We start from the raw sequence: 57,671 nt of genomic DNA on the forward strand, positions 1-57,671 counted from the left end.
GCGGCCGCCTCGGCGGGGTCGTGCGCGTCCAGGCCCAGCACGATCTCCCGCAGGGCCGGCCACTGAGCCTGCGCCTCCCCCTCACCGGCGCGGGAGCGGACCAGCACCGCGGGGCAGTAGGCCCGCGCCGCCGAGTGCAGCCCGACCGAGCCGACACGCAGTTCACGGAATCCCCCCTGCCCCCGGGCTCCCAGGACCAGCAGTTCGGCGTCCTCACTCGCCGCCAGGAGGGCGACCGACGGAAGATCGACGATCTGGTCGACCATCAGCTCAAGTCGCGGATGGCTGCGGGCGAGTCTGCTCTCGACGCTCCGCAGGTCTCCCCGCGCCCGCCCGTCCGCCGGCTCGACGCCCTGAGAAGGCGTGGGCAGCAGGTGGGGTAGGAGCGGGTAGGCGTTCAGCAGCCGCAGCGGAAGACCCCGCAGCAGTGCTTCCCGCGCCGCCCACTGCGCGGCGCGCAGGCTCGCCTGCGAACCGTCCACCCCGACGACGACGTGACGTATCACGGTGTCCACCTCCTGAGGACGTCCACGAAGCCGGACCATCCCGGTCACCGGCCCTGCATGCCACGGTCGCCCTGCCCCCGTACCGCCGCGAGGCCCAAAGGTCCCGCAGAACGTCCCCACCACTCATGAGCCGACGTCACCACGACCGTCCGGCAAGGCCGGTGGGTTCAGCGCCTGTCCCCACGGCCGGGCCCACCCGGCCCGAAGTGGGGGCCAACAGGCCCTGTGGGTCACCAGCTCCGCCGCGCCAGGCTGATGGACATCGGAGAACAGGGCGGCGAAGCCCGGCTCCACGTCCGCGTTCGGCGCCCTTCCTGGAGTGACACCATGCCCTCAGCCCCGCGCCCTGCCCGTCCGACCCGCGGTTCGATCCTGGCCGGAGCGCCGGCCCGACACCTGCGTGCGGCCGTCCACCCGGGCGCCAACCCGCTGCGCCGCGACATCGACCGGGCACGCGGCCGTGGACTGCTCGCCGCCGGGTTCGGGCTGGCCCTCTCGGCCGGGCTGGCCACAGCCGCGGCCTTCCTCACCCTCCACAACGACCAGGCACACGCACTGAGCGAGTCGCAGCGCCTGCACCATGTGGAGGCCACGGTGCTGACTCCACCTCAGAAGGCCCGGGGCTCGATCACCGGTGTGGCCTCCACCGGCTTCCAGGCGGAGGTGGCCTGGACGTACCCCGCCGGTCACAGCGTCACCCGTGCGGCCCCGGTCACCGCACAGGCCGCACCGGGCAGCACGGCCTCCATCTGGGTGAACAGGAGCGGGGACCTCAGCGCGCCGCCGCGCGGCGAGGCCGACATCGTGGCGGATTCCGTCCTCGTCGGACTCGGCACCCTGGGCATCCTCTCGGTAGCCGGCGCCACCCTCCTCGGCAGTCAGCACCGCTCGCTCGACCGCCAGGCGGACTCCCTCTGGCAGCAGGGCTGGGCGCGTGTGGAGCCGCTGTGGTCGGGGCGGACGCGCGGCGCGAGTGCGGAACCCTGCTGACGTTCCCGTCGCACCGGCGACCGTCGCCCCCGGCCAGGACGACCGGCACAGGCCAAGCGCGCCGCTCAGCCGTCGACTCGTCCGGGCAGCGGGACGGCGTCTTCAGCCTGTGGGGCTCCGCCAACTTCGCCTTCCTCGGCCAGTACGTGGAGGTCCCGGAGGACGTCGACAGCGAGATCCCACCGATCTACCACGCACTGTCCGACCCCAAGACCGCGTACCACGCACTCAAGACTGCCTTCGCCTGAGCCGCTCACTCACCAACGCACCACCCACCACCCACCACCGATGGGAACCTGCCATGACCGTCCAGTCCACCCACCTGCACCCGCTCCGCTACCGCGTCGCTGCCGCGCTGCGCCGCACCACCGGCCACCACCGGCAGGCGGTAGACGCCGCCACCGCCACGACGACCACCACCGCCGCCGCCAAGGCGCTCGCGTCGGCCCGTGCGGTGCTCGGCTTCGTGTTCCTCTGAGCCTTCCTGGACAAGGCTTTCGGCTGGGGGTACGCCACCTCCGACGCCAACGCCTGGGTCAACGGCGGCTCCCCCACGAAGGGCTTCCTCAGCCACGTCGCGGCCGGCCCGCTGGCGTCGACCTTCCACCGGCTGGCGGGCCAGGGCTGGGTGGACTGGCTGTTCATGCTCGGCCTGCTCGGCATCGGCGTCGCGCTGGTCAGCGGTGTGGCCCTACGGCTCGCCACCGCCAACGGCACCCTGCTGCTCGCCCTGATGTGGGCAGCGGAGTGGCCTCCCGCCCGCCACCTCTCCAACGGCGCGGCCAGCGGCTCCAGCAACCCCTTCGCCGACTACCACCTGGTCTACGCACTGCTGCTGATCGCCCTCGCAGCCACCAGCGCCGGCGACACCTGGGGCTTGGGCCGCCGTTGGGCCGCCCTGCCGATCGTCCGCGACCACCCCTGGCTGCGCTGACCCCTCATCGACCGCGCCCGCCCCGAGCGACGCACCCAGCACGCTGCCACCGGACGCGGTGCCCAACCAGCAGCCGTCCCGCCCGTCAGCAGCGTGGCCCCGCCCTTCCTGTGGCGGCCGGCGGCAGCGCGAGCGGCAGCCGGCCGCCGCCCGGCGCCGAGATCAACGGTCGGCTCTACCTCGACGTCCCCTTCGCAGCGAAGGACCAGGCGAAGAGTCAACTCGGTGCAGCTACCCCACCTCGGGCTGGTGGGGCAGCTGTCGTTGGAAGGCTCAGGCCACCGTCTGGGGGGCAGCAGGTCCGTCCGGTGCTGTTCGAGGTCGGTGACGCTGTCGAGGTCCACCTCGACGGTGTAGCGGGTGGGGGAGCCGTCGGGGGCCGGCTCCTGGGTCGGTTGGCGAGCCCGTCGCGCAGCTGCTCCATGCTCCGCAGGTCGGCGGTATCGGACCCGCGCGCGACGGACCCGCGGAACTCACCCCCGGGTGATCGGTCGGTGCGCGTTCCAGACGCTGCCCTGACGGGCGCGCCCGGAATCCGAACGCGCCCCTGATGGCGGGTCGGCGGGTGTGCTCGCTCACAGGCCCGGAACGAACTGGACGAGCAGGTCGATGAGTTTGATGCCGATGAAGGGAAGGATCAGCCCGCCGAGGCCGTAGACGCCGAGGTTGCGGCGCAGCAGGTCGGAGGCGGAGGCGGGCCGGTAGCGGACGCCGCGCAGGGCGAGCGGGATCAGGGCGATGATGATCAGGGCGTTGAAGATGATCGCGGAGGTGATCGCGGACTTGGGGCTGTGCAGCGCCATGATGTTGAGATCGCCGAGGCCGGGGTAGGCGGAGGCGAACATGGCGGGGATGATCGCGAAGTACTTGGCGACGTCGTTGGCGATGGAGAAGGTGGTCAGCGCGCCGCGGGTGATCAGGAGCTGCTTGCCGATCTCGACGATCTCGATCAACTTGGTGGGGTTGGAGTCCAGGTCCACCATGTTGCCGGCCTCCTTGGCCGCCGAGGTGCCGGTGTTCATCGCCACACCGACGTCGGCCTGGGCCAGCGCGGGGGCGTCGTTGGTGCCGTCGCCGGTCATCGCGACCAGCTTGCCGCCCTCCTGCTCCCGCCTGATCAGGGCCATCTTCTCCTCGGGGGTGGCCTCGGCGAGGAAGTCGTCCACGCCGGCCTCGTCCGCGATCGCCCGGGCCGTCAGGGCGTTGTCGCCGGTCACCATCACGGTCCTGATACCCATGCGGCGCAGCTCGGCGAAGCGTTCGCGGATGCCGTCCTTGACGACGTCGGTGAGCTGGACAACGCCCATTGCGCGTGCGCCGTACCGGTCGTGGACGGCTACCAGCAGCGGGGTGCCGCCGGTGCGGGCGATCTCGTCGACGATCTCGAAGGCCTGTGCCGGGACCTGGCCGCCGCGTTCGTGCACCCAGGTGGCGACCGCCGCGCAGGCGCCCTTGCGTACCAGGATCGGCGGGCTGTCGGGGCGGCAGAGGTCGACGCCGCTCATCCTGCTGTGCGCGCTGAACGGGATGAACTCCAGGCGCCCGAGCTCCCCCTCGGCGCGGGTGCGCAGCTGGTAGGCCCGCTTGGCGAGTACGACGATCGAGCGCCCTTCCGGGGTCTCGTCGGCGAGGCTGGACAGCTGGGCGGCCTCGGCCAGTTCGTACTCGGGCACGCCCTGCAGTGCGACGAACCGGACGGCCTGGCGGTTGCCGAAGGTGATGGTGCCGGTCTTGTCCAGCAGCAGGGTGTTGACGTCACCGGCGGCCTCCACGGCGCGGCCCGACATCGCCAGCACGTTGCGCTGCACCAGGCGGTCCATACCGGCGATGCCGATCGCGGAGAGCAGCGCGCCGATCGTGGTGGGGATCAGTGCCACCAGCAGGGCGACCAGCACGGTGATGCTCTGCTCGGCGCCCGCGTAGACGGCGAACGGCTGGAGCGCGACCACGGTGAGGATGAAGATGACGGTCAGGGCGGCCAGCAAGAGGTTGAGGGCGATCTCGTTCGGGGTCTTGCGCCGCTCGGCGCCCTCCACCAGGGCGATCATGCGGTCGATGAAGGTCAGGCCGGGCTTGGAGGTGATCCGTACGACGATCCGGTCCGAGAGGACCCGCGTGCCACCGGTGACGGCGCAGCGGTCGCCGCCGGCCTCCCGGATCACCGGGGCGGACTCACCCGTGATCGCCGACTCGTCGACGGCCGCGATGCCGTCCACCACATCGCCGTCACCGGGGACCGTCTCACCGGCCTCGACCACCACGAAGTCGTACAGCCGCAGCTCCTCGGCCGCAACCAGCTCCTCGGGGCAGCGCTCGATCCCGACCCGCCAGCGCACCAGCCGCCGGGCCACCGTCCCCGTCCTGGCCCTGCGCAGTGACTCGGCCTGCGCCTTGCCCCGCCCCTCGGCGACCGCCTCGGCGAGGTTGGCGAACACCACGGTGAGCCAGAGCCAGAGGCTGATCAGCCAGGTGAACACGCTCGGCGAGATCAGCGCGGACAGCGTGGTGAGGGCCGAACCGACCTCGACCACGAACATCACCGGGTTCTTCGCCATGACCCGTGGGTGCAGCTTGCGCAGCGCCTCGGGGAACGACCGGACCAGCTGTTTCGGTTCGAACAGCCCACTCGCCGCGCGGTGGCGGCTTGCGCTCGCGGGCCGGGCCGCGCTGTCGTCGGTGGCGTGAGTCCCCGAGAGGGGAGTCTCGGAGGGGGGAGCCGGAAGAGGCATACGGCGGGACCTTCTGCGCGCGGGCGAGTGCCACCGCGGGAGTCGGGTGAGCCCGGGACCAGCCAATCGGCCGCGTGGCGGCGGTGTCGGTGTCCTGACGGATCCCTGACGGGCCGCCAGGAATGCTTGACGCACCGTTCACACCCGCACGGGCCGCCCGGGCGGCCCGACGACGGCATCCGCGGCCCAACAGACGGCGGTCCGCGTCAAGGCCTCGTCAGTGATCGGGCTGCGGCAGTCAACGAGACGTCAGGGATGCGTGATCAGAGCATGACCCGGCGTAACGTCGGTGGCCTTCCCGTCCGATCGGCGGGCCCGCAACGGGCCCGGCCAGGACGTATCCGACGGCACCTCGGACAGGTGGTGGCTTCCACAATGACGGCTCTCACTCCCCTGCCTTCCCTCCTGGGCAACGGGCGACGGGCCCGGCTGCACTCGCGGCTGGCCGGCCTGTTCCGACGCCTCGCGCTGAGCCCGCTCGACAGCCCTGTGCTGTACACCCTGCACGCTCCGCTCGCCGACCGGAATCCGGTCGCAGCCTGTCGAGCGGCCGGCGTGCGGGCCACCTGGCGGATCGTCACCGGACCCGACGGAAGGCCGCGGCTCGAAGCATCCTGGGCAGTCGAGCACTGAGCCCCGCGCACCACAGCAGCAGCATCGAAGGAGAAGGACTGTGTCGCTGCACTACCCCCGGGTCGCGCACGCCCGCCCGCCCCACCCCCAGTGCTCCGCCCGCTCCGCCGCGCCGTTCGGCGAGCCCGCCGCTCCTGCACCGGCTCCGGCGGGTGCCGCGCCGCTGGGTGTGCTGGTCGACCAGGAGGCCCGACTGGCCACCGCAGGCGGCCGGCCGCTGGACCTCACCTTCACCGAGTTCGAGCTCCTCGCCCATCTGGTGGCCCACCCGCGGCGGGTCTACACCCGCGCGCAGCTGCTGACCGCCGTCGGCGGCCGGCCGCCCTACGGCGACAGCCGCACGGTCGACGTCTACGTGGCCCGGCTGCGCCGCAAGCTCGGTCCCGCCTACCGCGCCACCATCGCCACCGTCCGCCAGGTCGGCTACCGCTTCGACCCCGCCGGCGCGGCGACCTCGCGTGGCTGAACGCGATCTCGCACGTCAGGGCCGCGTCAAAGACGCCGTGCGGGACGTAGTGCATACGTCAAGGGGCCTCTGGCGCACGTAGGCGCAGGTGTCCACTGGAGGGCAGTCGATCGGCGTGTCCCGCTCGGCGCATCGGTGGCCGGGGGGCGCGCCCCCGTCGGCCCGGGTAGAGGAAGAAGGCGAAGTGCCGTGTCCGAGGGTTCTCGTGTCGTCGTCGGGGTCAATGGCTCGTTGAGCAGTCTCGCGGCCGTGTACCGGGCTGTGGAGGAGGCGAGTCGGCGGAACGCCGTGCTGGTCCCGGTGATCGCATGGTCCAGCGGTGACGGCGACGGGCTGCGTCCGCTGTCGGAGCTGGAGCACACCGCGCGCAGGCGGCTGGACACCGTCTTCGAGCAGGCCTTCGGCGGTTACCCGCACGATGTGGTGATCAAGCCGGTGGTGGTGCGCTGCGACGCCGGCCGCGCCCTGGTCGAGACGGCCGACCGGCCCACCGACCTCCTGGTGCTGGGCAGCGGACGGCAACGGCGCCTCCGCCAGGCTCTGCACGGTTCGGTAACCCGCTACTGCCGTGCCCATGCGGTGTGCGAGGTGCTGGCCGTCTCCCCGTCCGTCCTCCTGGACAGCCTGGAGCTGACCGCGCGCACCGGGGCGCCCCTGCCCTTCCTGCTCGGCCACCGCTGGACGGCCCAGCACCCCGCGACCGCCTCCTGAGTCGTCGAGCCCGGCAACGCCATGTCCGGCTTCAACGGCGCTACCGGCTTCCACAACGGACTCATGGTGCTCGCGATGCTTTTGGGCCGCTATGTCCCCATCGCCTTCGTGCCCGCCCTCGCGGGAGTCGGAGACTGAGCGAGTCCCGACAGAGGCTCCGGCCGCTACGTGGGAACCTCGTGGGGTGGACTGCGAGGCGGTGTACCGTACCGATCTTCAACAGGCCGAACATGGAGCACCGATGCACGTTCCACCGCCATCTCTCACGGACCTGCACGGCATCTGGCGGCGCACCCTGGTCCGCGAGGCGGACGGCTCGACGGACAGCACCACCAGCACGACCTGGCTGCAGGGTCCGACGCTGTTCACCGATCTGCGCCAGCCTCCGAACCTTGCGGAGGCGGTCGGTGGCAGGTGTCTGGCCGAACTGGACCGTCCGCAGCTCCTGGTACTGAGCACACAGAAGGCGTTCGCCGGCACCCTGGAGCAGGACGGTGAGGTGTTCAGGTGGGTCCGTCGGATCGACCTGCATCCGCCGGCCTCACTGCCCGACGCGGGCACCCTGCACTTCGAGGACGGAGTGCTGATCGAGCACGGCCTGTACGAGGACTACCTGGAACGCTGGGAGCCCGCCGACCGGCCGGCGGCCGACCCGGTGGGCGCGGTGCTGGAGGATCCGGCGGACGGCTGTGCGGGTCAACTGGTCAGGTTGGGCTCCTGGTTCGGCTATGTCCGGGACAGGACCGAACCACTCGGTACGCCCGGGCTGCCTTCGACACCGCTCACCGAGCGGGTACTCGGTTGCGCCGGCCACGCCGAGGCCGTCACGCTGCTGGACTGCGAAGTGTCCCTCGGCAGGATCCGCGCAGGCCGCTGGGAAATCGTCCGTTCCACGCTGCCACACCGAGTCGGGGCCGAACTGCGGCCCGAAGCGACCCGTTCCGGAGACGCGCTGCGCATCCTCGACGCCGATCCGAACGGCAGCGGCCGCTCGCGTGAGTGGCGGCTCGCGCATGTCGAGGGCCCACCGCGGCTACTGACCGATGACCGCTCCCGGAGCTGAGCTACCGGTCGACCAAGGCACCTGGTGCGGCGAGAAGGTGGGCCGCTCCCTGGTCGGCTCGTGGCGACGCTGCCAGACCGGGGTGGTCGAGCCGCTGGTGGCAGGCACAATGGCAGCCCAGTCGGCCGGGCAACTCCGACCGTTCTTGCGCTCGCGCTCCTCGTGCCGCACGAACTGCTTAGTCGCGAAGTGATGAAACCGGGCACCGCCTACCCGGGCATCGTGCCCCTGATCGAGGTGGCCGGAGTGGAACCGAGACTGCGGCAGCTGTACCCCTTCACCAGCCACTACAACCTGAACTTCAGCAGCTTCACGAGCTACCCGTGGTCAATCCAGGTGCCGTCGATCGATCCTCTGCATGACGGGCGGTTCCGCGTCCGCCGTCCTCGAAGTTCCGAGGTCATCGGGTTCGCCAACTCCGCGGACGCTGCGGTGTCCCTCGTCGTCGGCAACCTCCCAGCCGGGCTCGGCCCGGCCGTCGCCCACGATTAGCCAGCCAGGTGGCGGGCATCCCGTCGGCAAGCCGGCGGAGGTGTGCGGGGTGCGCCGCAGCACGGTGTCCAGCGCGATCGTGGAGTTCAAGCGCCGGGGCTTGCGGTCGGGGCCGGCGGCGGTCCCGCCACCACCCGGCCGGCCGTCAACGTGCGAACTTCTCGATGGCCGCCGGAGTGACCGGGGTGAAGAAGTTGACGAGGTTGCCGTCGGGGTCGCGGAACAGCAGCGACCGGTTGCCCCAGGGCATCGTGGTGGGTTCGGTGACGAAGTCCGTGACGAAGCCGGTCAGGTTCTGGTGCACGCGGTCCACGTCGTCGACGAGGAACTCGGTGATCACGCTGGGGTTGTCCGCCCCGGGCTGAGCCCGGGGCGAACAGCGGGACGGTGCGGGTGCCGGCGATCGCGAGGGTGGCGCCGGGGGTCCTGAGTTCGGCGAAGTCCTCGGTGGGGTGCGCGACCTCGTCATCGCGCATGCCGAACGCCTCGCGTCCTTCGCCCGCCAGGCCTGACAGTGAGGAATCGGCGTCATGAGATGGCCACGGGCCCTGGAGCCCGCCCCGACGGTCCGGCCGGGTTCCCCGGCTCCGGGTCCGTCGGCTCCGCCCGCCCAGGACGGCGAAGCCGCCTTCCGGGGCGGGCGTCTTCGCAGGTGGGCGGCTTGCCTGGTGGTGAAATACCTAGGATAAGAGCGAGTCTGCCTACCCCCTGGGCGAGCTGGCATCGTCGTTCTCGAGCGGGACCGGGCGCCGCGCGCGCCGCCGCTCCGACAAGCACGGCAGCAACTGTCCAGGAGATGACCCATGGCTTCAAACCCCCTGTCCAACACCCGTGTCGTCGTGGTCGGAGGCAGCTCCGGGATCGGCCGCGCGGTGGCCCGCCAGGCCGCCGCGGCCGGCGCGCGGGTCGTGGTCGGCTCGCGCTCCGAGGAGAAGCTCGCCGACACGGCCAAGGAGATCGACGGCATCACGACCGGCGTCATCGACGTCACCGACGAGGAGAGCGTGCGTGCCTTCTTCGCGGACCTGGACACCATCGACCACCTGGTGCTCTGCCCCGGCGACATGGCGACCGGCTCGGTCTACGAGGTGACGCTCGAGGCGGTCCGCCGTTCGTTCGACACGAAGATCGTCGGCCCGCTGCTCTGCGTCCGGCACGCCGGGCGCAGGATCGCGCCCACCGGCTCGATCGTGCTGCTCGCCGGCAGCGGCGGTTTCAAGCCCTACCCGGACCTGAGCGCGACGGCCGCCGCCAACACCGGCATCGGCGGTCTGGGCCGCTCGCTGGCCGTCGAGCTGGCGCCGATCCGGGTGAACGTCGTGGTGGCCGGCCTGGTCGATACCCCGCTGTGGGACTTCGTCCCGGCCGAGGCCAGGGCGGGCCTGTTCGCCCAGACCGCGGCGAGCACCCCGGTCGGCCGGATCGGGCAGCCCGACGACGTCGCGCACACCGTGTTGCAGCTGCTGGAGAACACCTTCACCACCGGGGCGCTGAGCTTCGTGGACGGTGGCAGCACGCTCTGACCGCGCGCCTGATCGTTCGCCCGGCGGCGGGCCGGGGCCGGCCTCACCGGCTCGGGCCCGCCGCCGGTCAGGCCGGCCGGCCCGCCGCCACCAGGGCGCCGAACCGGTCGGTCAGCGCGTCGTCCCCCACCGGCTGGTAGGCGATCAGGGTGGCCGCGGTGTCGGCCAACCGCAGCTTCACGTAACCGAGTTCGATCTGCCCGAGCGCCGGGTGCCGGAAGGCCTGGGTGGCCGGGCCGTTCTCCACCAGGTCCATCCGCTCCCACAGCTCGCGGAACTCCTGGCTCTCCGCGGCCAGTTGCTCGACCAGCTCGGCGTACTCCGGCCGGGCCAGCTGGTCCGCCGACTGCCCGCGGAACAGCGCCACGACGTGCTCGGCGGCCTGCGGCCAGTCCGGGTAGAGGTCGCGGAAGCCCGGGTCGAAGGTGATCAGCAGGTTGTTGCGGCGGTCCGGTGCCAGGTCGGCGAAGCCCGGCAGCAGCGCGCAGTAGCCCTGGTTCCAGGCCAGCACGTCGAAGCGGTAGTTGGTGATGCAGGCCGGCAGCGGGTCCAGCTGGTCCAGGAAGGAGAGGTACTGGGCGGCCACCTGCTCGCGCCCGGCCGGCCGCGGACCGGTCGGCGGCACCTCGCCGGCCAGCCGGAACAGGTGCTGCGTCTCGACGCCGTCCAGCTTCAGCACCTGGGCCAGGCTGTTCAGCACCTGGCGGGAGACCTTGATCCGGCGTCCCTGCTCCAGCCAGGTGTACCAGCTGGCACTCACCCCGGCCAGGGCCGCCAGCTCCTCACGGCGCAGCCCCGGCGTCCGGCGGCGCCCGGTCGGGTACAGCACGCCCGCCGCCTCCGGGCTGATCCGGGCCCGCCGGCTGCGCAGGAAGGCGGCGAGCTCCCGCCGCTGCTCGGTGCTTTCCACGACCTTGCTCCCCGTCCCCCTGTGCCCCGGTCGGCTGGGCTGTGCCGGGGTCGTGCTGAGTCACGGTCAGGGTATCCGAAGCCGCTTGGCGCGCCTACGGGCCGAGACGTGGACCTGCTGTTCCGCCCCGCCCCTCCCGGGCCGAGCACCGGCACCCCGGCACGGGAGGGAGCAGGACGGCACCGCCCGCCGAGTGCCGACGGGTGGCGGCACCGGTTGGGGCGTCAGGTCAGGGGTGGTGCGTCGGTGGCTTCGGTGAGGAGTTCGGGGCCGTTGTTGCGGACGGTCTCCCCAGCGAGCCCCAGACGAACCCACGTGAACTCCAGCTGACGTCAGCGTTCGAAGACGCCGGTCAGCCGGCCGCGGCCGAGCACGGGTGAGGCGAGGGCGGGCAGCAGGACGCGGGGGCGTGCGCGGTCCGGGGGCGCCACGTTCGGGCCGGTGTCCAGGGGGCTTTTCAGGGCGAACAGTTGGAAGACGTAGCGGTGCGGCCCGTGGCCCTTGATGGGCGCCGGACCGTGGTAGCCGCGTCCGATGGTGGAGCGCAGCACCCGCACCCCGGGGCCGGGCTGCTTCGCGGCCAGCGCGCCGAGCTCCAGGGGTCCGGCTGCCGGGTCGACCAGGGCGACGCAGTGCACGGCGGGTTTGGTCAGCGGGACGTCGATGTCCTCGACGACCAGGAGCAGTTGTGCGGTGCCGGGCGGGAGCGGGGACCAGGACAGCCGGGGGGAGAGGTCGTCGCCGCCGATGTGCTTCGCGCAGTGCTGCAGCGCCAGGGATCCGCCGTCGCTGACGTCGCGGCTGCTGAGGGTCAGCAGCTCGGGGCCGTGGAGGTTGGGCAGGTTCCAGGCCGCATGGGTCTCGCCTGCCCTGCGGTTGTTCAGGAGCCGGCCGAGCAGGGTCATCGGGTGGCCTCGACCCGGTCGACGATCTCGGCGGTGGTGGCGGTTTCGCCGATCCTGGGGAAGACGCGTTCGATGCTGTGGCGGTGGGAGTCGGCGTCGGGGTCGCTGGGGTCGGTCGTGGTCAGTGCCATGGTTGCCTCTCCTGTGGGTGGCGGACTCGGTCCGTGGCTGAGACGCGCTGCGCCAGTCTCTCCAACAGCGGTGCCGCCGCGTTGAGTTGCTCCAGCTCGGTCGGCGTGAACGCGCCGCCGGTCAAGGCCTGGGAGATGAGCTCGGTCCGCGCGTTGCGCTTGTTCTTCAGCGCCTGCGAGCCGGCCTCGGTCACCGTCAGCACCACGCGCCTGCCGTCCTGCGGATCCGGGCGCCGTTCGACCAGACCACGGGCCCGCAGTGCGCCGAGCGTCGCCCCCATCGCCTGCGCCGTGATCTGCACCTCCCTGGCCAGCGCCGAGGAGGTGGTGGGACCCGAGCGGTCCAGGCACGACAGCGCGGTCCGTTCGGGCATCGTGAGCCCGCCCCCGGTGGGTACTTGGCGCACCCGGCGCACCAGCGCGCTGATGCTCGCCAGGAGAGCTACGGCGACACCGCTCGGGTCCAGGTCCTCGTCCATATACTAAGGCTACCTTATCAATCTGCCTTATGGTTTTCCGCAGAGCGACGGGCCGCCGAGCCAGCGGGCGCGGGGGTCAGCCGTGGGCTGTGGCACTGAGCAGGTCGGTCACCAGGGCGAGGGGCGGCCAATCGAGGCGGCCGTGCCGGGCCACCGCGTAGGCGCGCAGCTCGACGTCGGGTGCGGCCAGCGGGACGAGGCGCACGTCGGGCAGGGTGGGGAAGCCGATCGGCAGCAGGGCGACGCCCAGGCCGGCCGCGATCATCTCCTGGACCAGGTCGAGGCTGTCGGCCTGGTGGGTGACGCGGGGGCGGAACCCCGCCATCGAGGCGAGCGTGCGGATCACCTCCTCATCGGCCGTGTTGCGGGAGTTGACGATCCAGTCGTGGTCGCGGAAGCGGGCGAAGACGTCCAGCGTCGTTCCGTCGCCCGGCTCCGCGTCGGCCGGCACGCCGAGCCCCCACCTGGCGGTCCACAACGGGGTCGCGCTGACGGTGGGGTCCTCGGCGGCCGGTGCGAGGTTGTAGTCGTAGGTGAGGGCGAGGTCCACCTCGTCGGCGGCCAGCAGCTCCAGCGACTCGGCGGGCTCGTGTTCCCGGATGAGGATGTGGACCTGCGGACTGGTGGCGGCAAGGCCGACCACGACGGGGAGCAGGTAGCCGCGGATGGCGGTGGCGAAGCCGGCGACCCGCAGGGTGCCGTTGGGCTCGGCGCCCGGTCCGAGGTCGCGGTGGGCGGTCTCGACCGCCGCGAGGATCGTCACCGCGTGCTCGGCGAGCCGCCGGCCGGCCGGCGTCAGGCGGACCAGCCGCCCGACGGGCTCGATCAGCGGGGTCTCCATGTCGCGGGCAAGGGCGGCGACCTGCTGCGAGACCGTCGAGGTGGTGATGCCGAGCACATCCGCGACCGCGCGCATCGAGCCCAGTCGGGACAACTCCGCCAGGATTTGCAGCCGCCGTGTCTCCATCCGGCCATTGTTCAGCTTTCCCGAACGAATTGTCCATGATCGCCACGTGGACGCGAGCGGTGGGGGCGCAATCTACTGGGTCCCATGAGTCCGCTGGTAGCCGCCATCCGTCGCCCCGCCGTCCGTCCGCACCTGACCGGAGCCCAGGGCGGCGCCCTGATGGCCATGGGTGCGATGTCCTCGGTCCAGCTGGGGCTGGCCCTGTCGGTGCCGCTCTTCGCCCAACTCGGCGCCACGGGCACGGCCGGACTGCGGCTGGCCTGGGCCGGCGTCCTGGTCCTGTTGCTGGTCCGCCCGCGTCCCCGCGACTTCGCCCGCCGGGACCTGCTGGCCTGCGCACTGCTGGGCCTGGTGACCGCCGGCATGGTGATGCTCTTCATGCTCTCCGCCGCACGCATACCGCTGGGCACCGCGAGCGCGCTGGAGTTCCTCGGCCCGCTCTCGGTGTCCCTGCTCCGTCCGGGCGGCGGGCGCAAGCACTGGGCCGCCCTGGCCGCGCTGGGCGTCGTCCTGCTGACCGAGCCCTGGCACGGCGGCATCGACCCGGCCGGCCTCGGCTTCGCGCTCGGCGCGGCGGCCTGCTGGGCCGGGTACATCCTGTTGACCCAGCGCGTCGGCGACCGGGTCACCGGGCTGAAGGGGTTGGCGGTCTCGCTGCCGGTGGCGGGCGTGGTCGCGACCGTGGTCGCCGCACCGTCCGAGCTCAGCCGTGCGACCTGGCCGCTGGTCCTCGTCATGCTGGGGCTGGCCGCGCTGAGCACCGTGCTGCCCTTCACGCTCGAGTTCCTCGCGCTGCGCCGCCTCACTGCCGGCGCGTTCGGCACGCTGATGAGCCTGGAGCCGGCGATCGCGCTGCTGATGGGGATCCTGGTGCTCGGTCAGATTCCCGGCCTGGCACCGGCGGCCGGCGTCGTGCTGGTGGTGATCGCCGGTACCGGCGCCACTCGCACGGGCGGGCGGGAGCCGGTGGCGCAGGCAGCGGAGGCGGAGGCGGAGGCCATAGCGGAACGCGAGGTCCGCGAGCCGACGCTCTGCGCCTGATCGGACGGGCCGCGAGGGGCGTCGGCACTGCTGGCTCCGGTGGAGCGGACGGGTCGTTGGTGCGGGGCCGGCCCCCGTCCCGGCGGGCGCCGGTTGGGAAGACGATCGTCAGTCAGGAAGGGCGGAGCGCCCACACGGGGAGTGCTGTCCCTGGCCGACGGGGCTAGCCCCGCGATGAACATGCTGAAGCAAGTTGGTGGTACTTGCAACCTCAACGCAATAGTGTGGGACCGGCAAGATCACCGACCGCCGAAAGGGGCCGTGTCCTGATGGGCACCTACGCACTGCCGGACCTGCCGTACGACTACTCCGCCCTGGAGCGCGCGATGAGCGCCGAGATCCTGGAGCTGCACCACTCCAAGCACCACGCCGCCTACGTGAAGGGCGCCAACGACACCCTGGAGCAGCTGGCCGAGGCCCGCTCCAAGGGGCAGTTCGGCAGCCTGGTCGGGCTGCAGAAGACCCACGCGTTCCATCTGTCGGGCCATGTGCTGCACTCGCTGTTCTGGGAGAACCTCTCCCCGGAGGGCGGCGACCGCCCCGACGGCGTGCTCGGCAGCGCGATCGAGGAGCACTTCGGCAGCTTCGAGGCGTTCCGCGGCCAGCTCACCGCCGCCACCACCGGCGTCCAGGGCTCGGGGTGGGGGATCCTGGCATGGGAGCCGGTCAGCCGCAGCCTGATCGTCGAGCAGGTCTACGACCACCACGGCAACGTCGGCCAGGGCACCACCCCGCTGCTCGCCTTCGACGCCTGGGAGCACGCCTACTACCTCCAGTACCGCAACGTCCGCCCGGACTACGTCGAGAAGCTCTGGGACGTCGTCAACTGGACGGACGTCGCCGCCCGGTTCACGGCAGCCACCGCGGCCTGACCCCGCCGGCTGACCCGGCCAGCTGACCTGGCGGACGCGCCGGCGGCTCAGGCCAGAGCTTCATGGAGACGGACGAAGCGGCGGCCCTCGGCCAGCAGGGCCGGCAGGGCCGCCGCGAAGCCGGGTGCCGTCCCGCCGCCCGGGTGGTTCATGTGGGCGATCACGATGGCGCCCGGCGGGGCGGCCGCGACCTCCCGGCGGACCTCGTCGGCGCCGAGGGTGGCGCCGGCGTCGCCGTTGACGCTGAAGCCGGCGACGCGTTCGCCCAGATCGGTGACGATCCGGGTGGCGACCTCGTCGTAGTGGGCGGTGCCGGAGCGGAAGAAGCGCGGCGGCCGTCCGAGCAGGGCGGCCAGCTTCGCCGCGTTGCCCGCGACCTCGTCGTACACCTCGCCCGCGTCCCGGGTGCCCGCGATGGCGTACGCCGAGCGGCCGGTGACCGAGAGCGGACGGTGGGCCGTGCCGTGGTTGGCGATCTCGAACAGCGGATCGCCGGCGAGGCTCTCGAACTCGGCGGGGCGGGCGTCGACCCAGCGGCCGTTGAGGAAGAGCGTCGCGGGGACGCCGTTGGCCCGCAGGATCTCGATCAGCTCCGCGTCGTACCCGTTGCCGCCGGGACCGCCGCAGGCGTCGAAGGTGAGTGCCGTGGCCCGCACGCCGCCGGGTAGTTCGGTGATCACTCCGGACGTCGTCATGCCCCACTCCTCGGGCACCGCGTCCCCGTACCGCGCCACCACCTCGGCCCGGCCGACGACGGGCACGGGCGAGGGCGCGGACGTGGGAGGGGCTGCGGGAGGGATGGCGGGAGAGGCTGCGGGAGGTGCTGCGGAAGGTCCCGCCGCCCCCCGCCAGGCCTCGGCGACAGGCCGCGACCCCGCCAGCGCACCGCCCGCCGCCAACGCCAGGACCGCCCGACGGCTCAGCACCATGACCCGCACCTCCACGCTTGTCACACCATCAGACAGACCACCCCTCTGCTTCTATGAATACCGATCAGCCGGGACCCGCAACTTCACCGCCCGGCCCGCCCGAACGGCGTCGCCTGCTAGCGTTTCGGCTGTGCTGTCGGTCTATCTGGCTCCCCTGGGCGCAGGCCCCTGCTTCCAACGCGAGCCGGACCGCCCCTACTACGCGGCGAGCACGATGAAGGTCGCCGTGCTCGCGGCGCTGTACCGAAGTGGCCTGGATCTCGACACACCGGTACCGGTCACCAACGCGTTCCGGTCGGCGGCCCCCGTGCCCGCGCCCTCGTACGGGATCCCGCCGGACTGGGAGACCGACGCCGAGACCTGGCACCTGCTGGGCACGCGCGCGTCGCTGCGCAGGCTGGCGCGGCAGATGATCGTCCACTCCTCGAATCTCGCCACCAACACGATCCTGGACCACGTCGGGTTCGACGCCGTCAACGAGGTCTGGCGGCTGGCCGGCGCCCTGCACAGCGTCACGCGCCGGGGCATCGAGGACGCGGCCGCCCGGGCCGTCGGGTTGACCAATCTGGTGACCGCGGCCGACCTCGCGAGACTGGTGACCTGGTTGCCCGGCGAGTTGCTGGAGCTGCTCGCCGCGAACGTCCACGACGTGGACCTCGCGGCCGGCCTGCCGGCCGGGACGCCGATCGCCTTCAAGAACGGCTGGATCACCGGCATCCGGCACAGCGTCGGAGTCGTCCGCCCGCCGGACTCCCCCGCCTATGTGATCGCCGTCTGCTACGCGGGACCACTCGCCAACGGAGATGCCACCGGCGATCCGGCCGCCCGGGTGCTGGCCCGGGTCTCGGCCGGAGTCTGGTCACGTCGCCATCGGCTGACGGCCGGCGAAGCGCGCTGAGCCCGGGAATCCGGCGGGTCGGACCAGGTGGGAAATGCCGCACTGCTGTAGGCCCGACAGACCGGAACGGGAGGGGCCGGGGTCGCCCCCGGCCGCTGCCGGCGGCGCGCCTCAGGTCTCCCTGGTCCCGCAGGAGTTGATAACGTTCTGTCCTGTCCTGCCTTCGCCGCTGAGAGAGCGGCGCCACGTCGGATCGGGCGCGCCTGGGGGGACGTGGCCGGCACACCTTCGACAAACGAGGGGACGGACAATGACGATCCAGCAGCCGAAACCGCACCTGGTTGTGGCGGAGGTATCCGTCGCCCTGGAGGTGGAACCGACCTTCAGCGCCCAAATCGACTCGCCCGACTTCCAGGTGGAACTGGAGTACGCGGGGATGACGGTGCTGCGCGGCTAGTGCCGCGTCAGGCAACAGGGACTCCGATACAGGAATGAAACGCTCTTTACCGGACGGCCCTTTGACCGATGAAAGGATGAAACCCGCTTCAGACGCGACTCTGATGTTCCGCTCCTACAGTGCCGTCCATGCCAACACATTCCGGTCGAATCACACGTCAGATCGCCGCCGTGGGAGCCCTCCTGCTCAGTGCGACCACTGCGGCGGCGCTGTTGCCGACCGCGGCCTTCGCCGCGGAGGCGGACTCCGTCAGCACGCATTCCGGCGCCACCACCGAGCAGGAGCGCAGCCGGATCGACACCTACTGGACCCCCACCCGCATGAAACTGGCGGGCGCCCTGGTCCCCGAGATCACCCCGGTGCCCGCGGACGACGACACGCCTGACGATCCGCGTCCGCTTCCCGCCGACACGCTGGATCCCGGGGCCGTCTGGACGCACGGCGGCGCGGTGACCAAGAGCATCGGCCGGCTCTTCTTCACCTTCTCCGACGGTTACGACGGCAGTTGCACCGCGACGGTCGTCAACAGCGCGAACCGCAGCACAGTGATCTCGGCGGCGCACTGTCTGCGGACCGTGGGAGCCCCCGCCACCGACAGCACCTGGAACCACAACCTCTACTTCGTCCCCGGCTACCGCAACGGGACGAAACCGCTCGGCGGTTTCACCATCAGGACCGTGGCCACCTCCTCCCGCTGGGACGCCGATCCGGCCCACACGACCCCGGACGACGTCGCCCTCGCCGGGTACGACACCGGAATCCTCGTGGCGAACCCGGCGGCCGGGGGGCGACGGATCGCGGACGTCACGGGAAGCCAGCGGATCGCGTTCACCAAGCCCGTCAAGGACGAGTTCATCCACACCTTCGGGTACCCGAAGGACCGGCTCAACGACCCGAGCGCCAAGTACGCCGGATCCCGCATGATCCACTGCGCCGGACCGGCCACGCCCGCCCCCAAGGCCCCCCTCCTGTGGGGTGAGCCCTGCGACATGTCGCATGGCGCCAGCGGCGGCCCGCACCTCGCACAGTTCGACACCCGAACCGGTGTCGGCACCGTCGTCGGCGTCACCAGCACCACCGACGGACTCGCGGGCGGGCCGGCCAACACGCTCTACGCCACCCGCCTCGGGGACAGCGCCCACCGCCTCTACACCTGGGCGCAGACCCGCGCGGCCTGACCTCCCGTCCACTCCTGCCCGGCCGGTGTCTCCTCCCGGCCGGGCAGGGGAGCCGGCTCGCAGGACTGCGCCTGGTCCACCGCTCCGACTCTCGGGTTGCCGGCCGCCGTGATCGCGTACACCACGGCCAGGCACCTGGTGACCCCCGTCGGCGCGGCGCCGCGCTGCTCGCCTCGACCGGCCTGACAACGCTGGCCTGCGCCGCCTTCGCACCGGTCCTCGGGATGGGCAGCCACTCGTTCGGGCTCACGCACGGCGCCGTCCTCGCCGCCACCACGCTGATGGTGCCGGGACTTCTCGGCGTCTCGGGCGGGCAGGAGGACCGACTGCTGCGGGCGCTGCGGGAACGGGCCGCCGCCGCGGAGGCGGCCGTCTACGGGGGCGACGCGGCGGTGCGCGCGGCGGCGACGGGTCGGGAGCCGGCCCGCCGGGCAGCCCGGCTGAACATGCTGCGGGCGATCAACGCTCAGTAGTACGAGGCCGGTCCACCCGTCTACGGCAGGATCACGAACGTCGGCTCATCGTGGCGCAGGTACTGATGGGGTGAGATCTCCCAGCCGTAGGCGCCGGCCTTCTCGAAGACCAGCAGGTCCCCGACGCGCACCTGCTCGACCCACGCGTCACGGGCCAGGACGTCGTTGGGGGTGCACAGTTCACCGGCGACGGTCACGGTCGCGTGCCGGACCGAGGGCCGCTGCCACGAGTACGGCCAGGCCGGCGTCGGGACCACGTGGAAGGGGTGGCTGTGGCGGTACGCCGCGGGCAGGCGGAAGTGGTGCATCCCTCCCCTGATGACGACGAACCAGGTGCCGCGGTTTCGTTTGATGTCGGCGACCTCGGCGCTGTACGTACCGGCGTCGGCCACCAGCCACCGGCCCGGCTCGAAGATGATCTCCGTGCCCGGCAGCACCGGAAGCTCCAACCGGTGCGGATCGAACTGGGCGGACCCGAGGTAGTCGACGCCGAAGCCCCCGCCGAGGTTGACCTGCCGCACACCGAAGGGCGCCGCCCAGCGCAGCGCGTCGCGGATGAAGGCGTTGTGCGCGCAGACGTCCAGGTTCCCCGACATGGCGTGCAGGTGGAACCCGGCCAGATCCAGCTGGGGAAAGGCCTCGGCGGCCCTGAGCACCGCGGGCAGCGACACCTCGTCGATGCCGAACTGACGGCTCATCCGGTGCGAGACGCCGTCGGGCACCAGTGCCTCCCGGTTGACCCGCAGGGCGAACGTGGCCGCGATCCCGAGGCTGCCGAGCTGCCGCAACTCCTGGAGGCTCTCGACGTTGACCGTGGCGCCCGCCTCGGCCGCCGCCCGCAGGAAGGCGGGCGACTTGGCCGGCCCGCTGCAGACGATCCGCCTGGCTCCACATCCGAGCGCGATGGCCAGTTCGCCCGCCGACGCCACGTCCACGCCGTCACAGACCTCGGCCAGGGCCGAGACGATCGCCGGGTGGCCGTTGGCCTTCATGGCGTAGAGGACGGTCGCCGAGGGGATCGCGGACTTCAGCAGTTCCGCGCGGGCCCGGGCGATCCGGGTGTCCAGGGTGTACTCAGCCATGCAGCGCGTTCCTCACCTTGACGTAGACGTCGCCCCGCCCGGCCAGCCGCATCCGGATCAGGGCCTTGTGCGGGAGGGTCGGAGCCGTGAAGAAGCCGTGGTCCGGATGCCCCTGGAGGACGTCGTCGACGATCTCCCGCACCGCCGCCCACGCCGGGTCCGGTTCGAGTGCCATCCGGAGCACCAGTTCGCCCAGGTGCGCCTGGAACGTCGTGTAGGCCACCTTGGACAGCATCACCTCACGCGACGAGGTGCCGATCACCGATCCCGGCCACAGGTCGGGGCTCTGCGAGGTCAGCACGCGCATGCCCGCCAGGTCACGCAGCCCCATCCGGTGCGGACGGCCGTCGACGAAGGTGGGCACGCAGTTCTGCAGATGGGCCTCGAGCCCAATCCCGTGCCGGGCCGCCAGGCGCAGCGCCGGGCCGAGCAGCAGCCGGGCGTACCGACGGAAGAATTCCATCGGCGGTTGGCCGGAACGCCGTAGCAGCCCCTCGAACACCGGCTGTCCGGTGATCGGATCGGGCACGGTCAGGGCGACCGCGGGGACCGGGACCTCGTCGGGGAGGAGCCTGCCGCCCAGACCCTCGCGCACGATCGTGCTCATCGCCCGGCCGTCGCCCCGGGTGGAGGCCGCGCTCGCGGTTTCGGCCATCAGGACGATCGGCTCCTCCTCGATCAGGTGCCGTATCCAGGCCGACAGCACCGGGCCGTTGCGGGTGGAGGCGATCGAGACGGTGCGGCGGGTCGAGGTGATCTGCACGTCGAGCGAGAGCTTGAGGTAGGTGCCGTCGTCCAACAGGACGGTGCGCAGGGCGGCGGTCGGCACGGCGCGGGCCTCGAAGTCGGCCGGTGCGAGGTCGGGCTGACTCCTCAACAGGTGGTCGTGCTGCCACGCGTGGACGGGCAGGGCGGCGTAGCCGGGTCTGACCGGCAGGCCCAGCCGTTCGCTCAGATCATCGCCGAGGGCCTCCCGGGTGGGGACCCACAACGCCCGGACCTGGGTGAAGGGCGTCTCAAGATCGTGCTTGACCATGTCTTCGACATCCCAGCCGAGTCTGGTGCGCGCGCAGGGATGCAGGTTGTGTCCATCGGTGGCGAGTTGTTCGAGGCGCGCCGCGCCGGCGTCGGGCCCCAGCGACTGCGCCAGGCTGATCATGTCGTCATATCCGGATGCCCGGCACTGTAGGTCGGCCGCGCTGCGTCGTGTGTAGGCCAGGCTCAGGCCGGTCACCGCGCTGGCGAGTTCGGCTCGCAACCCCGGATCAGAGGTGAGTGACGCCGGATCGGCTTCGACCGGCGGCAGGACCACGCGATCGAACGCGTGCACCTGACCGTGGTAGCGGCGCCGGGCGTCGCCGACGTCCTCGCGCCAGAGCGCTTCGGCCAGTTTGGTGGCGACGGCTGTTCTCGCTCGGTCCTTCGTCGCACTGGCCATGGGCGTCCACCGTGCTCTCCGGGGGCCTTCAACGGGGGCGTCGGGGTGGCAGATCGCGCCAGTCGTAGTGTCCGCTCGGGACGGCGCCCGTGTCCAGACAGCGTTCTCGGACAGCACGGTCCGAAATGGCCCTTCGGGAGAGACGATGGTCCAGCAGGCCGGTTCCTTCGAACTCACCTCCGGCCTGGCGGTGGACCACGCGCAGGGCCGGTACCAGGGCCTGTACGGCACCTTGTCCGGTGCGGCGCGGGCGCTGGCACCCGGAGTCCTGACGCTCCTGTGCGTCAACGGCGGCGCACTCGGCTGGATCGCCGTCGGCGGGATCTTCGCCGCGGCGGGGTGTGTGATGCCCCTGGCCGTGCGGGCCGGTGGCGTACGCCAACCGGATCCTGATCCGGTCGACGTCGTCAGTGACGGATGGTGCGGCCGCTGATCCGCTCGGGGACGATCCGGATCCAGACGTCGCGCTCACCGCCGGCCCAGGGCGTCGGACCGGGTCCCGTGCCCGGACCGTCGGTCTCCTCGGGCTCGAAGACCTGCTCCGCCGGACCCCTGACCAGCACGCTCCAACCCCGGCTCGACGCTTCGTCCAGATGGTCGACCTCGAAGGCCACCCGGCGCCCGAGCGCACGGGACGGGGCGCTGCCCGGCGCCGTCCGGTAGAGCACGGCGCCGTCGCGCACCCGGTAGTTGACCGGCAGGACGACCGGACCGTCCGGCGTGGCGTACGCCAGGCGTCCGACACCGTGGTCGGACAGGTGGCCCCAGCAGTCGGCCGGGGTGAGTTCCGCCAGCTGGGGCTGACCGGCCTGCTCGGCCTGCCCCGGTGGCAGTTCCAGTCCGCCGCCGAGCAGCTCGGCCTCGGAGGTCTCCAGCGCGCCGGCCAGCCGCAGCAGGGTGCCGGCGTCCAGGACGGCGGGCCTGGTCTCCAGGTACTCCAGGTAGGTGGCGGCCACGCCGGCCCGCTCGGCGACCTGCTCCCTGCTGAGCCCGAGCTGCACGCGCCGGAGCACCAGACGGCGGCCGATGTCGCCGGCGGCGGACTGCGGCGCGGCGGGCGAGGGCTGCGGGTGCGGCGCGACGGCCCGTGGTGGGCCGGGGTCGGACGCGGGCAGCTCGGCGTCCACCCACGGGTCGAGCGAGCGGGCGTCGTGGTCCATGCCGTACGGCGCCGCCCGCCGTGCCTCCTCGATCGCCGCCTCCCGGGACAGTCCCTCCCGGGTCATGAAACCGACGGCGCTCCTGGCCAGTTGCGCCAGCTCCTCGCCCATGGCGCGCTCGGCGTCGACCGACCGACCAGGAGTCTGCTCCGACATGGCCTCTCCTTATGCCTTGGCTTGGGTGCTCGGCCGGCCCACCACCTGCGGCAAGCGTCAGGGCGGTGCGATCGGCTCCGTTGCCAGCATCTCTCGACCGGCGTCGGTCGGGCCCGGGACACGCACGGAAGGTGGCAGGCGCCGGGTCAGGAGGCGTCGGTGCGCATCCTCGCCAGGTGCTGGAAGCGGTGCGGGTCGACGACGGCGGACAGGCCGTTGAGGAGCAGCCGGGTGCCGCCCCGGAGGTGGGCGGTCTCCTGGCTGCCGTCGTCGCTCACCACCAGGTAGGTGTACTGCTCGGTCCAGTCGAGGCGGGATCCGCCGGCCTGCGCGGCGAGTTCGACCGTCACCAGCGAGACCCAGTGGCGCAGGCCGTCCACATGGCCCTCGTAGGCGTAGACGATGCGCTCGCCGGGCACGATGTCGTGGAATCGGGACCGGTACTCGACCCGCTCCTCGACGTCCCCCGAGACGAACAGGTTGGTCGCGACCTCGCTGCCGCCGACGCGGAAGTCCAGCGCGTGGGTGGCGTGCTTCGAGGAGCCGGGGAGGCGGAACCAGCGGGTGCGCAGCGAGGGTTCGGCGAATGCCGCGAAGACCTGCTCCGGCGAGGCCGAGAAGTCGACCCGCAGGGTGAACGAACCGTGGACGACCTGCGACTTCGCGCCGGTCGCAGACGTGCCTTCGCTCGCGTGATCAAGGCGTCCAGAACTCACCCGGGGACAGTACCACGCAAGACGATCATCCCTCAGGCCCTCCGGGCGCCGGCCTCGCCGGGTCACCCGAACGGCCTGAGGGGTCGTCAACTCATGCTGCCGCTGGGGTCAGAGCCAGCCGTCGAGCGAGGCCAGGAAGCCGTCCAGGTCGTCCCGGTGGATGCAGTGGCCGGTGTCCGGCACGTACCGCACCTCGAACCCGCTCGCGCGCAGGCTCGCGGCCAGCTCGTCCGGGACGAGGTGGTGGTCGCCGGCCCCCTGGACCAGCGACGGCACGAGGGGCTTGGCCGGGACGTAGTCGTGCGTGCTCTCCAGCCAGTCGACGGCCTTGACGTCCCACCGCGCGTACCCGGCGAGTTCGGCCTCGATGTCCTGGGGCGACCAGCGGGGGAACATCGGGCTGATGGCCTCGGCGGTGGCGACCTTGGTGAACTGGGCGAACTCGCGGATCTCGGCCACCGCCTTCTCGCTGAAGCGCCACGCGGGGTCGCTGTAGACCACCTTGGCCGGGCGCAGCCCCTCCACCGCCAGCGAGAGCACCGACGCGCCGAACGAGTGGCCGATCGCCAGGTCGGCGCCGGCCGGCAGCGACTCCACCAGGTCGGCGGCGAGGAGGTCGGGCGTGTACTCGGCGGCGTGCGGGCTGTCGCCGTGGCCGCGCAGGTCCGGCATGATCACCCGGTAGCCGCGGTCGGCCAGCCGGGGCGCCACCCGGCTCCAGGTGTCGGCCGAGGAGATGATGCTGTGGACGAGCAGGGCGACCTTGTCGCCGTCGCCTATCTCATGGAGCTTGAGCCTCATGGGGCCGGGTCTTCCTCTCAAAGCGTGGTCCGGACGGGCCGGACGAGCAGCAGCGGACGCACGGGCGCACCGGCCGGACGGGCGTGAGCGCCGCAGCGCCCCGGCCGCCGGGCGGTCACCGGTCGGCGGCGGTCAGGTGCATCAGGGCGCGGGCCCCCAGGCGGTAGCCGAAGGCGCCGAGGCCGACCACGACGCCGCCGGCCAGCGGGGCGATCACCGACTCGTGCCGGAACTGCTCGCGCGCCCACACATTGCTCAGGTGCACCTCGACCCAGGGCTGCGGATAGCTGGCCAGCGCGTCGCGCAGGCTCCACCCGGCGATCATCAGGGCACCGGGGTTGACGACGGCGCCGACGCTGGTCAGGCGGTGCTCGTGGATGGCCCGCACGAGGTCGCCCTCCGAGTCGTGCTGGATGGAGAGGACCTCCCAGCCCCGGCCGCTCACCTCCTCGGCGACCGCCTTCTCGATGTCGGCCAGCGTGTCGGTGCCGTAGATCTCCGGCTCGCGCTGGCCCAGGATGCCGAGGTTGGGGCCGTTCAGAAGAAGCATGACGCTCATGAGTCACCTCGGGGTTCGGAGAAACGGATCGCGCCGGACTCCCGGCCGGGGGCCTGCGCCGGGTCGGCGTGCTGGTCGCCCAGGCCCAGTGCGGCCTCGGCGACGTCCTCGGCGCGGGTCATCGCGTACCGGAGGATGGGCGGAGCCATCAGGGAGGTCACGATCGCGACGAGGACGATGATGGTGTAGGCCTCGGTGTTCAGGACACCGAGCCGCAGCCCGGTCATCGCGACGATCACCTCGACGACGCCGCGGGAGTTCATGCCGGCACCGAGCGCCAGCGCCTCCCAGCGGTTGAGCCGGCTGAGCCTGGCGCCGATGAAGGCCCCCGCGAACTTGCCGAGCACGGCGACCGCGAGCACCGCGAGGGCGACCCCCAGGACAAGCGGGCGCCCCAGCGCGGTGAGGTTCATCCGCAGTCCGGCGGTGGCGAAGAAGAGCGGCGCCAGGAAGGCCAGCACCGTGGTCCGCAGCGGCTCCAGCTTCGCCGTGTCCAACTGGCCGCTGGTGCCGATCAGGACGCCGCAGACGAAGGCGCCGAAGATGGCCTCCAGGTGGATCGCCTGCGTCGCCGCCGCGCTGAACAGCACCAGCACCACGGCGGTGGCGATGGTGGGTGCCGGGCCCGGCGCCCGCCCGGCCGCCCGCAGCGCCAGGCCCACCAGCGGACGGCCGATCAGGAGGGCGAAGACCACCACGCCGACCGGGTAGAGCACCGCCGTGGCGACGACACCGCCGGTCAGCCCGGAGGTGGCCATCGCCGAGACGACCGACAGCAGGAACCAGCCCACCACGTCGTCGACCACCCCGGCGGCGAGGATGAGTTGGCCGATGTCGCGGTGCAGCAGCTTCATGTCCAGCAGGATCTTGGCGATCACGGGGATCGCGGTGACGCACATCGCCACGCCCAGGAAGAGCGCGAAGACCGTCGGGTTCGCGCCGCTCGGCAGGAAGGAGCGCGGCAGCAGGTAGCCGGTGCCGATGCCAAGGCCGAGCGGCAGCAGCAGGCCGGCGATGCTGACCCGCGCCGCGGTGAGGCCGCGCCGTCGCACCAGGGCGAACTTCAGCTCCGCGCCGGTGACGCCGACGAGCAGCAGCACGCCGAGTTGCCCGGCCGCGTCCAGCAGGTTCATCTGCGCGGCCTTCTGCGGCAGCAGCCAGCCGGAGAAGCCGGGCAGCAGCGGCTGGAGGATCGAGGGGCCGAGGATCACACCCGCGCACAGTTCGCCGGCGACCGCCGGCAGGTTGAAGCGCTGCGCCAGCCGTCCGAGGACGAGCGCCAGCAGCAGGAGACCGGCGATTTGGAGGAGGAACACCAGGAGCGCGTGCTCACCGATCGTGGGCACAGGTGCGGCGATTCGCATCTCGACCTATTCCAGGAGGTGGTTCAACGGTTGGTTGCGGCGCCCTGTCCGGTCAGCCCGCGGGCCACGATCCCGATGACCTCGGCGGCCCGGTCGGCGAGGAAGAAGTGCCCGCCCGGGAGGACCTCCAGTTCGGTGGCCCCGGTGGTGTGCCCCTCCCACGCGCGCGCCTCGTCGATCGACACCCGGGGGTCGCTGTCGCCGGTGAGTACCGTCACCGGGCAGTCGAGCCGCTGGTCGGGGTCGTGCCGGTAGCGCTCGACGGCGGTGTAGTCGCTGCGGATGGCCGGCAGGATCATCGCCAGGACCTCCGGGTCGGCCAGCATGACCTGGCTGGTCCCGCTCAGCTCCTTGAGTTCGGCCACGACGTCCTGGTCCGTGCCCAGGTGGATCCGCTCGTCGCGGTAGCGGGACGGCGCGCGGCGGCCGGAGGCGAACAGCCGTACCGGCGCGGGCAGTCCGGCCTGCCGCATGCGCAACGCCACCTCGTACGCGAGCACCGCGCCCATACTGTGGCCGAACAGGGCCAGCGGCTTGTCGTGCTGGTCCCGCAGCGCCGCGAAGATCTGGTCCGCGAAGTCGGGGATGTTGTCGATGCCCGGTTCCTGACGCCGGGTCTGCCGGCCCGGGTACTGGACGGCCAGCACCTCGATCCCCTTCGGGGCCAGGGCTCTGGAGACCGGGAAGAAGAAACTCGCCGAGCCGCCGGCGTAGGGCAGGCAGACGAGCCGTACGGCGCTGTCGGGCACCGGGTGGAAGACACTGACCCATGTCTCGAAGTGGGCCGCCGCTTGAGCCATGCCGAGAGTTCCCTTCGGGCAACAGTCCGTGGCACGGCCCCCAGCGCAGACCGATCGGCGATGGTGGGCGAACTTCCGCACGGGTCCTCGTCTTGTTCGGGACCTCGGCAGACTAAAGCCGGGCCGGGCCCCCGTGGTATCCCCCGATCTGATAGCCCTGGGCGGACGTTGACGCTTTCGGCGGGGCGCGATAGTAGTGTTTCGACATTCCCGCCGGTGCGCCCGCCACCCTGCGATGAGGGGTCCCTATGCCCAAGGTGTCACCGCACGAGCCCTCCCCCAGCCCGACGGACCCGACGGACGTGGACGTGGTCGTCGTCGGCAACGGGCCGGTCGGGGCCGCGCTGTCGGTCCTGCTGGCCCAACGCGGCTGGCGGACGACCGTGCTGGAGCGCCGCCGGCGCCCGTACACGCTGCCCCGGGCGACCAGCTTCGACGGGGAGACCGCGCGGCTGCTCGCCGCCTGCGGGATCGGCCCGGAGCTCGGCCGGATCACCGAACCGGCCTCCGGCTACCAGTGGCGGACGGCCGGCGGCGAGACGCTGCTCGACATCGAGTTCCGGCCGCAGGGCCCGTACGGGTGGCCGGATGCCAACACCATGCACCAGCCCGCCCTGGAGGAGCTGCTCGCCGCCCGGGCGGCGGAGTTGCCCGGGGTCACGGTGCTGCCGGGCCGGCAGGCCGTCGGCATCACCGAACAGGGCGACCGGGTCCTGGTGGCGGCCGAGGACGAGGACGGCGCGGTGCAAACGGTCTCGGCCCGTTGGGTGGTGGGCTGCGACGGCGCCAACAGCTTCGTCCGGCACCACCTCGACGTCCCCGTCACCGACCTCGGGTTCTCCTACGAATGGCTGCTGTGCGACGTCGCCCTGCGCGAACCACGGGCGTTCGTGCCGACCAACGTGCAGATCTGCGACCCGGCCAGGCCCACCACCCTGGTGGGCAGCGGCCCCGGGCACCGGCGCTGGGAGTTCATGCGGCTGCCGGGCGAGCGGGCGGCCGAGCTGAACCGCGAGGAGACCGCGTGGCGGCTGCTGGAACCGTTCGGCGTCACGCCCGACACCGCCACCCTGCTGCGCAGCACCACGTACATGTTCCAGGCCCGGTGGGCCGAGCAGTGGCGGGTGGGCCGGGTGCTGCTGGCCGGTGACGCGGCGCACCTGATGCCGCCGTTCGCCGGGCAGGGCATGTGCTCGGGCATCCGGGACGTGGTCAACCTGGCGTGGAAGCTGGACCTCGTGCTGCGCGGCCGCGCCGACGACACGGTGCTGGACAGCTACACCGAGGAACGCCGGGCGCAGGTGCGGGAGTCGATCATGAGCTCGGTCCAGCTGGGCCGGGTGATCTGTGTGACGGACCCGGCCGCCGCCGCCGAGCGGGACGCGACGGTGCTGGCCAACCGGCGCGGCCAGGGGCCCACCCGGCCGGAGCCGGCCAAGCCCCTCGCCGACGGGCTGCTGTACGGCGGCGGCGCCGAGGACGGGCCGGCGCGGCCGGCCGGCGAGGTCGTACCGCAGGGCGCGGTGACGGGACCCGGCGGCAGCGGCCCGTTCGACGAGGTGGTCGGGCGCGGCTTCGTGCTGCTGCTCGCGGCGCACGCGGACGCCCGGCTCGGCGCGGAGCGGCTGGCCTTCCTGGCGGGCCTCGGGGCGCACGTGGTGCGGCTGCGGCCGGCCGGGGGCGCCTCCTCGGCGGCGCCGGAGCCGGCGGCCGTCGAGGTGGTGGACGCGGACGGCGTCTACGGGGCGTACCTGGCGCGGTACGGGGCCGGCGCGCTGCTGGTGCGCCCGGACTACCACGTGTTCGGCGCGGCGGCGGGCCCCGAGGGCGCGGCCGCGCTGGTGGACGACCTGCGGGCCCGGCTGGAGGCCGCCGTGCCGGCGGGCGCGACGGGCTGACGCGGGCAGCGCAGGCGCCCGTGGCCTACCGCCCGCGGGCGAGCAGCACCGCGCCGCGCAGCGAGGAGAGGCCGCCCAGGCGGGCCGGGGCGACCGGCAGGGCGGGCAGGCCCGGCCTGGCGAGCGCGGTGAGGTGCTCGGCCACGCGGTCGACCAGTTCGGGGATCCCGGCCGCGAAGCCGCCGCCGATCAGGGCGAGCCGGGGGTGGAGCAGCTCCGCGACACCCGTGGCGGCGGCGGCCAGCGCGTAGCCGGTCCGGTCGAGCGCGGTGACGGCCCACGGCCGCCGCTCCCGCAGCCCCGCCCGCAGGTCGTCGAAGGTGACGGGCGCGCCGCGCAGGCCCGCGGCGCGGGCGAGGGTGGCCGGCCCGGAGGCGGTCGCCTGAAGGCATCCCCGGCGCCCGCACACGCAGGTGGGGCCGTCCAGTTCGAGCACCAGGTGGCCGAGCTCGAAGGAGCCCCGGCCCGCGCCGGGGCAGAGCCGGCCGCCGAGGACGAGGCCGCCGCCGACGCCGGTGCCGACTCCCAGGTAGAGCAGGTCGTCGCAGTGCGCCGCCTCGGCCTCGGCGAGGGCCGCCAGGTCGCCGTCGTCCGCCCAGGCGACGGCCGCCGCGGGGAAGAGCCCGCGCAGCGCCCGGCCCAGCTCCAGGCCGGTCCACTCCGGCCGGCTCGGCCAGGCGGTGACCCGCTCGTCCGGGCCGACGGTGGCGGGCATCGCCACGCCGACGGCCCGGAACGGTGCTCCCGTCCGGACCGTCAGTTCGCCCACACACGCGGCGAGTCGGGCCAGGTCCCGGTCCACGCCGAGGCTCGGCCCCCAGGCGAAGGAGGCCTCCTCGACGTGGCCCGCCGCAGACTCCGCCCGCAGGGCGACCTTGGTGCCGCCGACGTCGATGCCCAGTGCCGCGTGGGTCGACCTCTCGGCGCCGTTCTGCGCGCCGTCGCGGGTCCGCATGGTGTGCCGCCTGCTTCCGGTGCCGTCGGGTCAGCGCCCGGTGAGGGCCGGGCAGAGGGCGAGGAGCTCGACCGGGCGGCGCAGCACCACGTCGGGGCCGGCCGCCAGCAGCTCGGCCTCGTCGGGCCCGGCCCAGAGGGCGGCGGCGGAGGCGACGCCGGCGTCGCGGGCGCTGGCCAGGTCGGTCGGCGCGTCGCCGATCATGATGGCCTGCTCGGCGGGCACGTCCAGCAGCTCCAGCGCGCGCAGCACGATGTCGGGGGCGGGCTTGGGCCGGGCCACCTCGTCGGAGCCGATCACGTGGGCGAAGTACGGGAGCAGGCCCAGGCCGTCGAGCAGGGAGCGGGCCCGGACCCCGGCCTTGCCGGTGGCCACGGCCATCAGGAGTCCGCGCTCGCGCAGCTCCTGGAGCAGCTCGACGACGCCGTCGAAGACCGGCACCTGGTGCGCGAGCCGGTAGCTCTCGCGGACGAAGGGCTCCTCCATCTCCAGCGGCAGGCCCATGATCCGCATGATGTCGGGGAAGTAGCGGCCCTGGTGGCGCTGGTACTCCTCGAAGGGCGCCGGACCGCCCCCGACGACCTCGGCGTAGGCGACGGAGAACGCCTGGCCCATCACCGCGAAGCTGTCGACGATGACCCCGTCCAGGTCGAAGACGACCGCCCTGCGGGGGTGAGCGGCTCTGTGCGTGGTCGTGGCGGACCCGTGTGCCGATGTGGCGGTCATGAGGTCCTCACCTCCTCGTGGGTGGCTGCCGGCCGGGCGGATCGCGCCCCGCCCGCAGCGCGGGCTGACTCGTAGAAACTCTCGATGAGCTGCACCGTGCCGCGCGCCTGCTCGATGGCCCGGCCGCGGTTGGCGGGGTCGGCCAACAGCGCGGCGAGGCCGTCCAGTTGTCGTCGGTACTCGGCCCCGATCGGCTCCGCCGGCACGGGGATCGGCTGGGTGGTGCCCTCCCGTGTCACGGTCAGGACCGACTCGGGCTGCCGGTTGGGGCTGAAGCCGAAGGTGCAGCGCAGTTCGGCGGTGCCGGCGCTGCCCTCGACGTGGATCAGGGAGAGGTCCAGGGCCGCGTGGGAGGCCCAACTGGCCCGCAGCGCCACGGAGATGCCGTCATCGCGGACCAGGAAGCCGCGGGCGGTGTCCTCCACGTCGCCGGAGAGCGCGTCGGCGGGCTGGTCCTGGCGCCAGGCGGCGGACCACGCACCGACGTTGACGAAGTCGTCGGAGGTCGCGCCGACCACCTGTGCGAACCCGGCGGGGCCCACCACGGACGCCAGCGCGTCCAGCAGGTGCCAGCCGAGGTCGACGAGCACGCCGCCGCCGGCCAGGCTGCGTTGGGTGAACCAGCCGCCGGCCTTCGGGACGCCGCGCGCCCGCACCCACGCCAGGTCGACGTGCCGCACCCGCCCCAGGCCGGGGACGAGCGCGGCCAGTTCGCGGACGTCCGCGCGGTGGCGGGCGGCGCTGCCGGCGAGCAGCATGCCGCCGCCCTCGCGCTCGGCCCGCGCCAGGGTGTCGGCCTCGGCGCTGGTCAGGCAGACCGGCTTCTCCAGGAAGACGGAGAGGCCGCGCCGCAGCAGCGCCGCGGCCACCTCGCTGTGCAGGTGGTTGGGCACCGCGACGACGACGACGTCGACGTCGCGGGTGCTCAGGGCGTCCACCGCCGCGTGGGCGGGCAGGCCCGTCGCCTCGGCGACCGCCGCCCGCAGCGCGGGGTCGGGGTCGACGACGGAGACCACCTCGAAGTCCTCGTGCGTCCTGAGCCGCGGGAGCCAGAGCTCCCGCCCCGCCCAGCCCAGCCCGACGACGGCGGCGCGAACCGTCACAGGGCTGCCACTGCGTCGGCGATGATCTCGGCCGTCGCGCGCAGGGCCTCCTCGGAGGCGAGGAGCACCCGGTGGTGCAGCCAGACGCAGTCGCGGCTGATGGCCTCGGAGTTGGGGCAGCGCTCGGCGATCTGCTCGACGCTCTCGTCGGGGGCGGCGGTCTCCCAGAACGCGTCGGTGCGGTAGATCGCGCGGAACGCGGCGAAGGCCGGCAGGCCCGCGTCGACCAGGCGGTCCACGAGGGTGTTGCGGTCCTCCTCGGAGATCCCGGGGATGCGGAACATGGCCATGTAGTGCGAGTTGCGGTCGGCCCGCGGGTCACTGCCCTGGGGCACGATGCCGTCGATCGCCCCGAGCAGGCCGGACAGCAGGGTCCAGCGCTGCTCGCGTAGTTCCGTCTGCGCGTCGAGGCGGCGCAGTTGGGCGCGGAGCACGGAGGCCGAGAACTCGTTGAGCCGCATGTTGGTGCCGGCGATCTGGTGGAAGTACCGGCGGTCGGTGCGCGGCCGGCCGCAGCTGTGCCGCAGGAACGCGGCCTCGTACAGCTCCGATTCGGGGAACAGCAGGGCGCCGCCCTCGCCGGCGGTCATCAGCTTGCCGTTCTGGAAGCTGAAGGCGGCCACCGAGCCGAGCTCGCCGACGCGCTTGCCCTGCCAGCGGGCGCCCTGCGCGTGCGCGGCGTCCTGGAGCAGCGGGACGCCGGTGTCGGCGGAGAGCTTGCCGAGCGCGTCCATGTCCGCGATCCGGCCGGCCATGTGGACGGGCATGATCACCCGGGTGCGCGAGGTGACGGCGGCGGCCGCGGCCGCCACGTCGATGTTGTACGTGACGGGGTCGACGTCGACGGGGACGGCGACCGCGCCGAGCCGCTGCGCGGCCTGGGAGGAGGAGATGAAGGTGAAGGCCGGCACGATGACCTCGGTGCCCGGGCCGGCGCCCAGACACTGCAGGGCCAACTCCAGGGCGTGCGTGCCGTTGGTGACCGCCAGCGCGTGTGGCGCGCCGTGGTACCCGGCGAACTCGGCCTCGAAGGAGTCCACCTCACTCCCGCCCATGCGCCACCACTGGCCCTGCTCCAGAGCGCGTATCAGGCCGCTCCGCTCGTCGTCGTCGTACTGCGGCCAGGAGGGGAATTCCGGTGCCGGTCGCGCGTTCATATCTCTCCAAATCTCCGCTACGAACTGGTCTCCGCTGGTGGACTCACTCTGGGACTCACGCTGGGACTCAACTGGCGGGATAGCGCGGGCGGGGCGGGTGGCCGACGGAACAGCGGAACAATGGCCCCGGGGATTTCACGCAAGGTTTTGCGGCCTCACAGTAGGGGGCACCTTCGGCGGCCCACATCCCCCGGTCTGGTAGTCGTCGGCCCCGGCCTGCTGATCATCCGTCAGTGCAGCCCGAAGAATGCCCGGTACGCGTCCACCTGGCCGTTCAGCATGTGGATTCCGTGGTGGACGTCGAACCCCAGGGCGGCCGCCTGTCGCAGCAGCGGCGTGTCCCTGGGTTTCATGATGATGTCCGCCACCACCCCGCCGGCCGCGAGGTCGTCCGGGCGGAACGGCAGCGGGTCGCCCGGGTTCAGGCCCAGCGGGCTGGCGTTCACCGCGATGTCGCTGTCGTGCAGGGGCGGCTGGGCCGCGGCGCGGACCTGGCCCGGCCAGTGCTCGGCCAACCGCTCGACGAGCGCGGCCAGCCGCGGGCCGTCCGGGTCGGTGACGGCGAGCCGGTCCACGCCGGCCGTCAGCAGCGCCGCCGCGATGGCGCTGCCCGCCCCGCCGGCGCCCGCCAGCGCCACTCTGCGGCCGCGGACCTGGTGACCGGCCTGCTCCAGGCCCGTCACGAAGCCGGAACCGTCGAAGTTCTCGGCCAGCCAGCCGCCGTCGGCCTCGCGCCGCAGCACGTTGGCGGTGCCGGTGATGTCCACCGTGCGGCTGCGCCGGTCGGCGAGGCGGGCGGCGGCCGCCTTGTGCGGCACGGTGACGAACAGGCCGTCGAGGTTGCCGACGTGCTGCAGACCGCGGAGCACCGTCTCCAGGTCGGCCGGCGTGACGTGCACCGGGACCAGCACGGCGTCGATGCCCAGCCGCGCGAAGAGCGGGTTCAGCATCCCGGGTGACTGGACCTGGGCGACCGGGTCGCCCAGGACGGCGTACAGGCGGGTGGTGCCGCTGATGGCTGGGCCGGGCGCGGTGTCGGTCATCGTGGCCTCTCGGGGCGGGGTGGGGTGCGCCGGGCGAACAGTTCGGCGACGGTGAAGGCGAGTTCCATCGACTGCTCGGCGTTCAGGCGGGGGTCGCAGGCGGTCAGGTAGCGGGCGGGCAGGTCGTGTTCGGCGATCCCCCGGGCACCGCCGAGACACTCGGTGACGTCCTCACCGGTCGCCTCCAGGTGCAGGCCGCCGGGGTGGGTGCCGAGCCGGCGGTGGACGTCGAGGAAACCGGTGATCTCCTCGAGCACGTGGTCGAACGCTCGGGTCTTGTAACCGCTCTCCGTGGTGCGGGAGTTGCCGTGCATCGGGTCGCACTGCCAGACCACCTGGTGGCCCGAGGCGGTGACCTTCTCGACGATCGGCGGGAGCACGTCGCGCACCCGGTCGTGCCCCATCCGGCTGATCAGCGTCAGCCGCCCGGGCGTGCCGTGCGGGTCGAGCCGGTGGACGTACTCGACCGCCTGCTCGGGGGTGGTGCCCGGGCCGATCTTCAGCCCGATGGGGTTGGCCAGCAGCTCCGCGAAGGCGATGTGCGCGTCCTGCGGCGCGCGGGTCCGCTCCCCGATCCAGAGGAAGTGCGCCAGCCCGCTGGAGAGCAGCGGTTCCGGGCCGCTCTCGTCCACCCGGAGCAGGGCGCTCTCGTAGTCCAGCAACAGGGCCTCGTGGCTGACGTAGATCTCGCTCTGCCGTGCCGTCCGCCCGGAGGCCCCGAGCCCGGCCAGCAGGCGCAGGCTGCGGCCGATCTCCTCGACCGCCGGCGCGTACCGGCCGCCCGCGGGCGAGTCGCGGACGAAGCGGAGGTTCTCCGCGTGCAGCGCGTGCGGGTCGCCCAGCTCGCCCCGGCAGAGCCGACGGGCCAGGGCCATCGTCTCGACGGCGTTGGCCTGGGCCCGCAGCATCCGTGCCGGGTCCGGGGTGCGGGCGGCGGAGGTGGGCTCGACACCGTTGACGATGTCACCGCGGTAGACCGGCAGGCCCTGCGCGTCGACCTGCTGGGAGCGCGGCTTGGCGTACTGGCCCGCGGCCCGGGCCAGTGGGACCACCGGCAGGCCGGTGGCGTGCGTGAACACCAGCGCCATCCGCTTCAACAGGCCCAGGTTGGCGCGCAGATGCGCCGCGGTGTGGTCGGCGAAGGTCTCCGCGCAGTCCCCGCCCTGCAGCAGGAACGCCTCACCCCGGGCGACGGCCGCGAGCCGCTCGGACAGCTGCGCGGTCTCGGCGGGCGCCACCACCGGGGTGGCGGTGCGCAGCCGGTCGACCACCGCCCGGACCACCGCCCGGTCCGGCCAGTCGGGCTGCTGCGCCGCGGGTCTGGCCAGCGCGGCGGCCAGACGCTCGGCGAGCAGCCGCTCCACCGGGCGCCCGGTGCGGTCCGGTGCCCTGCCGCCGGCCGGGCGCCGTGGTGAGTACCTCATGTCACCCTCGCTCCCGTCCCCGCGGGCCCGTGGGCGCCGAACCTGACGAGCCGGGCGAGCGGCTGACGCGGCATCAGCGCCAGCGCCCGCACGACCGCCCGCTCGGGCACGTCGTGGACGAGCTCCGCGCCCCCGGGACCGTCCAGGACGAAGGCCAGCCCGGCGAGTGCCTTCTTGTCCCGCCGCATCAGGCGGATCAGTTCGGCCGGCTCGACGCCCTCGGGCAGCGCGGCGGGCAGCCCGTAGGACTCGACGACCTCCCGGTGCTCGGCCACCCGGGCCGGGTCGATCCGGTCCAGGACGCCCGCGAGCAGGCCGGCGAAGACGGTGCCGACGGCGACCGCCTCGCCGTGGCGCATCGCGAAGTCAGTGGCCACCTCCAGGGCGTGGCCCAGGGTGTGGCCGTAGTTGAGCAGGTGGCGCAGACCAGTGTCGCGTTCGTCGGCCGACACGATGCCCGCCTTGAGGGTCACACTGGCGGCGATCTGGTCCGCCAGCGCCAGCGGGCGCAGGTCGCCGGCGCCGATGAAGTGGCAGCGGGCGATCTCGCCGAGGCCGTTGAGCATCTCGCGCCGCGGCAGCGTCGACAGGTAGTCGGTGTCGCAGAGCACCGCGGCGGGCTGCCAGTAGGCGCCCACCAGGTTCTTGCCGGACGGCAGGTTGACCGCCGTCTTGCCGCCGACGCTGGCGTCCACCTGGGCCAGCAGGGTCGTCGGCAGGTGCACGACGGGCACACCGCGGTGGTAGAGGGCCGCCGCCAGGCCGACGACGTCGGTGGTCGTCCCGCCGCCGCAGGAGACCACGGCGTCGGTGCGGGTGAGGCCGAAGCGCACGAACTCCGCGCAGAGTGCCTCGACAGTGGCGAGGTTCTTGTCCGGCTCACCGTCCCGGGCGGGCAGGAACAGGGTCTCGACGCCGGTGTCGGGCACCCACTGCTCGGGCCGCGCCGACACCACCGCCACCCGCCGGGCGCCCAGGCCCCGGATGACCTCGGCCAGCGAGGAGCGCACTCCCGGGCCGATGAGCACGTCGTACGAACGGTCGCCGATGCGGACCGGAACTTGTTCTCTCACGCCGCTTCACCCTGTCCTGTAGAACGCGGAACGCGGACTGTTCGGTGCTGCGCCCACCCGGCGCCCCGCCCCGGGTTCCGGCGGCGGTCGGCCGCCGGAACCCCGGGCGGGCGGGGGGACAGTGGCCGCTACTGGCCGTTGGTCACCCGCAGGATGCGCGCCTCGGCGCGCTCCTTGCGGTCGTGCTCGTCCAGCTGCGGGTACGACGGGCAGCCGAAGACCCGCTGGAACGGCGCGAAGGTGTCCCACTCCGGGCGCCGGCGCATCTCCTGCGCGACCGCGTTGTGCTCGCTCCAGAAGTCGCCGCCGATCAGGCGGATCAGGTAGCGCTCCAGCGCGTCGCGCGAGGTGGTGCGCCCGGCGTCGGCGGCCACCGAGACCAACTCGCCGTCGTAGAAGGCGTGGATGAGCCGGATGTAGGTGTCGTAGCCGGTCTTGAAGTAGTTCGAGTACTCGCCGATGAGCCGGTCGGCGTCCGCCGGGTCGTTCAGCGCCGCGCCGATCGTCTCAGCGGCGCGGGTGGCGGTGGCCGTCGCGACGAGCACCCCGCCGGAGAACATCGGGTCGCCGAAGCAGCCCGCGTCGCCGACCATCACCCAGCCGGGGCCGGTGACGGTGTCGGCGTGGTAGCAGTAGTCGGTCTCGATCTTGAGGTCCATGCTCGGGCGGGTGCCGGTCAGCCGCGCGGTGATCCGCGGCACCCGGTTCAGGTGCTCGTCGAAGACCTGCTCCGGCGTGCCCGCGCGGAACACGTCGCGCGGCATCACGGTGCCGACGCTGATGACCTCCTTGGAGATCGGGATCGCCCACACCCAGCCGTCGTCGTGCGCCCCGACCTGGATGTCGCCCTCGGCGCCGAGGTTGTGCGTCTCGTCGAGGCCCTCGTAGTGCCGGAACACCCCGACCATCCGGAGCTTCTCCAGCGTCTTGCGGAGCCCGAACTTGTTCGCGATCCGCCCGGACCGGCCGCTCGCGTCGATCACGTACGTCGCGCGGACCTCGCGCTCCTCGCCGTCCTTCTCGTAGCTGACGCCGACGATCCGGTCGCCCTCCATCAGCAGGTCCTTGACGCCGGTGCCGAGGTGCACCTCGGCACCCGCCGCGGCCGCCTCCTCGACGAGCATCGCGTCGAACCTGGCGCGCTCGACCTGGAAGGCGCGGTCGAAGCGCCCCTCGCCCTGCTTGGCGAAGTCCGCGCGGAAGACGCCGGAGAAGAACTTCTTCTCCGTCGGGTCGATGAATTCGCCGCCGAACTTCGGGACGAATCCCCTGGACTCCAGGGCCTCACGCAGGCCGATCCGGTCGAAAAGGCCCATCATGTAGGGCAGCATCGACTCGCCTATGTGGAAGCGCGGAAACTCGTCGCGCTCCAGGAGCACCACGGAATGGCCCTGCTTGGCCAGGAGATAGGCACTGACCGCGCCGGCCGGACCGCCTCCGATGACCACCACGTCGGCCGAGTTCTTCGCCATGGGATATCCCTTCGTGATTCTTCGTACATCGCCTGTGGATAGTGCTCTCGCGGGTGCTCTCGCGCCTCAGGGGAGGTCCCCGGAGACGATCGCGGCGACGAGCACGCGGTGCTCGTCGTCGTCGACGACGGTGCGCACCCGCTCGCGTCCGTCACGGACCGTCAGAAAGCGCCGGCCCTTCAGCACGGCCTGGCCGTCCTCGAACGCCCGGCCGTAGAGAACGCCCTGCATGTCGCCGTCGGGGGGAGGGGCCGGGTTCTGTCGGGCGCGGTCCTCCAGCGCCTTCCAGTCGTCCCACCGGCGGGGCAGCAGCTTGAACGTGTAGACCACGCCCCAGCGGGTCACCCGTCCGCGCCGCTGCAACGCGAAGTCACCGTCGCCCCTGTCGACCAGCCGGTACTGGCAGCCGAAGCGGCTCTGCACCGCGTCGGTGACCAGCAGCGGTTCGAGGTAGGACGGCCCCGGGTAGCCGACGTCGACCAGCCACTCGTCGCCGTCCAACGCCACCCGGACGAACATGTGCTCGATCTCGGTGCCGAAGTTCTCCCAACCCTCGGCGGTACTGGCCGCCATCAGGGAGGCGTCGTACCCCAACGCGCCGAGCAGCCGGTAGAACAGCCGGTTCAGCTGGAAGCAGGTGCCGCCCCGCCCCTCGACGACGGCCGTCTCGAACACGGCGTCCTCGTCGAGGTCGACGAGGTTGACTCCGTCGCTGAAGTCCTGGGCGGCGATGTTGTACGGGATCGCCATCAGATGCCGCCTGTGCAGCGTCCGCAGCGTCTCGATGTCCACGCGCGTCTGCCCGGCGCAACCGATGCGCCCCAGGTAGGCGTCCACGTCGAACACGTCGTCATCTCCTCTCTTGTTCCGGTCTCTTGAGTGAGGCTCAGGCTCAGACCGAGATGGCCACGACACCCCCCGCGCCCTCGCCGAACAGGCGCTCCTGCATGTGTGCGACGATCCTCCCCGGCGTCGGGTGATCGAAAACGAAACCTGCCGAGAGCTTCGTCCCCATCAGCTCGCCCAGCCGGTTGCGCAGTTCGAGCGCCGTCAGCGAGTCGAAGCCGATCTCGAAGAGGCCCTGGTCCACGTCGATGTGGTGCGACGCGCTGTAGCCGAGCACGACCGCCACCTGCGCGCGGACCACGTCCAGCAGGACCGCCGTGCGCTCGGCGGCGGGCAGCCCGGCCAGCCGCTCGGCAAGCACGCGCCGCTCGTCACCGGAGACCGCGGCCCGCGCCAGCTGCCGGGTCGCGCGCACCAACCCGCGCAGCAGCGGCGGCGCCTCACGGCCGGCCGCGGCGTCGGCGCGCAGCGCGCGCAGGTCCAGCTTGGCCGGCACGAGCAGCGTCCGGCCGCTGCGCAGCGCGGTGTCGAACAGCTCCATGCCCTCGGCGGGCGTCATCCCGAGCAGACCGCCGCGCCGGTTCAACCGGCTGCGGGTGAGGTCGTCGGTGTTGGCCGCCATACCGCTGGCCTGCTCCCAGAGACCCCAGGCCAGCGACAGCGCCGGCAGGCCGGACGCCCGGCGCCGGGCCATCAGCCCGTCCATGAACGCGTTGGCCGCCGCGTAGGCGCCCGTGCCCGCGCCCAGGAACACCGCCGAGACCGAGGAGTAGACCACGAACGCGTCCAACTCCGGTGCCAACTTGCGGGTCAGCTCGTCCAGATGCCGGGTCGCGGTCACCTTCGCCGCGAACACCCGCTCCAGCCGCTCCCGGTCGACCTCGCCGATCACGCCCGCGTCGAAGAGGCCGGCGGCGTGCAGCACGGCGGTCAGCCGGCGGCCGTCGCGCTGCACGGCGGTCAGCAGGTCGGCCACCGCGTCCCGGTCGGTCACGTCGCAGGCGGGCACCGTCACCGACTCGGCCCCCAGCTCACCCAGCTCGGCCACCAACTCCCGGACGCCCTCGGTGTCGAGACCGCGCCGGCCGACCAGCACCAGGTGGCGGATGCCGTGCCGGGTGACCAGGTGGCGGGCCAGCACCGCGCCCAGCGAACCCGTACCACCGGTGATCAGCACCGCCCCCTCCCGGTCCAAGACCGGCTCCGCCCGGTCGGCGGCGGAGGCCCGCGCCAGCCGTGGCACGTACAACGCCGAACCGCGCACCGCCACTTGCGGCTCACCGACGGCCAACACCGCACCGAGCACCGCGTCCCAGTCACCCTCCACGCCGGGATCCAGGTCCAGCAGGACGATCCGGTCCGGGTTCTCCGCCTGCGCCGCACGGACCAGACCCCAGACCGCCGCACCCGCCGGATCCGTCACCGTCTCCTCGCCGCCCGCGGGCACCGCACCCCGCGTCGCCACCACCAACCGGGTCTCCTCCAACCCGGCACCGGCCAGCCAGGTCTGGACGACCTCCAGCACCCGGTCCGCGACGTCCAGCGCGGTGTCCGCGTCGCCGCCGGTGACCGCCTCCATGATCGCGGTCTGCGGGACGGCCGCCCCGGACAGCGCGTCCTCCGCGAGCGTCGCCACCTCCTCGGCGGTGGACAGCCGCAGCCAGGACGGCGCTGCGGCCCGCTCGGTGCGCAGCACCTGCGTCCACTCCACCTCGAACAGCGAGTCACCGCCCGGGCGGCCGGCCGCCGCGCCCAACTGCTCGGCGGACACCGGGCGGAACACCAGGGAGTCCGCCGTCAGGACCGGGCCGCCGGCCTCGTCGACGGCCTCCAGCGCGAGGGCGTCCGGCGCCGGCTGGGTGACCCGCACCCGCAGCGAGGAGGCGCCCGCGGCGTGCAGGACCAGGCCGTTCCAGGCGAACGGCAGCATCGTGCGGTCGTCGCCCGTGCTCAGGAACGCCTTCGCGTGCAGGGCCGCGTCCAGCAGCGCCGGATGGATGCCGAACCCGGCGGCGCTGCCCTGCTGGTCCTCGGGCAAGGCGATCTCGGCGAAGACCTCGTCACCGCGCCGCCAGGCCGCCCGCAGGCCGCGGAACACCGGCCCGTAGACGTAGTTGTGCTCCAGCAGGCCGGCGTAGAACTCCGCGGGGCCGATCTCCACCGGCTCCGCGCCGGGCGGCGGCCAGGCGGTGAAGTCGAACCCGGGCCCGGCGGTGGCTGTGGCCGTGGGTGTGAGGGTGCCGGTGGCGTGGCGGGTCCAGGGCTCGCCGACGGCGTCCTCGCGGGTCGAGTAGACGGCGACCGTGCGGGCGCCGCTCTCCTCGGAGCCGCCGACGGTGACCTGCACCCGGACGCCGCCCTGCTCGGGCAGGATCAGCGGGGCCTCGATCACCAGCTCGTCGAGCGTGCCGCAGCCGACCTCGTCGCCTGCCCGCACCGCCAGCTCCACCAGACCGGTTCCGGGCACCAGGACCACGTCGCCGACGGCGTGGTCGGCCAGCCAGGGGTGCGTGCGCAGCGACAGTCGCGCGGTGCACAGCACCCCGCCCGTCTCCGGCACCTCCACCACCGCGCTCAGCAGCGGATGGTCGACCCCTGCCAGGCCCAGGGAGGACGCGTCGGTGGCCGCCGCGGTCATCGGGAGCCAGTAGTGCTGGTGGTCGAAGGCGTAGGTCGGCAGGTCGACGCGGGTGCGGTCGGCGCCGCTGGGCAGGACGCCGGTCCAGTCCACGGCCACGCCGTGGACGAAGAGTTCGGCCATCGAGGTCAGCAGACGACGGGGGCCGCCTTCGTCGCGGCGCAGTGTCCCGGTCACCAGGGCATCGGCCTGGGCCTCGTCGGCGATCTCGTTGATCGGCTGGACGAGGACCGGGTGGGCGCTGGCCTCGACGAAGACCGTGTGACCCTCGCTCAGCAGCGACGCCACCGCCGGTCCGAACCGCACCTGGCCGCGCAGGTTGCGATACCAGTACCCGCCGTCCAGCACCCCGGGCTCGGCGACCCACTCACTCGTCACGGTGGAGAAGAACGGCACCAGCGGCGCCTGGCTGCGGATGTCCGCGAACGCCTCCGCCAACGTCTCCTCGATCGCCTCCACATGCCGGGAGTGCGAGGCGTAGTCCACCGCCACCCGGCGCACCCGGACACCGTCCGCCGCCAGGACGTCCAGGGCCTCGTCGAGGGCCTCGGCGTCACCGGCGATGACGACGGAGGCCGGGCCGTTGACGGCCGCGACCTCGACGCGGTCCGCCCAGCGCTCCAGGCGCTTGACGGCGTCCGTCTCGGAGAGCGCCACCGACGCCATACCGCCGCGTCCCGCGAGGCTCCCGGCGATCACCCGGCTGCGCACCGCCACGATGCGGGCGGCGTCCTCCAACGAGAGCGCGCCCGAGACGCAGGCCGCCGCAATCTCGCCCTGCGAGTGGCCCAGGACCGCGTCCGGGATCACACCTACCGACGCCCAGACGGCGGCCAGACCGACCATCACGGCGAAACTCGCGGGCTGGAGTACGTCCACGCGCTCCAGCAGCTCGGCCGGGGCCTCACCGCGCAGCACGTCTTCCAGCGACCAGTCCACCCACGGGCCGAGGGCCCGGGCGCACTGCGCGACCCGCTCCGCGAACACCGGTGAGGAGTCCAGCAGTTCACGGCCCATGCCGACCCACTGCGAACCCTGCCCCGGGAAGACCAGCACCGTCCGGCCCGGGCCGGACACGCTGCCCGACAACACCCCCGGAGCGGAGTCGCCTTGTGCCAGCGCGGCCAACCCCGCCAACGCCTCCTCCGTCGAGCCGGCCACCACCACCGCGCGCTCACCGAGCAGCGCGCGCCGGGAGACCAGCGCGTTCGCCATGCCGGTCAGCGACACCGGCTGCCCGGCGTCGAGGACGGAGACCAGCCGCGCGGCCTGGCCCGCCAGCGATCCGGCGCTCTTCGCCGACACCACCAGCGGCACCACACCGTCGGATGCGGCCACCGGCGCGGGCTCCTCCGGGGGCGCCTGCTCAAGGATCACGTGCGCGTTGGTCCCGCTCAGCCCGAACGAGGAGACGCCCGCCCGGCGGGGGCGGTCGGTCTCCGGCCACGCCCGCGCCTCGGTCAGCAGCTCGACGGCGCCCGCCGTCCAGTCCACCTGGGACGACGGCGCATCCACGTGCAGGGTCGCGGGCATCACGCCGTGCCGCAGCGCCTGCACCATCTTGATCACACCCGAGACACCCGCCGCCGCCTGGGCGTGGCCGATGTTCGACTTCAACGAGCCCAGCCAGAGCGGGTGTTGCGGGTCACGGCCCCGGCCGTAGGTGGCCAGCAGCGCCTGTGCCTCGATCGGGTCACCCAGCACCGTCCCGGTGCCGTGCCCCTCCACCAGGTCGACGTCGGCGGTCGACAGTCCGGCCGCCGCCAGGGCCTTGCGGATCACTCGCTGCTGCGACGGGCCGTTGGGCGCCGTCAGGCCGTTGGACGCGCCGTCCTGGTTCACCGCCGAGCCGCGCAGGACCGCCAGCACCTGGTGCCCGTTGCGCCGCGCCTCGGACAGCCGCTCCAGCACCACGACGCCCGCGCCCTCGGCCCAGCCCGTGCCGTCGGCCGCGTCCGCGTACGACTTGCACCGCCCGTCCGTGGCCAGCGCCTTCTGCCGCGAGAACTCCATGAACATGCTCGGGCTGGACATCACCGTCGAGCCGCCGGCCAGCGCCAGCGAGCACTCTCCCTGGCGCAGCGCCTGCGCGGCCAGGTGGATCGCCACCAGCGAGGACGAACAGGCCGTGTCGACCGTCACCGCCGGTCCCTCGAAGCCGAACACATAGGACACCCGGCCCGACGCCACACTCGCGCCCGCGCCGGTCAGGGCGAAGCCGCCCAGCTCCGCCGGGACGTTGCCGCCCGCGTAGTAGTCGACGCCCATGATGCCGTTGAACACCCCGACATCGGTGCCCTTCAGCGTGCCCGGGTCGATGCCGGCCCGCTCCATGGCCTCCCAGGAGGTCTCAAGCAGCAGCCGCTGCTGCGGGTCCATCGCCAGCGCCTCACGCGGCGAGATCCCGAAGAAGACCGGGTCGAACAGGGGTGCCTCGTGCAGGAACCCGCCCTGGCTGACGTAGGAGGTGCCCTCGCTCTCGGGGTCGGCGTCGAACAGGCCGTCCACGTCCCAGCCCCGGTCGGAGGGGAAGAACGACACGCCGTCCCGCCCCTCGATGACCAGCTGCCACAGGTCCTCCGGGGTGGCCACGCCGCCCGGCAGGCGGCAGGCCATGCCGACGATCGCCACCGGGTCGGCCGGGTCGTGGACGGCCGTCGTGGGAACCACCGGGCCCGCCGCGACCGCCGTCCCGTCGAACTCGCCGAGCAGGTAGCGGGCCAGGGCGAGCGGGGTCGGGTAGTCGAACACCGCCGTGGCGGGCAGGTTGAGGCCGGTGGCCTCGCGCAGGCGGTTGCGCAGCTCGACGGAGGTGAGCGAGTCGAAGCCGGCGTCCTTGAACGCCCGTTCCGCCACGACGTTCGCCGCGCCCGCGTGGCCGAGCACCGAGGCGACGTGCGTACGGACCAGGCCCAGCAGCAGCGCCTCCTGCTCGGCCGCCGCCAGCCCGGCCAGCCTGCCGGCCAGCCCGCTGCCCCCGCCGCCCGCGACGGCCCGCGCCAACTGCCGCCCCGGGCGCACCAGTCCGAGCAGCAGCGGCGGCACCCCGGCGCCGGCCGTGGCGGCCGCGCGCAGGGCCCGCAGGTCGAGCTTGACCAGGACGAGCAGCGCCCGGTCGGCGGACAGCGCGGCGTCGAAGAGCTCCATGCCCTCCGCCGCCGTCAGCGGCTGGGCACCGCCACGCCGGTTCATCCGGCTGCGGGACAGGTCGTCCAGGTCGGCGCCCATGCCCTCGGCCTGCTCCCACGGGCCCCAGGCCAGCGACAGCGCGGGCAGGCCGTCCGCCCGGCGCCGGGCCATCAGCCCGTCCATGAACGCGTTCGCGGCTGCGTAACTGCCCGTGCCCGCACCCAGGAACACCGCCGAGACCGACGAGTAGGTGATGAACGCGTCGAGGTCCGGGGCGAGTTCGCGGGTGAGCTCGTCCAGGTGCAGCGTCGCGGTCACCTTCGGCGCGAAGACGCGCTCCAGCCGGACCGGGTCCACCTCGCCGACCACACCGCCGTCGAAGACACCCGCCGCGTGGACCACGGCGGTCAGCCGGCGGCCGTCGCGCCGCACGGTGGTCAGCAGGTCGGCCACCGCGTCCCGGTCGGTCACGTCGCAGGACGGCACCGTCACCGACTCGGCCCCCAGCTCACCCAGCTCGGCCACCAACTCCCGGGCACCCTCGGCCTCCAGGCCGCGCCGACTGGTCAGCACGAGGTGGCGGATGCCGTGCTCGGTGACCAGGTGGCGGGCCAGCACCGCGCCCAGCGAACCCGTACCACCGGTGATCAGCACCGCCCCCTCCCGGTCCAGCACCGGCTGCTCCGCCCGGTCGGCGGCGGAGGCCCGCGCCAGCCGTGGCACGTACAACGCCGAACCGCGCACGGCTACTTGCGGCTCACCGACGGCCAACACCGCACCGAGCACCGCGTCCCAGTCACCCTCCACGCCGGGATCCAGGTCCAGCAGGACGATCCGGTCCGGGTTCTCCGCCTGCGCCGCACGGACCAGACCCCAGACCGCCGCACCCGCCGGATCCGTCACCGTCTCCTCGCCGCCCGCAGGCACCGCACCCCGCGTCGCCACCACCAGTCGGGAGTCCGCCAACCCGGCACCGGCCAACCAGGTCTGGACGACCTCCAGCACCCGCTGGGCCAGGGCTAGGGGGGTGTCGCCATCACCGCTGGTGACGGCCGCCAGCACCACGGCCGCCGGTGCTTCGGCGGCCTGGAACATCGCTGCCACGTCTTCCGGGCCCTCGATCCGGGTCCAGGACGGGGTCGTCCCGGCCGACTGTCCGACGGCGGCGGCCAGTTCGGTCCAGTCCACCCGGAACAGCGCGTCGGTGCCCGGCGTACCGGCCGCCGCCTCCAACTGCTCGGCGGAGACGGCCCGCGAGACCAGCGAGTCCAGCGTCAGGACGAGCCCGCCGGCGTCGTCGACCGCCTCCAGCGAGAGCGCGTCCGGCGCCGGCTGCGCGACCCGCACCCGGACCGACGAGGCACCCGCCGCGTGCAGGACCAGGCCGTTCCAGGCGAACGGCAGCCGCACCACCGGCGCCTCGTCCGTCGCGGCGCCGCTCAGCGCGGCCGCCGCGTCCAGCATGCTGGAGTGCAGGGCGGCGTCGAGCAGGCCGGGGTGGATGCCGAACCGGGCCGCGCTGCCCTGGTGGTCCTCGGGAAGGGCGACCTCGGCGAAGATCTCCGCGCCGCGCCGCCAGACCGCGCGCACGCACTGGAACGACGGGCCGTACGCATAGCCCGCACGGGCGAGCAGGTCATAGCCACCGGTGATGTCCACCGACTGCGCGCCGGGCGGGGGCCAGGCCGTGAAGTCGAACTCCGGCTCGGCGCTGCCGGCCGTGGTCGGCAGCAACGTGCCGGTGGCGTGCCGGGTCCAGCCGTCCTCGGCGGTGGCGTCCTCGCGGGCGGAGTAGATGGCGACGGTGCGAGCACCGCTCTCGTCCGGGCCGCCGACGGCGACCTGCACGCGGACGCCGCCGTGGTCGGGCACCACCAACGGCGCCTCGATGACCAGTTCGTCGAGGGTGCCGCAACCGACCTCATCGCCCGCCCGCACGGCCAGTTCCACCAGTCCGGTGCCGGGCACCAGGACGACGCCGCCGACGGCGTGATCCGCCAGCCAGGCGTGCGTGCGCAGGGAGAGCCGGGAGGTGAAGACCAGCCCGTCGGACTGCGGCAACTGGAGGACCGCACCGAGCAGCGGGTGATCGGCCTTGCCCTGCCCGAGCGAGGCCGCGTCGGTGGACGGGTTGCTCGGCAGCCAGTAGTGCTGGTGGTCGAAGGCGTAGGTCGGCAGGTCCAGATGGGTGCCGCCGGTGCCGGTGGGCAGGGTCTTCACCCAGTCCACCTCCACACCCCGGACGAAGAGTTCGGCGACCGAGGCCAGCACGGTCTGTGGTTCCGGACGGCCGTCGCGCAGCGCGGCGACGCAGACCGCAGCCTCACCCGCCGACTCCGCCACCACCGCGCTCAGTGCCGCGCCCGGGCCCAACTCCACGAAGAGCGTGCCGCCCAGCGCAGCCGCTGCCGTGCCGATCCCGTCGGCGAACCGCACCGGACGCCGCACGTGCTCCAACCAGTACGCCGGATCGGCAAGTTGGCCAGGTTCCGCGACGCGGCCGGTGACGTTGGAGACGACCGGAACCTCCGGATCCCGCCAAGTCACCCCCGCCAGCACGGCCGCGAACTCCGCAAGCATCGGCTCCATCAACGCCGAATGGAACGCGTGCGAGACCGTCAGCCGCTTGACCTTACGGCCCTGTTCCTTCAGCGTCTCGGCCGCCTTCAGGACGGCCGCCTCGTCGCCGGAGAGCACCACCGACGACGGCCCGTTCACCGCCGCCAGATCCACCCCAGCACCGAGCAGCTCCGCGACCTCGGCCTCCGTCGCGGCCACCGCCACCATCGCACCACCCGACGGCAACCCCTCCATCAACCGGCCCCGGGCCGCCACCACCGCCGCCGCATCCTCCAACGACAACACACCCGCCACATGCGCCGCCGTCAGCTCACCGATCGAATGACCCATCACCGCATCCGGACGCACCCCCCACGACTCCACCAGGCGGAACAACGCCGTCTCCACCGCGAACAACCCCGCCTGCGTGAACACCGTCCGATCCAGCAACCCCCCACCGGCCGTGCCGAAGACGACATCCCTGACCGAGTGCTCCACCCGACCCGCCAACTGCGCGTCCAGCGCCGCGCACACGCCCTCGAAGGCCTCGGCGAACACCGGATACCGCTCGGCCAACTCCCGTCCCATACCGACCCGCTGCGAACCCTGCCCCGGGAAGACGAGGACCAGCTTTCCCGGACCGCCGGCCGGCGAAGCACTGCCGGTCACCACGCCGGGCGCGGATTCACCGCGCGCCAGCACGGCCAGCCCGGCCAGCGCCTCGTCCGTCGAACCGGCCACCAGCACCGCGCGCTCACCGAGCACCGCGCGCTGAGCGATCAGCGCGTGCGCCGTAGCGGGCAGCGACACCGGCTCCGCAGTGTCCAGGAAGGAGACCAGCCGGCCGGCCTGGCCGACCAGCGCTTCGGCCGAGGCCGCCGAGAGCACCAGCGGCACCACCGCGTCCGGTGCGGGCTCTGCCGCCGGCGCCGGCTCCTCCTCGGGTGCCTGCTCCAGGATCAGGTGCGCATTGGTGCCGCTGACCCCGAAGCCGGACACGGCCGCCCGCCGGGGGCGCCCGGTCTCCGGCCAGTCCTGAGCCTCGGTCAGCAGCTGCACCGCGCCCGCCGACCAGTCCACCTGCGAGGACGGCGCGTCGACGTGCAGCGTGGGCGGCATGATGCCGTTCCGCATCGCCTGCACCATCTTGATCACGCCCGCGACACCCGCCGCCGCCTGGGTGTGACCGATGTTGGACTTCAACGACCCGAGCCGCAACGGCCGGTCGGCGGGCCGGTCCTGGCCGTAGGTGGCCAGCAGCGCCTGCGCCTCGATCGGGTCGCCGAGAACGGTGCCCGTGCCGTGGCCCTCCACCAGGTCGACATCGGCTGTCGACAGGCCCGCGTTGGCGAGGGCCTTGCGGATGACGCGCTGCTGCGAGGGACCGTTGGGCGCCGTCAGACCATTGGACGCGCCGTCCTGGTTCACCGCGCTGCCGCGCACCACCGCGAGCACCCGGTGCCCGTTGCGCCGCGCCTCGGACAGCCGCTCCAGCACCACGACGCCCGCGCCCTCGGCCCAGCCGGTGCCGTCGGCCGCTTCGGCGTAGGCCTTGCAGCGGCCGTCGGAGGCCAGCCCGCGCTGCCGCGAGAAGTCGATGAAGAGGCCGGGTGTGGCCATCACCGTCGCGCCGCCGGCCAGCGCCATCGAGCACTCGCCCCGGCGCAGCGCCTGGGCCGCCAGGTGGATCGCGACCAGCGAGGACGAGCAGGCGGTGTCGAGCGTGACCGCCGGGCCCTCGAAGCCGAACACGTAGGAGATCCGGCCGGACGCCACGCTGGCGGCCGCCCCGGTCCCGGTAAAGCCCTCCAGCTCGGGCGGCACACTCCCACCCGCGAAGTAGTCGACGCCCATGATGCCGTTGAACACCCCGACGTCGCTGCCCTTCAGCGTCGCCGGGTCGATGCCGGCCCGCTCCAGCGCCTCCCAGGAGGTCTCCAGGAGCAGCCGCTGCTGCGGGTCCATGGCGAGCGCCTCGCGCGGCGAGATCCCGAAGAAGCCCCCGTCGAAGTGCCCCGCCCGGTGCAGGAACCCGCCCTGGTTCACATAGGAGGTGCCACGGTTCTCCGGGTCCTCGTCGAACAGGCCGTCCAGGTCCCAGCCACGATCGGTCGGGAACGCCGACACGCCGTCCCGGCCCTCGCTGACCATGTTCCACAGCCCGTCGGGGCTGTCGACACCACCGGGCAGTCGGCACGCCATACCCACGATCGCCACAGGCTCGCTGGACGCGCTGACGAGCTGACGGTTCCGCTTCTTCAGCGAGCCGACCTCTTCGAGCGACTTCCGCAGCGCCTCGACGAGCTTGTCGTATGAAGTACTCACTTAACTGCCCCCATCACGTAGTACCGCATCAGCTATCGAGGCCCTCTTCGTCGCCGCCGAGCGCCAGTTGGACCAGGTCGTCGACGTCCAGGCCGGCGAGCGTGCCCGGCAGGTCGCCGTCGTCGTCCGTCTCGCCGGCCGCCGGTTCACCGGTGTCGAGCGCGGCCAGCCTGACCAGGGCCTCCAGCAACCCGGCCTCCCGGAACCGGGCCAGCGGGAGGGAGACCAGGGCGTGCCGCAACCGGTCCTCGTCCACTTCCAGCCCACTCGCCGCGCCGTCCGGGAGCAGTTCGCCGTGCACGTGGCGGGCCAGGGCGAGCGGGGTCGGGTAGTCGAAGACCACTGTGGCGGACAGGTTGAGGCCGGTGGCCTCCCGGAGCCGGTTGCGCAGCTCGACGGAGGTGAGCGAGTCGAAGCCGGCGTCCTTGAAACTCGTCCCGGCGACGACCCCGTCCGGTCCGGCGTGCCCCAGCACCATGGCGACCTGGGTCCGCAGGAGATCCACCAGCACGGTCTCCTGCTCGGCCCGCGCCAGCCCGGCCAGCCGACGGACCAGGCCGTCATTGCCGTCACCCGACGCGGCCCGGGCCGCCTGGCGGCCGACTCGGACCTGACCGCGCAACAGGGGCGGCACTCCCGCGCCCGTCGCGGCGTCGGCCCGGACCGCCCGCAGGTCCAGCTTGATCGGCACCAGCAGCGCTTCGTCGGCGCCCAGCGCGGCGTCGAACAGGGCGGTTCCCTCGTCCGGCCCGAGCGCCAGGATGCCGCCGCGGCGGTTCGTCCGGGTGCGGCCGGCCGCCTCGGCCCCGGTGGTCATACCGCCGGCGGTCTGCTCCCACGGGCCCCAGGCCAGCGAGAGCGCCGGCAGACCGATGGCCCGGCGCCGGGCCATCAAACCGTCCAAGTAGGCGTTGGCCGCCGCGTAGTTGCCCTGGCCCGCCGAGCCGAACAGACCGGAGGCGGAGGAGAAGACGACGAACGTGTCCAGGTCGGGGGCCAGCGCGCGGGTGAGCTCGTCCAGGTGCCCGACGGCGGTCACCTTCGGTGCGAACACGTTCGCCAGGCGCTCCCCGTTCAGCGCCCCGATGACGCCGTCGTCCAGGACACCGGCGGTGTGCACGACGGCCGTCAGCGGACGCTCGTGAACCACGGAGGCGAGCAGCGCCGCCAGTGCCTCGCGGTCGGCGACGTCGCAGGCCGGCACCGTCACCGACTCGGCGCCCAGCTCGCGCAGCTCGGCCGCCAACTCCCGGGCGCCCTCGGCCTCCAGGCCGCGCCGACTGGTCAGCACCAGGTGGCGCACACCGTGCCGGGTGACCAGGTGGCGGGCCAGCAGCGCGCCCAACGAGCCGGTGCCGCCGGTGACCAGGACGGCGCCGTCCGGACGGAACGCCGGGTGGTCGGCGGGTATGTCGCCGGCGGGTGCGTTGGCGACAGGTGCGTTGGCGCCGGTGGCCCGGACGAGGCGCGGCGCGGACAACTCCGTGCCGCGTACGGCGATCTGCGGCTCGCCGGTGGCCAGCACGCCGGTCAGGACGGCGTCGAGTGCGGCCTCGAAGGGCTGGTCGAGCTGCGGATCGGTGTCGAGCAGGACGATCCGGTCCGGGTTCTCCACCTGGGCGGCCCTGACCAGGCCCCAGACGGCGCTGCCGGCCGGGTCGGTCAGCGTGGCGTCGCCGCCGGCGGGCACCGCGCCCCGGGTGGCCACGACCAGCCGGGCCGACTCCGCTCCCGGCGCGGTGAGCCAGGCCTGGAGCACGTCGAGCACCCGGGAGCTGAGCGCCAGCGCGTCCTCACCGGCGGCCGTCACCACGACGACGTCCGGCACCGCGCCGCGCTCGGCCAGGACGGCCAGGTCGGCGGCGGTGGCGACGGGCACCCAGCCGGGCGTCGGCGCGAGGGCCGGCGGCGCCGACGGCAGCGCCGTCCACTCCACCCGGAACAGCGCGTCGCTGCCCGGTGCACCGGCCGCCGCCTCCAACTGCTCGGCGGAGACGGCCCGGAAGACCAGCGAGTCCAGCGTCAGGACCGGCCCGCCGGTCTCGTCGGCGGCCTGGAGCGACACGGCGTCCTGGCCGGACGGTGCCACCCGCACCCGCAACGCCGAGGCGCCGACGGCGTGCAGGACGAGCCCGTTCCAGGCGAACGGCAGGACGGTCCGGGGCTCGTTCGCTCCCGAGGGGGCGTCGGCCGGCTGGACGAAGCCGTTGGAGTGCAGGGCGGCGTCGAGCAGGGCCGGGTGGATGCCGAACCGGGCGGCGCTGCCCTGGTGTTCGGCAGGCAGCGCGATGTCGGCGAAGACCTCCTCACCGCGCCGCCAGACCGCCCGCAGGCCCTGGAACGCCGGGCCGTACGTGTAACCCAACCGGATCAGATCCGCGTAGAAGGCATCGACGTCGACCTCGACCGGCTGCGCGCCGGGCGGCGGCCAGGCCGTGAAGTCGAACTCCGTGCCACCGGCGACCGCCGTCGCCATCAGCGTGCCGGTGGCGTGCCGCGTCCAGCCGTCCTCGGCGGCGTCCTCCCGGGCCGAGTAGATGGCGACGGTGCGAGCACCGCTCTCGTCCGGGCCACCGACTGCCACCTGCACGCGGACACCACCGTGCTCGGGCACCACCAACGGCGCCTCGATGACCAGTTCGTCCAGCGTGCCGCAACCGACCTCATCGCCCGCCCGCACCGCCAGCTCCACCAGACCGGTACCCGGGACCAGGACGACGCCACCGACGGCGTGATCCGCCAGCCACGGGTGCGTGCGCAGGGACAGCCGGGAGGTGAAGACCAGCCCGTCGGACTGCGGCAACTGGACCACCGCACCGAGCAGCGGGTGATCGGCCTTGCCCTGCCCGAGCGAGGCCGCATCGGTGGACGGGCTGGTCTGCAGCCAGTAGTGCTGGTGATCGAAGGCGTAGGTCGGCAGGTCCAGATGGGTGCCGCCGGTGCCGGTGGGCAGGGTCTTCACCCAGTCCACCTCCACACCCCGCACGAACAGTTCGGCGACCGAGGCCAGCACGGTCTGTGGTTCCGGACGGCCGTCGCGCAACGCCGTCACGCAGACCGCAGCCTCACCCGCCGACTCCGCCACCACCGCACTCAGCGCAGCGCCCGGACCCAACTCCACGAACAACGTGCCACCCAGCGCAGCCGCTGCCGTACCGATCCCGTCCGCGAACCGCACCGGACGCCGCACATGCTCCAACCAGTACGCCGGATCGGCCAGTTGGCCCGGCTCCGCGACCACACCGGTCACGTTCGAGACGACCGGCAGCTTCGGCTCCCGCCAGGTCACCCCGGCCAGCACGACGGCGAACTCCGCGAGCATCGGCTCCATCAACGCCGAATGGAACGCGTGCGACACCGTCAACCGCTTGACCTTACGGCCCTGCTCCTTCAGCGTCTCAGCCACCTTCAGAACGGCCGCCTCGTCACCGGAGAGCACCACCGACGACGGCCCGTTCACCGCCGCCAGATCCACCCCACCACCCAACAACCCCGCGACCTCGGCCTCCGTCGCGGCCACCGCCACCATCGCACCACCCGACGGCAACCCCTCCATCAACCGGCCCCGGGCCGCCACCACCGCCGCCGCATCCTCCAACGACAACACACCCGCCACATGCGCCGCCGTCAGCTCACCGATCGAATGACCCATCACCGCATCCGGACGCACCCCCCACGACTCCACCAGGCGGAACAACGCCGTCTCCACCGCGAACAACCCCGCCTGCGTGAACACCGTCCGATCCAGCAACCCCTCCCCCGCCGTGCCGAACACCACGTCCTTCACCGAGTGCTCCACCCAGCCCGCCAACTGCGCATCGAGCGCGGCGCAAGCCCCCTCGAACGCCTCCGCGAACACCGGATACCGCTCCACCAACTCCCGTCCCATATCCACCCGCTGCGAACCCTGCCCCGGGAACACGAACACCGTCCGCGCCGAGCCCGACGCGACGCCGGAGACCACCGCCACGTTGGACTCACCGCGCGCCAACGCGCCCAGCCCCGCCAACGCCTCCCCCGACGACCCCGCCACCACCACCGCACGCTCACCGAGCACCGCACGCTGAGCAACCAACGCGCTCGCCGTACCAGGCAGCGACACCGACTCCGCAGCATCCAGGAACGAGACCAGCCGCCCAGCCTGCCCAGCCAGCGAACCCGCACCCTTCGCCGACACCACCAGCGCCACCACCGCATCGGGCACGGGCACCACCACCGGCACCGACTCCTCCGGCGCCTGCTCAAGGATCACGTGCGCGTTCGTCCCGCTCACCCCGAAGCCGGACACGCCCACCCGGCGCGGCCGGCCGGTCTCCGGCCACTCCCGCGCCTCGGTCAGCAGCTCCACCGCGCCCGCCGTCCAGTCCACCTGCGAGGACGGCGCGTCCACGTGCAGCGTGGGCGGCAGCACACCGTGCCGCAGCGCCTGCACCATCTTGATCACGCCCGCAACGCCCGCCGCCATCTGCGTGTGACCGATGTTCGACTTCAACGAGCCCAGCCAGAGCGGCCGGTCGGCGGGGCGGTCCTGGCCGTAGGTGGCCAGCAGCGCCTGCGCCTCGATCGGGTCACCCAACACCGTCCCGGTGCCGTGCCCCTCCACCACGTCGACCTCGACCGGTGACAGGCCCGCGTTCGCCAGCGCCCTGCGGATCACCCGCTGCTGCGAGAGCCCGTTCGGCGCGGTCAGACCGTTGGACGCGCCGTCCTGGTTCACCGCACTGCCGCGCAGGACCGCCAGCACCTGGTGCCCGCGCCGACGCGCCTCGGACAGCCGCTCCAGCACCACGACACCCGCACCCTCGGCCCAGCCCGTGCCGTCCGCCGCCTCCGCGTACGACTTGCACCGCCCGTCGGTCGCCAGGCCCCGCTGGCGCGAGAACTCCACGAACGTGCCGGGCGTGGCCATCACGGTCGCACCGCCGGCCAGCGCCAGCGAACATTCACCCGCCCGCAGCGCCTGCGCGGCCAGGTGCATCGCCACCAGGGACGACGAGCACGCCGTGTCGACCGTCACCGCCGGGCCCTCGAACCCGAACACGTACGACACCCGGCCCGACGCCACGCTGCCCATACCGCCGGTGCCGGTGAAGCCCTCCAGCTCGGCGGGCACCGCTCCGCCCGCGCCGTAGCCCTGGCCCATGACGCCGGAGAAGACACCGGCGTCCGTCCCCTTCAGCGAGACCGGGTCGATACCGGACCGCTCCAACGCCTCCCACGAGGTCTCCAGCAGCAGCCGCTGCTGCGGGTCCATGGCCAGTGCCTCACGCGGCGAGATCCCGAAGAACCCGGCGTCGAACTTCCCGGCCTCGTAGAGGAACCCGCCCTGGCTCACATAGGACGTGCCGGCCTTTCCGGGGTCGGAGTCGAACAGTCCCTCCACGTCCCAGCCGCGGTCGGTCGGGAAGCCCGACATCGCGTCCCGGCCCTCGCTGACCAGCCGCCACAGGTCCTCCGGACTGCCGACGCCGCCGGGCAGCCGGCAGGCCATCCCCACGATCGCGATCGGCTCGTCCGGATCGGCGACCGCGACCGTCGGCGCCGAGGTTGCCACCGCACCGGCCACATGGCCGAACTCGGCGTGCAGGTAGCGGGCGAAGGCCAGCGGGGTCGGGTAGTCGAACACCACGGTCGCGGCCAGCTTCAGGCCGGTCGCCTCACGCAGCCGGTTGCGCAGCTCCACCGAGGTGAGCGAGTCGAAGCCGGAGTCACGGAATGCCGTGTCCGTCTTCACGCCCTCAGGGCCCGCGTGCCCGAGCACGGTCGCCGCGTGCGTGCGGACCAGCTCCAGCAACAGCGCCTCCTGCTCGGCCGCAGCCAGCCCGGCCAGCCGACCGGCCAACCCGCCCGCGCCGTCACCGGCGGCCGCCCGCACCAGCTGCCGCCCGGTCCGCACCAGGCCGCGCAGCAGGGTCGGGATGTCACGGCCGGCCGCGGCGCCCGCGCGCAGCGCCCGCAGGTCCAACTTGGCCGGGATCAGCAGCGCTTCGCCGGTGCGCAGCGCCGCGTCGAAGAGGTCCATGCCCTCGTCGACCGTCATCGCCAGCACGCCACCACGCCGGTTCATCCGGCTCCGTGTGAGGTCGTCCATGCCGGCCGCCATACCGCCGGCGGTCTGGTTCCACAGGCCCCAGGCCAGCGCGGTCGCGGCCAGGCCCGCCGCCCTGCGCTGGTAGGCCAGCGCGTCCAGGAAGGCGTTGGCCGCCGCGTAGCTGCCGGTGCCGGCGCCGAGGAAGACCGAGGAGACGGACGAGAAGACGACGAACGCGTCCAGGTCCGGGGCGAGTTGGCGAGTCAGCTCGTCCAGGTGCTGCGCCGCGGTGACCTTCGGGGCGAAGACCCGCGCGACCTGCTCGGGGGCCAGCGTCCCGATGACGCCGGCGTCGGCGATGCCCGCGGTGTGCACGACGGCGGTCAGCCGGCGTCCGTCCCGCTGCACGGTGGCCAGCAGGGCCGCCACGGCGTCCCGGTCGGTCACGTCGCAGGACTCCACCGCGACCGACGTCGCGCCGAGTCCGGTCAGCTCGGCGACCAGCTCCGCGGCGCCTTCCGCCGCCGGGCCGCGCCGGCTGGCCAGGGCCAGGTGGCGGATGCCGTGGTTGGTGACCAGGTGCCGGGCGAGGATCCCGCCCAGCGAACCCGTGCCACCGGTGATCAGCACAGTGCCCTCCGGGTCGAGGCCCGCAAAGCGTGCCGCGCCGGCCTCGCCGTCGGTGCGGCCGGCGCCGGCAGACGTGACTGCCCGGACGAGCCGCGGAACGGACAGCGTCGTTCCACGGAGGGCCAGTTCGGGCTCTCCGGCGGTGAGCACCGCGCCCAGGACGGAGGCCAGCTCTGACTCCCGGGCGGGGTCGGCGACGGGGTCGGCGGCCAAGTCGAGGGCTGGGTCGAGGGCCGGGTCGAGGTCGAGCAGCACGATCCGGTCGGGGTTCTCGGTCTGGGCGGCGCGGATCAGACCCCACACCGCACCGCCGGCCGTGTCGGTGACCGCGCCGTCCGCGCCCGCACCCACCGCGCCCCGGGTGGCCACGACGAGCGGGACCGCCTCCAGGCCCGGAGCGGCCAGCCAGGCCTGCACGGCCGCCAGCACCCGGTTCGTCAGGACGACTGCGGTCTCGACGCCGTGGCCGCCGTCGCGGTCGGCGGCGGCGTCCAGGACGACCACGGCGGGGAGCGTCTCCCCCGCGGCCGTGCCATCGGCCAGTGCGGTGATGTCGGCCGCGGTGGAGACCGCGAGCCGGGGCAGCGACTCGGCCTCGGCGTCGGCCTCCACCCCGGTGGGCCAGGCCAGTTCACTCCACTCGACCCGGAAGAGCGAGTCGTCGCCCGTCGTGCCCGACGCGGTCGTCAACTGCTCGGCAGTCAGCGGCCGCAGCTCCACCGAATCCACCGTCAGAACCAGACCGCCGGCCTGGTCGACCGCCTCCAGTGCGACGGCTTCGCCGCCCTGCGGCACGATCCGCACCCGCAGCACGGAGGCACCGACGGCGTGCAGCGCGAGCCCCTGCCAGGCGAGCGGCTGCCACACCCGGGCGCCGCTCGCGGCGCCATCGGCCACGGCGATGTCCCGCAGCGCCGGGTGCAGGACGGCGTCGAGCAGCGCGGGGTGGAGGCCGAACCGGCCGGCCGCCTCGCGGCTGTCGTCGGGGACGGCGACCTCGGCGAACAGTTCGTCGCCGCGCTGCCAGAGCCCCCGCACGCCCTGGAACACCGGGCCGTGCTCGTAACCGTGCCGGCCGAGACCGGTGTAGAGGCCGTCGACGTCGACGCGCTGGGCGCCGGGGGGCGGCCAGGCGGTGAAGTCGGCCTGCGGGCTGCCGGTCTTCGTCGTCACGGTGAGGGTGCCGGTGGCGTGCCGGGTCCAGGTGTCGCCGCCGGTGGAATCCTCGCGGGTCGAATAGACGGCGACCGTGCGGGCGCCGCTCTCGTCGGGGCCGCCGACGGTGACCTGCACCCGGACGCCGCCCTGCTCGGGCAGGATCAGCGGGGCGTTGACCACCAGCTCGTCGAGGGTGCCGCA

45 protein-coding genes and 3 pseudogenes (2 of these 48 running past the window's edge) are annotated in these 57,671 nt (G+C 73.1%); 18 read left to right on the forward strand and 30 right to left on the reverse strand.

All coding sequences use genetic code 11. The features are described 5' to 3' along the window. A protein-coding gene (locus BS80_RS02815) for a universal stress protein (protein ID WP_198045407.1) crosses the window boundary here: on the reverse strand, positions 1-506 show its 5' portion. The gene continues 439 nt to the left of window position 1, outside the view; 506 of the gene's 945 nt are visible here — the first part of the coding sequence; its start codon is at positions 504-506; the stop codon falls past the left edge of the window. 327 nt (positions 507-833) lie between these two features. On the opposite strand from BS80_RS02815, the gene BS80_RS02820 reads away from it, so the two are divergent. From BS80_RS02820 to BS80_RS02830, 3 genes and pseudogenes are all read left to right on the forward strand, one after another. After that, a complete protein-coding gene (locus tag BS80_RS02820) occupies positions 834-1,496 on the forward strand; it encodes an Rv1733c family protein (RefSeq protein WP_035792177.1) in 663 nt (220 codons plus the stop codon). Further along, entirely contained in the window at positions 1,454-1,744 is a 291-nt protein-coding gene (locus BS80_RS02825) for a hypothetical protein (protein WP_035792180.1), read from the forward strand. The genes BS80_RS02820 and BS80_RS02825 overlap by 43 nt, the downstream gene beginning before the upstream one ends. Positions 1,745-1,797: 53 nt before the next feature. Continuing rightward, positions 1,798-2,430 (forward strand): annotated as a pseudogene (locus tag BS80_RS02830) (hypothetical protein). A gap of 575 nt (positions 2,431-3,005) precedes the next feature. Here BS80_RS02830 and kdpB read toward each other — a convergent pair. After that, positions 3,006-5,159, reverse strand: coding sequence for a potassium-transporting ATPase subunit KdpB (gene kdpB, locus BS80_RS02835; protein WP_035792182.1), 2,154 nt, complete (start codon positions 5,157-5,159; stop codon positions 3,006-3,008). Positions 5,160-5,534: 375 nt separating this feature from the next. Here kdpB and BS80_RS42370 point away from each other — a divergent pair, with 375 nt between their 5' ends. The 5 genes from BS80_RS42370 (at position 5,535) to BS80_RS02855 (ending at position 8,032) form a co-directional block, all read left to right on the forward strand. After that, a complete protein-coding gene (locus BS80_RS42370; protein ID WP_051965784.1) occupies positions 5,535-5,792 on the forward strand; it encodes a hypothetical protein in 258 nt (85 codons plus the stop codon). A gap of 40 nt (positions 5,793-5,832) precedes the next feature. Then, positions 5,833-6,258, forward strand: coding sequence for a winged helix-turn-helix domain-containing protein (locus BS80_RS44000; protein WP_051965786.1), 426 nt, complete (start codon positions 5,833-5,835; stop codon positions 6,256-6,258). Between the two features lie 189 nt (positions 6,259-6,447). Continuing rightward, positions 6,448-6,969, forward strand: a complete 522-nt coding sequence (locus BS80_RS02850; RefSeq protein WP_083974123.1) for a universal stress protein — start codon at positions 6,448-6,450, stop codon at positions 6,967-6,969. A gap of 21 nt (positions 6,970-6,990) precedes the next feature. Then, on the forward strand, positions 6,991-7,107 hold the full coding sequence (locus BS80_RS44005; protein ID WP_157535800.1) for a hypothetical protein: 117 nt from the start codon (positions 6,991-6,993) through the stop codon (positions 7,105-7,107). A 103-nt stretch (positions 7,108-7,210) separates the two neighbouring features. Continuing rightward, positions 7,211-8,032, forward strand: a complete 822-nt coding sequence (locus tag BS80_RS02855) for a hypothetical protein (RefSeq protein ID WP_051965790.1) — start codon at positions 7,211-7,213, stop codon at positions 8,030-8,032. Here the strand turns inward: BS80_RS02855 and BS80_RS44010 are convergent. Further along, positions 8,003-8,320, reverse strand: a complete 318-nt coding sequence (locus tag BS80_RS44010) for a nitric oxide synthase oxygenase (RefSeq protein WP_083974125.1) — start codon at positions 8,318-8,320, stop codon at positions 8,003-8,005. The genes BS80_RS02855 and BS80_RS44010 overlap by 30 nt on opposite strands. On the opposite strand from BS80_RS44010, the gene BS80_RS41495 reads away from it, so the two are divergent. Continuing rightward, complete coding sequence (locus tag BS80_RS41495) at positions 8,225-8,524, forward strand: DUF6193 family natural product biosynthesis protein (RefSeq protein WP_051965793.1); 300 nt, start codon at positions 8,225-8,227, stop codon at positions 8,522-8,524. The two genes, BS80_RS44010 and BS80_RS41495, sit on opposite strands and share 96 nt — an antisense overlap. Positions 8,525-8,669: 145 nt before the next feature. Here the strand turns inward: BS80_RS41495 and BS80_RS02865 are convergent. After that, positions 8,670-9,030: pseudogene (locus BS80_RS02865) on the reverse strand (VOC family protein). A gap of 297 nt (positions 9,031-9,327) precedes the next feature. Between BS80_RS02865 and BS80_RS02870 the strand changes: the two are divergent. Continuing rightward, positions 9,328-10,047, forward strand: coding sequence for an SDR family oxidoreductase (locus BS80_RS02870; protein WP_035792184.1), 720 nt, complete (start codon positions 9,328-9,330; stop codon positions 10,045-10,047). A 67-nt stretch (positions 10,048-10,114) separates the two neighbouring features. On the opposite strand, the gene BS80_RS02875 is transcribed toward BS80_RS02870, so the two are convergent. The 5 genes from BS80_RS02875 to BS80_RS02890 form a co-directional block, all read right to left on the reverse strand. Next, positions 10,115-10,957 carry a helix-turn-helix transcriptional regulator gene (locus BS80_RS02875; protein WP_035792186.1) on the reverse strand — a complete coding sequence of 281 codons (843 nt, stop codon included), beginning with the start codon at positions 10,955-10,957 and terminating at the stop codon, positions 10,115-10,117. 332 nt (positions 10,958-11,289) lie between these two features. After that, a complete protein-coding gene (locus BS80_RS02880) occupies positions 11,290-11,862 on the reverse strand; it encodes a YbhB/YbcL family Raf kinase inhibitor-like protein (RefSeq protein ID WP_035792188.1) in 573 nt (190 codons plus the stop codon). After that, a complete protein-coding gene (locus tag BS80_RS43415; RefSeq protein ID WP_269676087.1) occupies positions 11,859-11,993 on the reverse strand; it encodes a hypothetical protein in 135 nt (44 codons plus the stop codon). Before BS80_RS43415 ends, BS80_RS02880 begins: the two co-directional genes overlap by 4 nt. Further along, complete coding sequence (locus BS80_RS02885) at positions 11,984-12,472, reverse strand: MarR family winged helix-turn-helix transcriptional regulator (protein ID WP_051965795.1); 489 nt, start codon at positions 12,470-12,472, stop codon at positions 11,984-11,986. Before BS80_RS02885 ends, BS80_RS43415 begins: the two co-directional genes overlap by 10 nt. A gap of 76 nt (positions 12,473-12,548) precedes the next feature. Further along, the gene (locus BS80_RS02890; RefSeq protein WP_035792190.1) at positions 12,549-13,439 is read right to left on the reverse strand and encodes a LysR family transcriptional regulator; all 891 of its coding nucleotides are present in this window, start codon (positions 13,437-13,439) and stop codon (positions 12,549-12,551) included. Between the two features lie 84 nt (positions 13,440-13,523). Here BS80_RS02890 and BS80_RS02895 point away from each other — a divergent pair, with 84 nt between their 5' ends. Together BS80_RS02895 and BS80_RS02900 are read left to right on the forward strand one after the other, a co-directional pair. Then, on the forward strand, positions 13,524-14,480 hold the full coding sequence (locus BS80_RS02895; RefSeq protein ID WP_232246320.1) for an EamA family transporter: 957 nt from the start codon (positions 13,524-13,526) through the stop codon (positions 14,478-14,480). A gap of 269 nt (positions 14,481-14,749) precedes the next feature. After that, on the forward strand, positions 14,750-15,352 hold the full coding sequence (locus tag BS80_RS02900) for a superoxide dismutase (protein WP_035792192.1): 603 nt from the start codon (positions 14,750-14,752) through the stop codon (positions 15,350-15,352). 47 nt (positions 15,353-15,399) lie between these two features. Here BS80_RS02900 and BS80_RS02905 read toward each other — a convergent pair whose 3' ends face one another. After that, complete coding sequence (locus BS80_RS02905) at positions 15,400-16,047, reverse strand: polysaccharide deacetylase family protein (RefSeq protein ID WP_232246321.1); 648 nt, start codon at positions 16,045-16,047, stop codon at positions 15,400-15,402. A 364-nt stretch (positions 16,048-16,411) separates the two neighbouring features. On the opposite strand from BS80_RS02905, the gene BS80_RS02910 reads away from it, so the two are divergent. From BS80_RS02910 to BS80_RS02915, 3 genes are all read left to right on the forward strand, one after another. Next, complete coding sequence (locus BS80_RS02910) at positions 16,412-17,179, forward strand: serine hydrolase (protein WP_035792194.1); 768 nt, start codon at positions 16,412-16,414, stop codon at positions 17,177-17,179. A 250-nt stretch (positions 17,180-17,429) separates the two neighbouring features. Next, on the forward strand, positions 17,430-17,576 hold the full coding sequence (locus tag BS80_RS40300) for a hypothetical protein (RefSeq protein WP_157535804.1): 147 nt from the start codon (positions 17,430-17,432) through the stop codon (positions 17,574-17,576). Positions 17,577-17,746: 170 nt separating this feature from the next. Next, the gene (locus BS80_RS02915) at positions 17,747-18,754 is read left to right on the forward strand and encodes a trypsin-like serine peptidase (protein ID WP_232246322.1); all 1,008 of its coding nucleotides are present in this window, start codon (positions 17,747-17,749) and stop codon (positions 18,752-18,754) included. Here BS80_RS02915 and BS80_RS40305 read toward each other — a convergent pair. After that, on the reverse strand, positions 18,724-18,879 hold the full coding sequence (locus tag BS80_RS40305) for a hypothetical protein (protein WP_157535806.1): 156 nt from the start codon (positions 18,877-18,879) through the stop codon (positions 18,724-18,726). The genes BS80_RS02915 and BS80_RS40305 overlap by 31 nt on opposite strands. A gap of 99 nt (positions 18,880-18,978) precedes the next feature. On the opposite strand from BS80_RS40305, the gene BS80_RS02920 reads away from it, so the two are divergent. Then, on the forward strand, positions 18,979-19,227 hold the full coding sequence (locus BS80_RS02920; protein ID WP_035792198.1) for a hypothetical protein: 249 nt from the start codon (positions 18,979-18,981) through the stop codon (positions 19,225-19,227). 20 nt (positions 19,228-19,247) lie between these two features. Here the strand turns inward: BS80_RS02920 and BS80_RS02925 are convergent, their stop codons facing one another. Both BS80_RS02925 and BS80_RS02930 read right to left on the reverse strand, forming a co-directional pair. After that, positions 19,248-20,309 carry a type III PLP-dependent enzyme domain-containing protein gene (locus BS80_RS02925; protein WP_035792201.1) on the reverse strand — a complete coding sequence of 354 codons (1,062 nt, stop codon included), beginning with the start codon at positions 20,307-20,309 and terminating at the stop codon, positions 19,248-19,250. Next, positions 20,302-21,747: an IucA/IucC family protein gene (locus tag BS80_RS02930; protein ID WP_051965797.1), complete on the reverse strand. Its 1,446-nt coding sequence runs from the start codon at positions 21,745-21,747 to the stop codon at positions 20,302-20,304. Before BS80_RS02930 ends, BS80_RS02925 begins: the two co-directional genes overlap by 8 nt. 145 nt (positions 21,748-21,892) lie before the next feature. Between BS80_RS02930 and BS80_RS02935 the strand changes: the two genes are divergently transcribed. Beyond that, on the forward strand, positions 21,893-22,180 hold the full coding sequence (locus tag BS80_RS02935; protein WP_035792203.1) for a hypothetical protein: 288 nt from the start codon (positions 21,893-21,895) through the stop codon (positions 22,178-22,180). On the opposite strand, the gene BS80_RS02940 is transcribed toward BS80_RS02935, so the two are convergent. From BS80_RS02940 to BS80_RS02965, 6 genes are all read right to left on the reverse strand, one after another. Further along, positions 22,155-23,063: a helix-turn-helix domain-containing protein gene (locus tag BS80_RS02940; RefSeq protein WP_232246323.1), complete on the reverse strand. Its 909-nt coding sequence runs from the start codon at positions 23,061-23,063 to the stop codon at positions 22,155-22,157. The two genes, BS80_RS02935 and BS80_RS02940, sit on opposite strands and share 26 nt — an antisense overlap. 146 nt (positions 23,064-23,209) lie before the next feature. Continuing rightward, positions 23,210-23,779 (reverse strand): SRPBCC domain-containing protein, encoded by a 570-nt coding sequence (locus tag BS80_RS02945; protein ID WP_083974129.1) that lies wholly within the window; start codon positions 23,777-23,779, stop codon positions 23,210-23,212. Between the two features lie 108 nt (positions 23,780-23,887). Continuing rightward, positions 23,888-24,580, reverse strand: coding sequence for an alpha/beta fold hydrolase (locus tag BS80_RS02950; RefSeq protein WP_035792206.1), 693 nt, complete (start codon positions 24,578-24,580; stop codon positions 23,888-23,890). Positions 24,581-24,695: 115 nt separating this feature from the next. Continuing rightward, positions 24,696-25,139 carry a type II 3-dehydroquinate dehydratase gene (locus BS80_RS02955; RefSeq protein WP_035792208.1) on the reverse strand — a complete coding sequence of 148 codons (444 nt, stop codon included), beginning with the start codon at positions 25,137-25,139 and terminating at the stop codon, positions 24,696-24,698. Continuing rightward, positions 25,136-26,485, reverse strand: a complete 1,350-nt coding sequence (locus BS80_RS02960; protein ID WP_232246324.1) for a cation:proton antiporter — start codon at positions 26,483-26,485, stop codon at positions 25,136-25,138. The genes BS80_RS02955 and BS80_RS02960 overlap by 4 nt, the downstream gene beginning before the upstream one ends. A 41-nt stretch (positions 26,486-26,526) precedes the next feature. Then, the gene (locus tag BS80_RS02965) at positions 26,527-27,303 is read right to left on the reverse strand and encodes a thioesterase II family protein (protein ID WP_035792211.1); all 777 of its coding nucleotides are present in this window, start codon (positions 27,301-27,303) and stop codon (positions 26,527-26,529) included. Between the two features lie 248 nt (positions 27,304-27,551). Between BS80_RS02965 and mhpA the strand changes: the two genes are divergently transcribed. Further along, complete coding sequence (gene mhpA, locus BS80_RS02970; protein WP_051965799.1) at positions 27,552-29,201, forward strand: bifunctional 3-(3-hydroxy-phenyl)propionate/3-hydroxycinnamic acid hydroxylase MhpA; 1,650 nt, start codon at positions 27,552-27,554, stop codon at positions 29,199-29,201. 25 nt (positions 29,202-29,226) lie between these two features. Here mhpA and BS80_RS02975 read toward each other — a convergent pair whose 3' ends face one another. The 11 genes and pseudogenes from BS80_RS02975 to BS80_RS03025 form a co-directional block, all read right to left on the reverse strand. Beyond that, positions 29,227-30,156, reverse strand: coding sequence for an ROK family protein (locus tag BS80_RS02975; protein ID WP_051965800.1), 930 nt, complete (start codon positions 30,154-30,156; stop codon positions 29,227-29,229). A 30-nt stretch (positions 30,157-30,186) separates the two neighbouring features. Then, entirely contained in the window at positions 30,187-30,882 is a 696-nt protein-coding gene (locus BS80_RS02980; protein ID WP_035792213.1) for an HAD-IA family hydrolase, read from the reverse strand. Continuing rightward, complete coding sequence (locus BS80_RS02985; RefSeq protein ID WP_035792215.1) at positions 30,879-31,985, reverse strand: Gfo/Idh/MocA family protein; 1,107 nt, start codon at positions 31,983-31,985, stop codon at positions 30,879-30,881. Before BS80_RS02985 ends, BS80_RS02980 begins: the two co-directional genes overlap by 4 nt. Further along, entirely contained in the window at positions 31,982-33,142 is a 1,161-nt protein-coding gene (gene rifK, locus BS80_RS02990; RefSeq protein WP_035792218.1) for a 3-amino-5-hydroxybenzoate synthase, read from the reverse strand. The genes BS80_RS02985 and rifK overlap by 4 nt, the downstream gene beginning before the upstream one ends. 230 nt (positions 33,143-33,372) lie before the next feature. Next, positions 33,373-34,185 (reverse strand): shikimate dehydrogenase family protein, encoded by an 813-nt coding sequence (locus tag BS80_RS02995; RefSeq protein WP_035792221.1) that lies wholly within the window; start codon positions 34,183-34,185, stop codon positions 33,373-33,375. Further along, positions 34,182-35,609: a 3-deoxy-7-phosphoheptulonate synthase gene (locus BS80_RS03000; RefSeq protein WP_051965801.1), complete on the reverse strand. Its 1,428-nt coding sequence runs from the start codon at positions 35,607-35,609 to the stop codon at positions 34,182-34,184. Before BS80_RS03000 ends, BS80_RS02995 begins: the two co-directional genes overlap by 4 nt. Continuing rightward, the gene (locus BS80_RS03005; RefSeq protein WP_051965802.1) at positions 35,606-36,682 is read right to left on the reverse strand and encodes a 3-dehydroquinate synthase family protein; all 1,077 of its coding nucleotides are present in this window, start codon (positions 36,680-36,682) and stop codon (positions 35,606-35,608) included. The genes BS80_RS03000 and BS80_RS03005 overlap by 4 nt, the downstream gene beginning before the upstream one ends. A gap of 128 nt (positions 36,683-36,810) precedes the next feature. After that, a complete protein-coding gene (locus tag BS80_RS03010) occupies positions 36,811-38,154 on the reverse strand; it encodes an NAD(P)/FAD-dependent oxidoreductase (protein ID WP_035792224.1) in 1,344 nt (447 codons plus the stop codon). Positions 38,155-38,220: 66 nt separating this feature from the next. After that, entirely contained in the window at positions 38,221-39,000 is a 780-nt protein-coding gene (locus BS80_RS03015) for an arylamine N-acetyltransferase (RefSeq protein WP_083974131.1), read from the reverse strand. A 46-nt stretch (positions 39,001-39,046) separates the two neighbouring features. Continuing rightward, positions 39,047-49,645, reverse strand: a pseudogene (locus tag BS80_RS42385) (type I polyketide synthase); the annotation flags it as partial. Positions 49,646-49,679: 34 nt separating this feature from the next. Further along, positions 49,680-57,671 carry the 3' portion of a type I polyketide synthase gene (locus tag BS80_RS03025; protein ID WP_063771870.1) on the reverse strand. Its footprint extends 2,976 nt past the window's final position, so only the last 7,992 of its 10,968 coding nucleotides appear in the window; its start codon lies off the right edge, out of view — the gene reads right to left on this strand; the stop codon is at positions 49,680-49,682.

Origin of the sequence: Kitasatospora mediocidica KCTC 9733 (genome assembly GCF_000744225.1) — a bacterium.
Classification (GTDB): Bacteria; Actinomycetota; Actinomycetes; order Streptomycetales; family Streptomycetaceae; genus Kitasatospora; species Kitasatospora mediocidica.

Excerpts from the sequence above, each read along its gene's own strand:
- BS80_RS02820 (WP_035792177.1), top strand. The coding sequence starts at position 834 with ATGCCCTCAGCCCCGCGCCCTGCCCGTCCGACCCGCGGTTCGATCCTG.
- kdpB (WP_035792182.1), bottom strand. The coding sequence starts at position 5,159 with ATGCCTCTTCCGGCTCCCCCCTCCGAGACTCCCCTCTCGGGGACTCAC.
- BS80_RS42370 (WP_051965784.1), top strand. The coding sequence starts at position 5,535 with ATGACGGCTCTCACTCCCCTGCCTTCCCTCCTGGGCAACGGGCGACGG.
- BS80_RS44005 (WP_157535800.1), top strand. The coding sequence starts at position 6,991 with ATGTCCGGCTTCAACGGCGCTACCGGCTTCCACAACGGACTCATGGTG.
- BS80_RS02855 (WP_051965790.1), top strand. The coding sequence starts at position 7,211 with ATGCACGTTCCACCGCCATCTCTCACGGACCTGCACGGCATCTGGCGG.
- BS80_RS41495 (WP_051965793.1), top strand. The coding sequence starts at position 8,225 with ATGAAACCGGGCACCGCCTACCCGGGCATCGTGCCCCTGATCGAGGTG.
- BS80_RS02870 (WP_035792184.1), top strand. The coding sequence starts at position 9,328 with ATGGCTTCAAACCCCCTGTCCAACACCCGTGTCGTCGTGGTCGGAGGC.
- BS80_RS02880 (WP_035792188.1), bottom strand. The coding sequence starts at position 11,862 with ATGACCCTGCTCGGCCGGCTCCTGAACAACCGCAGGGCAGGCGAGACC.
- BS80_RS43415 (WP_269676087.1), bottom strand. The coding sequence starts at position 11,993 with ATGGCACTGACCACGACCGACCCCAGCGACCCCGACGCCGACTCCCAC.
- BS80_RS02885 (WP_051965795.1), bottom strand. The coding sequence starts at position 12,472 with ATGGACGAGGACCTGGACCCGAGCGGTGTCGCCGTAGCTCTCCTGGCG.
- BS80_RS02890 (WP_035792190.1), bottom strand. The coding sequence starts at position 13,439 with ATGGAGACACGGCGGCTGCAAATCCTGGCGGAGTTGTCCCGACTGGGC.
- BS80_RS02895 (WP_232246320.1), top strand. The coding sequence starts at position 13,524 with ATGAGTCCGCTGGTAGCCGCCATCCGTCGCCCCGCCGTCCGTCCGCAC.
- BS80_RS02900 (WP_035792192.1), top strand. The coding sequence starts at position 14,750 with ATGGGCACCTACGCACTGCCGGACCTGCCGTACGACTACTCCGCCCTG.
- BS80_RS02905 (WP_232246321.1), bottom strand. The coding sequence starts at position 16,047 with ATGACGACGTCCGGAGTGATCACCGAACTACCCGGCGGCGTGCGGGCC.
- BS80_RS40300 (WP_157535804.1), top strand. The coding sequence starts at position 17,430 with ATGACGATCCAGCAGCCGAAACCGCACCTGGTTGTGGCGGAGGTATCC.
- BS80_RS02920 (WP_035792198.1), top strand. The coding sequence starts at position 18,979 with ATGGGCAGCCACTCGTTCGGGCTCACGCACGGCGCCGTCCTCGCCGCC.
- BS80_RS02925 (WP_035792201.1), bottom strand. The coding sequence starts at position 20,309 with ATGGCTGAGTACACCCTGGACACCCGGATCGCCCGGGCCCGCGCGGAA.
- BS80_RS02930 (WP_051965797.1), bottom strand. The coding sequence starts at position 21,747 with ATGGCCAGTGCGACGAAGGACCGAGCGAGAACAGCCGTCGCCACCAAA.
- BS80_RS02935 (WP_035792203.1), top strand. The coding sequence starts at position 21,893 with ATGGTCCAGCAGGCCGGTTCCTTCGAACTCACCTCCGGCCTGGCGGTG.
- BS80_RS02940 (WP_232246323.1), bottom strand. The coding sequence starts at position 23,063 with ATGTCGGAGCAGACTCCTGGTCGGTCGGTCGACGCCGAGCGCGCCATG.
- BS80_RS02950 (WP_035792206.1), bottom strand. The coding sequence starts at position 24,580 with ATGAGGCTCAAGCTCCATGAGATAGGCGACGGCGACAAGGTCGCCCTG.
- BS80_RS02955 (WP_035792208.1), bottom strand. The coding sequence starts at position 25,139 with ATGAGCGTCATGCTTCTTCTGAACGGCCCCAACCTCGGCATCCTGGGC.
- BS80_RS02965 (WP_035792211.1), bottom strand. The coding sequence starts at position 27,303 with ATGGCTCAAGCGGCGGCCCACTTCGAGACATGGGTCAGTGTCTTCCAC.
- mhpA (WP_051965799.1), top strand. The coding sequence starts at position 27,552 with ATGCCCAAGGTGTCACCGCACGAGCCCTCCCCCAGCCCGACGGACCCG.
- BS80_RS02975 (WP_051965800.1), bottom strand. The coding sequence starts at position 30,156 with ATGCGGACCCGCGACGGCGCGCAGAACGGCGCCGAGAGGTCGACCCAC.
- BS80_RS02980 (WP_035792213.1), bottom strand. The coding sequence starts at position 30,882 with ATGACCGCCACATCGGCACACGGGTCCGCCACGACCACGCACAGAGCC.
- rifK (WP_035792218.1), bottom strand. The coding sequence starts at position 33,142 with ATGAACGCGCGACCGGCACCGGAATTCCCCTCCTGGCCGCAGTACGAC.
- BS80_RS02995 (WP_035792221.1), bottom strand. The coding sequence starts at position 34,185 with ATGACCGACACCGCGCCCGGCCCAGCCATCAGCGGCACCACCCGCCTG.
- BS80_RS03000 (WP_051965801.1), bottom strand. The coding sequence starts at position 35,609 with ATGAGGTACTCACCACGGCGCCCGGCCGGCGGCAGGGCACCGGACCGC.
- BS80_RS03010 (WP_035792224.1), bottom strand. The coding sequence starts at position 38,154 with ATGGCGAAGAACTCGGCCGACGTGGTGGTCATCGGAGGCGGTCCGGCC.